The sequence below is a fragment of the Flavobacterium sp. genome (assembly GCF_044357305.1).
Classification (GTDB): Bacteria; Bacteroidota; Bacteroidia; order Flavobacteriales; family Flavobacteriaceae; genus Flavobacterium.
The window spans coordinates 57,672-115,342 of record NZ_JBIKPS010000002.1 but is presented as its reverse complement, the minus strand read 5'-3'; the positions used below and the strand labels follow the sequence as shown (position 1 = coordinate 115,342).

Here is a 57,671-nt window from a genome sequence, read left to right as displayed (position 1 = left end):
ACGCGGAGAAGTAGATTTAACTGTAACCAAAATCATTAGACTTGCTGCAATTTTAGAAGTATCGGTAAGCTTTATTTTTAACTTTAATATTAATGATATTTTTGAAGAAACAAAAAAATCAAAATCACATAAATAACTAACGTTTGTTTTTTAAAAAACAATATTTATAGGTAAGTACTAATTAAATTAGAATTTTAATTGGTTTTTAAACCCCAAATTAAAAACAAAAATGATTAATCTAAAAATTAAACAAATTAGAGAACGTAATAATTTCACTAAAGAATATATTGCAATTCAAATGGAAATCACTGTAAAAAAATATGATGAAATTGAAAAAGGTAAAGTAGATCTAAAAATCTCAAAACTCAAACGATTGTCCGAAATTTTCGGCGTTGAAAGAAGTTATTTTTTTTAGACTTATTACTAAAAAAGTATAATTATTACAAATGTTTCATCTTCAGCACGCAACCTAAAGATTCTAATACCAACACATAATGGGTATTAGTAACTTCTTTAATAACAGCATTATGGCTTGTAAAAGGGCCTTTATCTATTTTTATTGTCTCACCTACTTTATAGGGTAGTATATCAATACTATTATTTTCACCACCATCAAGCCATTGCTTAATAATATTGATTTCTTCGTCTTTTACAACGGCATGTTTACCCAACCAAAATAAATAACGAATTACTCCTGGAGAATCAAAAACAGAATTTCTTTCTTTTTCAGAAACTTGCACAAACACATAATGATTAAATAAAGGAACTATCACCTTTTTTTTTCGGTCTGACCATTGTTGGATTTTAACAATTGTTGGACAATAGCAAGTAACCCCTAATGCGTTTAGTTGTTCGGCAACTTTTTTTTCCCATTTTGGTTTAGTGTATAAAACTTGCCAATTCATATTTTAAATTTAATTAATTAATGTTTTATAATCTGGAATTTTTTTTAGTTTATTCTTAATTAATTGACAACAAACAGAATTAGAAGTGACATCTATATAAATATTTATTTTCAATTTAAAAGAAGACACAGTTGCTTCAATATTAATCTTCACAAACTAAACCAACAACTTTATCGGTTTATTAATATGCAAATATAGAATAAAATTAATTTTTAGAAAAGCAAATCCTCTTTTTACTGAGAATCCATAATTCCTTATTAAGACTTTTTTACCACCTTTTATTCATTATACTTATTATATATACAATACTTTTGTTGTCGATGTTATGCAAAATTTAAGCATAAATTAATAATAACATTTCAATAATAAAATAAAAAGAGACTATTTTATAAAAAAGTAGTTATCCTACTATTTAAAATTTCATTAAATTGGATAGCATTTCTGTGACTAACCATGGGGAACCCATGTAATTTAAGAAAAACAATGAAAATTGAACAACAATGGACAGAAGAAATAAAATCAAATGATTCTCTTTTTTCTATAAATTTTAAGGAAGTCTGGCAGTATAGAGACTTATTAATGATGTTAGTAAAAAAAGAGTATATTACATTTTATAAACAAACTATACTTGGCCCAATTTGGTTTTTTGTTCAACCAATTTTAACTACTTTGATTTATGTTTTATTGTTTGGTCAAATTGCAAAATTATCAACAGACGGTAGTCCGCAAATAGCATTTTACTTATCGGGTATTACACTTTGGAATTACTTTTCGGAATCGTTGACTAGAACAGCATCTGTTTTTAAGGACAATGCTGCAGTTATGGGAAAAGTGTATTTTCCAAGGTTAATCATGCCTCTTTCCATTGTGGTGTCTGGATTGATGAAGTTTGCCATACAATTTGCACTTTTTATTTGTGTAATTTTATATTTTACTTTTGTAAAAGGTTTAATTCATCCAAATGTTTGGATATTAGCCACCCCTTTTCTATTACTGTTAATGGCTTGCTTTTCTTTAGGAATGGGAATGATTTTCTCTTCATTAACAACTAAATACAAAGATTTAGTTTTTCTATTAACCTTTGGAATACAACTTTTAATGTATGCCAGTCCGGTAGTATATTCTGTATCCTCCATTCCAGAAAAATACAAATGGATACTTATATCTAATCCGTTAACAGGAATATTTGAATGCTTTAGATATGGATTCTTAGGCACAGGAAGTTTTGAACCCTATAGTTTAATAATGAGTACAGTAGTTACTTTAATAATTTTAGCTATTGGAGTCCTTATTTTTAATAAGGTAGAAAAAAGTTTTATGGATACCGTTTAAGATCGTATTTAATTATATCCAACATTATTAAATATAATAATTCAATGAAAAACCTAGCAATAAAAGCCGAAAATATATCTAAGCAATACCGTTTAGGGGAAGTTGGAACAGGCACCTTAAGTCATGATTTAAACCGTTTTTGGCATAAAATAAGAGGAAACGAAGATCCCTATTTGCGTATAGGCGAAGCCAACGACCGAGCTACTAAAGGAGAAAGCGATTATGTTTGGTCTTTGCGGGATATCAATTTTGAGATTGAACAAGGAGATGCGGTAGGCATTATTGGAAGAAATGGTGCAGGAAAGAGTACTTTATTAAAATTATTGAGTAAAGTTACAAAACCCACTACCGGAAGCTTTAAAGTAAATGGGCGAATTGCTTCTTTACTAGAGGTTGGAACCGGATTCAATCCTGAAATGACAGGTCGAGAAAATATTTATCTTAATGGTGCAATCCTTGGGATGCGTCGCCATGAAATTACTCGTAAATTAGATGAAATAATTGAATTTAGTGGCGTAGACCGATATATAGATACTCCAGTAAAACGGTATTCTTCTGGAATGTATGTTCGCTTGGCATTTGCTGTAGCAGCTCATTTAGAAAGTGAAATCTTGATTGTAGATGAAGTATTAGCCGTAGGTGATGCAGAATTTCAAAAGAAATGTTTGGGAAAAATGGGTGACATCTCTAAGGGAGAGGGAAGAACGGTTCTATTTGTAAGTCATAATATGGCGGCGGTAAAGAGCCTGTGTAACAATGGTATTGTTTTAAATAATGGACAATTAAACTTTATAGGTTCAATTCAAAATGCAGTTGAAGAATATTCTCAATTAGGACAAAGGTCATTAAACATAAACTTATTAAATAGAAAAGATAGAATTGGAACTGGATTAATAAAATTCAGTGATGTTAAATTTTATGATTTAAAAAACAAAGAATTAAATACTTTATCCACAGGGATGAGTGCTATGATAAAATTTTATTTCAATAATAATATAATATTTGGAACTGAAAAAAAAATACGATTTGATGTAGGGGTATTCGATGAAACCGAAAATAGAATTTTTCAATTATCTACATTTTATCAAAAAGAAGAGTTCTTGATTAATAGTGAAAAAACCCATTTTACAATTTATATCCCAAAGTTAAATTTACTAGAAGGAAATTATATACTAACAATATATTCTAAAATTGACGAGGATGAAGCAGATTGGATACAAAATGCATTTAGTTTTTATGTGGATAGTGGCGATTATTATGGGTTTGGACGCGTAATGCCAAAAGGATTTGGAAAAATTGCTACAGAACATTTAATTGAGTTAAAATAAACTATGATAAATGTAGATGTTTTGGGAAGAATGGGAAATCAAATGTTTCAATATGCCTTTGCATTGAACACAGCAGAGAAATTAAAAACCAACTTCTTTATCATTCCAACAGAAAAATTTGAACTAACCAAATATTTTAAGTTGGATTTTTCAACAAGATTATGCTATAATAAATTAGCATTTTATTTATATAAAATAATTGCTTTAAGAATATATAAAGAAAAATATATTCTGCAAATAAATCATACAACTGTTGAATTAAAAAACAACTTTAGGTACAAAGGTTTTTTTCAATCTGAAAATTATTTTACAGAATCTAAAAATAAAATTAAAAAGAATTTTATACTTAAAAAAAAATGGACAGATAAGTTTACAAAAGAATATAAAAATCTATTAGAAAATAAGTATATCGTAATGCATTTTAGGAGAACCGACTATCAAACCTATGGATATGAATCAATAGGGGGAGAAAACATGTGCTTGCCAATGAAATATTATGATAATTGCTTAAATTTAATAGAAAATTTAAATGAATATATAATTGTTTGTGTAAGCGACGACATAAAATTTGTAAAAGAGTATTATAAAGATAGACCAAATTATCAATTTTATAATAATGAACAAATAATTGATTTTCAACTAATATTGAAAGCTAACATAGCTATTTTAGCAAATAGTTCCTTTTCATGGTGGGCAGGCTATCTTAATGAAACCAGCAATAAAATTATTTACACTCCAAAATATTGGTTAGGATTCAAGATAAACAAAGAATTTCCAGTAAACATAACAAATAAAGAATTTACACCTGTCAATGTTAATTAAAACATTGGAAACTACCTTCTATAAAACAAGTTACTCTATTATTAAAATGATATCAAAAATTAAATATTTATACAAAAAAATAGTCAAAGACCCTTTTAAAAATTTTGAGTTAAATACTATTATTTTATCGCAAACTAAAGAATTAGAATGGGCACATATCTATCATGATAGCATAAGAGGTAAAGAATGGTTAGAAAAATTGCCATTAAATGTTGGAAGATGGGCGGGAAACTATTCTTTTTTTTATGTACTAAATCGAATTTTGGCTGATTACAAACCAAATCGAATTCTTGATTTAGGACTTGGAGAATCATCGAAATTTGTTTCCACCTATTTAGAAAACTATCTATTGCATTCGACGCATGTTATTGTTGAACAAGACGAAGTTTGGTTAAAACAATTTGAAAATAGATTCGAGTTATGTAACCGTTCTTCAATAATACATTGCCCATTGGAAAAAGTTATTATTAAAGACTTTGAGAGTAATTCGTATAAGAATATAAATGATAAAATTAAAGAAAAATTCGATTTATATATTGTTGACGGACCCTTCGGAAGTGATCGTTATTCTAGATACGACATATTAAATTTTGTTGAAAGATTTGAAGAAAATGAAGAATTCATTATTATGATGGACGACACCAATCGGCTGGGAGAACAAGATACATTGAAAGATATTATAATTTGTTTGAAGAAAAAAAACATAAATTATTTTTTAGGAAATTACGTTGGAAATAAATCATTAACAATAATTGCAACCACTAAATATAAATTTGTTACATCATTGTAGATATGAAATCTGATTTAGCGCCTATTATTTTATTTGTCTATAACCGCCCATGGCATACTGAAAAAACTCTAGAAGCTTTAATGGCAAATAAACTTTCTAATGAAAGTGTTTTGTATATTTATGCAGATGGACCCAAATTAAATGCTTCTTTTGATGCTGTTAATCAGATAAATAAAGTAAGGGAAATTATAAGACAAGAGAAATGGTGTAAAGAAGTTACTATCATGGAACGGAAGGAGAATATTGGTCTAGCGCAAAATATTATTACTGGAGTAACAGAAATTATTAAAAAGCATGGAAATGCAATAGTTTTAGAAGATGATATCGTGACTTCGGTTGGTTTTTTAAAATACATGAATGATTCATTGGCATTTTACAAAAACAACGAAAAGGTGATGCATATTTCTGGATATATGTACCCACATAAAGAACAATTGCCGGAGACCTTTTTTTTTAATGTGCCTTTATGTTGGGGATGGGCAACATGGGAAAGAGCATGGAATAGTTTTAATCCCGATGCTAAATATTTATGGGATGAAATTCATAGAAAAAATATTGTCTTAAAATTAGATAAATTCGGCAGTAAATTTCTAAGCAGCCAATTAGCTCATAATGTATCTGGAGATATAAATACTTGGTTTATCAAGTGGCATGCATCCGTTTTATTGAAAGAAGGTTTTACATTATACCCAAGTATCTCTCTTGTTGACAATATTGGATTTGATAGAAGCGGAGTTCATAATGGTGAGAATAAAAATTTTAAAAATTTTCTTTTATCCGATACTATCGAAATTGAAAATATAGAATTAACCGAAGATAGTAACGCTGAAATAATTATTAAAAGTTTTTATAAAAACTATGTAAACAAAAAAAAATATAGTTTTAAAAACAATGTAAGAACTATTTTAAAAAAAATAATTCTTACTTTATTTCCAGGATATAAAAAATGAAATCGTATTATTATCCATTAAGCTAATCTATACAAAAATTATTTATCTTACATTAAATATTGCATCGCACTTTAAGATAAACTCTTCAATTAATAATTATTATTTCAACCCTTTGAATTGCATTAACAAATAAAACAATATGCTTAAAAAATTTATTTTTATAATTATTTCTTACCTAATAAATTACAAATCAATTAGTGGTTGGAATGTTATATTAAGGAAAAGCACTATTTCCAATTTAAATTGTAAATTTTATAACCATGTTTTAGTCATAAGCTCTACAATCAATAGCCACGTTAAAATCCATTCCGAGACAACTATTATTAAATCCATATTGCATGGTAATAATAAAATTGGCAAGGACTGTTCTATTGTAAATACGGAGTTGGGTCAATATTCTTATGTTGCTGGAAATAGTCTAATTCATAATGTTATTATTGGTAAATATTGCTCAATTGGTCATGGACTAAAAGTTGGTTTAGGAATTCATCCCACAGACTTTATAAGTACATGTCCCATGTTTTATAGTGTTTCAGACATACCAGGAGTAAAAATTAATGAAAAAATATATTTTGAAGAATATAAAACAACAAAAATCGGCAATGACATTTGGATAGGTGCCAATGTGTTCCTTAATGAAGGGATTACAATTGGTGATGGAGCTATTATTGCAGCTGGAGCAGTAGTTACTAAGGATGTTCCTAATTATGCAATTGTAGGCGGCGTACCCGCTAAAATAATAAAATATCGACATTCACCAGATGTGATTGAAACACTTAATAAAGTTAAGTGGTGGGATAAAGATATTAGTTGGATAGAAAAACATCTTCCCTTTTTTCAAAAATCAATAACAGACAAAACCAATTTTGAAAATTTTATTTAAGCTTTTTATCTTATAATTTATCCATGAAAATACTCTCTATTCAACCAGCTTCTCTATATCAAAATGGAGGAATGGGTCGTTTATTACGTCGTCTTTACAAAGGACACGAAAAGGACATTATTGGATTATATGTTAATAATAACTCTTCCATAAAAAAAGGGGAAATTAATGAAATTTCAATCTCTGCATTCCCAATACATAGACCATGGATGCGATGGAAATTTAGAGATTTATTTATATGGATGCGGGAATCTCTTTTTTGCAATTTAACAAAACACAAACTAAAGAGAACCGTTTCAAAAACACAATTTGATGTTTTGCACATCATAAATTACGGTCCTTTTTTCGGAATATTATGTGATGAAAAATTATTAATTAATAAACAATTATGGACTTCTTTTCATGATCATTTCTTACTATGTAGTTCCTACAATGATGTTCAAAAATTATGGAATCTATCCAATAGAAGATTAATGATTTCAAAAGAATTAGGGGAGGAATATCAAAGAATTTTTGGCTTTAAAGAATTTGAACTTATAACCGATGGGGTTTCACAGGAGGAAATTAGTAAACCTAAAGAAATTAATCAAAATCAAATTAACATATATTTTTCAGGGCTATTACATTTAGATTATTATCCTCTTTTTAAAGTACTAATTGAAGCTTTAGACCTATTAACAGTTGAAGGTTATTCATTCAAACTAATAATAAGAGGTACTCAAAAAATAAAATTTTTAAAACCTGAAAAAATTGAAATAGATTATAGAATAAATTTTATTTCTGATGAAGAAATAAAAAAAGAATTAGATATGGCAGATATTCTTTATTTACCAATTAAATTTACTAAGCCAAATTTTTACTTATATAGTTTATCCACTAAAATGATAAGTTATTTAGGAGCCGCTGGAAAAATACTCTATCATGGTCCATACAATAGTGCAGCTTGTAATTTATTACAAGAAAATCATGCAGCTATTTCTTGTGTATCCCTTGATGTTGAAGAAATGGTTAATAAGCTTAAAGAAATAATAAATGCTGATAAAAAATTATCCATTAACGCTAAAGAATTAGCAAAATCTAAATTTGAATTGGAAAGTATTCAAAAAACATTTTGGAAGCAATAATAATAATTTGATTTCAAACTCCCAAGCCAAGTTATTCGTTTATTATAAAAAAACCAAAATTAGTAGGTGTATACCTGAAAAAATAATTAATAGCAGACCTAAAAAATTCAATTATTTTCTTCTAATATCCGATTATTTCAATAACCAATGAAATTTAACTATTTTATTCAACAATCCCTTTATATTCTTCGCCATAGATGTATTAAGAGAACATCCAATTTCTTAAACAATATTTGGTTAGTAATAAATGGGATGAAAATAGGCAAAGGTACACGTTTGTCTAAATGCGATGTGACTTGGCCTCACCAAGTTTCTATTGGAAATTATTGCACACTTGAAAATAATATCTTTTTTAAATATGATGGCATTTGGAAAGTTGGACCATCAATAATTATTAAAGACAATGTATTTGTAGGAAATAATTGTGAGTTTAACATAACAACTAAGTTAACAATAGAAAATGACTGTTTGATTGCTTCAGGCTGTAAATTTATAGATCATAATCATAATTTTAGTTCTGTCACAAAATTAATCAGAAAGCAAGTTAGCACTAATAAGCCAATTCATATAGGTCCAAATGTTTGGCTTGGGTATAATGTAGTTGTACTTATGGGAGTTGAAATTGGAGAAGGAGCAGTTGTAGCTGCAGGATCAATAGTAGTAAAATCTATTCCCCCATTTGAAATTTGGGGAGGTGTTCCTGCAAAAAAAATAAAGAACAGATAATTTACGTTAAAAGCTCAAAAAAATGCTATTATTTGTTAGAATAAAACAGGTTGTCCGATTACTGACACAAAGAATAACCGGTATAAAAATTGCCATAATTGGGGGTTACCATGGTGTGAATCTTGGAGATATGGCATTAGGTTATTCTGTAAAGGAAATATTAAATAAAAAAGGAATTAAAAGCGGACTTCAAACTATATATTCATTAAACAATTACCCATGGGCAAAAACTAAATTTGCTATAATTGGTGGTGGCGCAATAGGATATAAACAAAGTTTGATTAAAGTTACTAATCGATATAATTCTAATTGGAATAATATAGCTTTATTAGGAGTAGATTATAATGATTCAAATTATGAGCAATCGGATGAAATAATGGAACTCTTAAAAAAATCTTCTTGGTTGAGCTGTAGAAATGAGAAACAATCTATTCTAATGCAAAAATTAACTGGGAGAGAAGATATAATTTATCATCCTGATTTAGTTTTTTCTTATAAAAAAGACTTTTGCAAAAAACAAAGAGAAATTAATAGTAAGAAAAAAACACTATTAATAAATGTTGTCCCTCTATATGGCACTATTAAAGGAGAATCATTAATTCCTAACATTCAATACAAGGAAGAAAGACCAGAATTGTATGAATCTTATAATGAAATGATTAAAAATTATATTGAAGGTGTCCGATTAATTATTAAAGATGCTCTAGCTAACGGATATAAAGTTGAATCAATGCCATTTACTCCGGGAGATGCCGACATGGCTCGGATAATTGGGAAGGGATTAAAGATGAAACACAATAATTATTCGGATAATCCTTTTAAAATATTAAAAAAAATGGCTTCTGCTGAAAAAATATTTGCAACACGTTATCATGCAACAATATTTGGAATAAAACTAGGAACTCAAATAATGCCAATGGCTTATGCGAAAAAAAACGAACTTCTTTTGGAAGAATTTGGCTTTATAACGGAACAATTTATAACCTCTAAAGATTTAGCTAATGGAATTACTTTGTCAGGAAAATACTTACATTTTAATACTGATATTGTAGAGAAATGGGAAAATAATTGTTTTGATGTAATTAATAAGTGTGTAGACATTGTTCTATCTAAAAAAAACGCCAGTTAAATTGAAGATCCTTTTCCTTTGCGGCTCTGTAGAACCAGGTAAAGATGGTGTAGGTGATTATACTCGACAATTATGTGGAGAATTAATTAGAATGGGGCATCAAGCCTTGATAGTATCATTGTGTGATAAGCAAGCAGATAATTATCTTTGCCAAAGCCAACTAATTGGAGCAACTTCCGTTATGATTAGACGCATTCCTATAGCAACATCCTTTAATCAAAGGCTGACTTGGACTCAAGAAATGATAAAAGAGGAAGCACCCGATTGGATTTCTTTGCAATTTGTGCCCTATAGTTTCCATCCTAAAGGCCTACCCTATTGGATGCCTAGTTTTTTAAATAAACTAAAAGGGGATTACAAGTGGCATATAATGTTTCATGAAATGTGGACAGGGATTTCAGTTATTTCTCCTTTAAAACATAAAATTACTGGTTATTTTCAAAGGCTTATCGCCAAAAAAATAATTACTACTATAATTCCAAGTTCCACCACAACTTCCAATTTTCTATACCAACTAGTTTTGGATGCAGGAGGAATATCTAACGAAATTCTTCCTTTATTTAGTAATATTCCAATAGTGAAAATTGATGATGAATTTAAAAAAGATTTATTTTCTAATTTAAAAATTAAGGAAATTGATGTTGACAACTATATATTTACGGGTGTTTTTGGTTCAATTTATCCCGAGGCTAATTTGGATGTGGTTCTAAACGAATTGCTTGAAAGAGCTACTTCTAGTAATAAAAAGTTGGTTTTTATAAGTTTTGGAAAAATTGAAAAAGAAAGTGAAAAGAAATTAGAAAAACTAATGAAGGACTTTTCTCAAAACATTCAGTTTCTAAACTTTGGAATATTAAATGAAAAAAGAATATCCACTTTACTCCAACTATTAAATATCGGAATTTCTTGCACACCATATCAGCACCTTGGAAAAAGTGGTGTTTATGCAGCAATGAAATTACATGGTTTAGAAATTATGATTTCTTGTAGAGAAGAAATTCCAGAGTATACTAATCAACTTCAAGAGAAAATGCAGGAATTCATTAACAGACCATCCGAAATGTGGAGCCCAGAATATGTTGCAAGAAATTTTATCTCTTTAATAAAATAAAAATATTATTTTAGAATAAACTCAGGTACCCAAAGAGTACTAAAATAATAAGAAATTTTTATATATGAAAAAAAATAAAATAATTAGTATTGACTCTACTGTTGGCGGAAATGGAGATGTTTGGATGCGCCTGGTTAGTTTATATACAATTAGTTCATTAAAAACAGATATTCAGTTTTACATTAAAATACCATTATTTTTAAATAATTTAGCTACTTATACATTTGGAGATCGTTTAATAATAATTAAGGATAGCGAGTTTATCTGTGAGTACAATTTTACATCTTTAGGCATAAAAGATTTACTGAAAGACTTACTAAAAGGACAAAAATTTATTAGTCCGTATGCAAGATCGGTAATACATGACAAGAAAAAAAAGGAAATAAAAGATTCCATTAATCTGATACTATATTATTTCTTGGATACTTTTGGATGTATTCAAGTACCAAATAAGAAATGGATTGAAGTATACCAAGGATATCTTGATATTATAGGAATAAAAAAAATAAGATCTGTTTCCTATGAAAGTTATTTAAAGCAATTAGAAATAGATTATCCTTTTCTAGTATCGAAATTAGGAAGCACTATTCCTATTTCACCAGAACTAAAATTACCAGAAGACTTAAAACAAAATATTGTTGTTTTCCCAACAGGCACAAGTAGACAATTTATACCAATTTGGTGGGCAAAAAAAAATATGCCTGATGCTTATTATGCATTCTTTTACAAAGATAAAGATGCTGATGAATTTATAGAAAACAAATTAAAAGTAATTCATTTTTTTGAGGAACCCGGAGATATTATTACATTGTCTCACAACGCAAAATGGACACTAACTACGGATAGTTTTCCTTCGCATATATTGCAATATGCGACAGAAAACTGTACGGTTACTATAATAGAAGTACTTAAATCTCGAATAATTTCTCCAATATTTAAAGGAAAAGTAGTTGATTCAATAGTAAATTGTCATCCTTGTCTCCATTTAATTCGTTCTGTAAATTGTGCAGCAGGATATAAAGAGTGTCTGAATTGGAAAAACATTGATTACTCCAATGACATATTAAATAAATTAAATTAATTTATGTATTTAGCAAGGTCAACAAGTTTAATTTTAGATATATTAAGGCTAGCTGCTGCTCTTACTGTTGCCTATTATCACTTTTTTTTATTACTATTTTCAAAAAATAATTATTTTCTTGAAGTTTTTTCAGACTTAGCACATTTTTCTGTAATTATATTTTTCGTGCTTTCCGGATATTTAATTGGCTATACAACAACTAATAATAACAGGGGATTAAAAAAATATTTGACAGCAAGATTTAGTCGACTGTACTCCGTTTTATTTCCAGTTTTAATTATTATGTTTATAATTGAAAAAATTATTGGATTAATAAACTATTCTTCCATTGCAGGACTTACAAGAGGTATGTCAATTGGTAGATATATTATGTCCGGTATGTTTTTAAATGAAATATGGTTTTTTTCGGCAGCACCACCATTGAATGCGCCACTTTGGTCCTTAAGTTTTGAATTTTGGTTTTATATAATATTTGGATTGTGGTTTTTCCGTCAAAAAAACAATTGGAAATTAACAGCATTATTTATTTTATCTATTTTAATTTCTGGCCCAAAGATTTTAACTATGTTTCCGGTATGGATATTTGGAATGTTAGCCTTTAAATTACCTAAAATAAAAATTAATGAAGGTCGGACTTTAATAATAGCTATACTTTCAATAGTAACTTTGTTTGTATTATTTAAAATGCCTGCATTGCCATTTGAAATAGGAACTAAACCAATGTATTTTGCTGGACAATTTATAAAAGATTGGTTTTTAGGTTTATTATTAGGTACACTATTTTGGTTATTACCTCTAATTCAAATAAAACAAGAAAGTTCTCCATTAATCTATAGATTTAGAAAATTAGCAGACCTCACCTACACTATCTACTTAATTCATTTGCCATTGATATATTTATTTATTCAATTTATTGATTTAAATAAAATAAACTTGGTGCGCTTTTTTATTTATTCTAGTTTAATTATTATTATTTCTGGAAGTTTAGGTTATGTATTAGAAAGTAAAAGAAAATTTTGGAATTTGCTTTTTGAAAAGTTGTTCTCTAAACTAAAATTCATTTAAATAAATATGAATAAAATTGTATCATTCTATTTGGATTTACTCCGCATATTATCTGCTTTTTATGTTTTTATATTCCATGTTGGATCTGGTGAAATAGATACTAAATTAATATTCTCAACTCCTCACTTTTCAGAAATATTAGGATTAAATTATTATTCAGCACACTATTTTGTTATTGTATTTTTTGTGCTTTCTGGATATTTAATTACTATGTCAGCATCGAGACCAAATATTTCTGTAAAAACTTTTATCACAGCTCGCTTGGGCAGATTATACTCTGTTTTAATACCAGCACTATTTCTATCGTTCTTAGTAGCCAAATTTTTAATTATTGGCAATTATTATCCTTTAGATTTAATTAAAAATAACACATTACTGGTTCAAAGGTTTATTTTGAATGCTACATTTTTATCGCAATCTTGGTCTTTAAATGCTACACCACCATTAAATAACCCATTTTGGTCAGTGCAATATGAATTTATGTATTATTTAATAATCGCTAGTTGGCTGTTAGTTAAAAACCGATTGAAATACATTTTAATATTATTAATTATACTTATATCCGGGCTTAAAGTAATGATGCTTTTCCCTTGTTGGTTATTAGGTAGTTTGCTTTATTATTTAATCTCAAAAAAGAAAACACTTAATTTTGGAATATCCGTAACGTTGTTTTTTTCTACTTTAATCCTTTTAGCTTTAATTCTATCAGGAAAACTACTACTCCCTTTTGAAAAACCAATTGGAGATCACGATTTTTATGGATTTTTATTGTTCTTTTCTTGGAACTTTAAAGCAGATTTAATTTTCTCCTTCCTTGTTGCAACTAACGTTTTTGCAATCTTTGGCCTATCTAAGAAAATGGAATATTTCAATTCAAGCGTAGCATTTAAAAAATTACATTCTAAAATTCAAATAATATCAAATTGCTCTTATACATTGTATCTATTTCATTTACCACTATTATTTTTATTTTCGACAATAGTTCCTTATGACAAAACCAGCACTATTCATCAAATTGGTTTAATATTTTTGGTATTATTAACCGTTTATTTCATAGCCAAACAAACAGAATGGAAAGTAGAATTATGGAGAGGGTTTGTTGAAAAAGCATTTAATTTTGTAGAACAAAAATACATTCAATTAGCAACCTCATTTAGCAAAAACAAATTATAGAAATGGGAATATCTATTTGCATTCCAACTTATAATCAGGCAGACTATATAGAGCTTGCTGTTAGAAGTGCTTTAGAACAAACCATACCAATTCTTGAAATTATTGTTTCAAATGATTGTAGTACTGATACTACAAAAGAAATTTTAGATAAATTATCCAAAGATATTTCAATTCTTAAAGTTGTTCATCAACCAAATAATTTAGGGATTGCTCAAAATGTAAATGCTTGTCTTCGCCTAGCTAAAGGAGATTACATTATCCGACTTGATTCTGATGATTGTTTAATGCCAAATTTTGCCGAAAAATTAGCCTATCAATTTTCTTTATTCCCAAATGCAGGTTATGCTCATGCTGCCGTTGAAGAAATTAATCCATTAGGAACAAAACTTAGAATAAGAAATTTATCACGAAGATCCGGATTTCAAAGTGCCGATGTCGCATTAAAAGAAGCTATTAAAGGGTATAAAGTTGCCGCTAATATTGTAATGTTTAGTAAACAAGCCCTTGAAAAAATTAATTTTCTAGATTCAAAAGTTAATTTTGCCGAGGATTATTTTATGGTAACTAAAATTTCTGCAGCCAATTTCGGAAATATTTATTGTAATGAAATACTTTCAAAATATCGAGTATGGACTGACAAAAATAAAGTTAGACAAAAAAGAAAACGGGAAGAAATTATTGGACTTACAAAAGTTTTTCAAGAAGTATTAGAACCTGTTTATAAACAAAAAAAATGGTCGTTATTGCCTCTATATAAGACACGAGAGAATCTAGCTATTAGACATTCGGACTGCTTAGGCTGGAAGGCATACACAACAATAGAAAAGGAAGAATTAAAATCAGTGATCTATCAACTTTCGTCTAGTTCAAAAGTAATAATATACATTTGGATCTTTTTAAATGGATTTGGATTTATTATTGTTAGTTATTCTAAAACCATTTTATTTATTAAAAGTTTTATAAAAAATATTTTGTTTCGCTTACGTAACTAAATCTAATTATGATATTTTTATCTCATCCAACAGGAAATGCTAATGTTAGAGCAATAGCAAAAGGTTTAGCTTCAAAAGGTATTTTATATCAATTTAACACTACCATTGCTGCTTTCCCTGGAAACATTTGGTTTACACTAGGAGGATTTGGCCCTTTGGCTGAATTTAGAAAGCGAAATTTTGATACTATCCTACAGCCCTTAACTAAATCCTATCCATGGTATGAACTAGGAAGATCATTAGCTAATAAACTTAAAATAAAAAGTTTAGTTAAACATGAAAGAGGGAAATTTAGTATTGATCAAATCTATATTCGTTTTGATAAACAGGTAGCTAGAAAATTATTGAATGCAAAAAAAAATGGCGTAACTGCTGTTTATGCTTATGAAGATGGAGCTTTAGAAACTTTTAAAGCAGCCAAAAAACTAGGTTTAATATGTATTTATGATTTACCTATTGCCTATTGGGAAATAGGAAGAAAATTAATGCTTGAAGAAGCCATAAGATTACCAAATTGGGCAGAAACACTTGGTGGCGGAATTAAAGATTCTCCTAAAAAATTAGAACGTAAACGTAAAGAATTAGAATTAGCAGATATAGTAGTAGGTCCAGGTTCTTTTGTGTTAAATTCATTGCCAGAATGGGCTAAAAATAAAAAAACAATTCAATCTCCTTTTGGATCTCCTAAATTTATTGAACCTAATTGTACAAAAGAAACCAATTCAATGGGAATTTCAAAACCATTACGAATATTGTTTGTTGGTTCCATGGGACAACGAAAAGGTTTAGGCGATTTATTTGAAGCAATGAAATTAGTAAACAATCCAAATATTGAATTAATTGTCTTGGGAACTTTGTTGGCTCCTCTGGATTTTTATAAAAGTGAATTTGCCAATTTTAAACATGAAGTTGGAAGAGCGCATTCTGAAGTATTAACATTAATGCAAAGTTGTGATGTTTTTTGTTTGCCTTCTATAGTAGAGGGAAGGGCTTTGGTCATGCAAGAAGCAATGAGTCAAGGTCTACCAATAATTATTACCGCAAATACTGGTGGTGAAGATTTAGTAATTGAGGGAGAAACTGGTTTTTTAATACCTATACGTTCTCCAAATGCAATTGCTGAAAAAATAAATTGGTTTTTTGAAAACCAATCCTGCATATCTGAAATGGGTGAAAAAGCAAAAATTCATGCTGCAAAATACACGTGGGAAAATTACGCTGAAACAATATACAACGAATTAACTAAATAAAATAATACCATTACACAAATCATAAATGAATAATTCAATAATATCAAATCTTAAAAAAGGAATATGGTTATATTTTTTCCTTTTGATTTTTGAAGGAGCATTAAGACGTTGGGTCATTCCTAGTCTTGCAAGTCCTTTATTATTAATAAGAGATGTTTTAGCTGTATATTTACTAATAATAGCAATAAGAAATAATTATTATCCTAGTAACCGTATAGTTCCATTAGTTTTTTTAATAGGGATAATTAGTATTTTTACTGCACTATTTTTTGGACATGGTAATTTATTTGTAGCGTTATATGGAGCACGGATTTTGATGATTCAATTTCCAATGCTATTTTTAATTGGCCACATATTTAATAAGCAAGATGTTATTGATATGGGAAAAGTAATTTTGTGGTTAGCTATTCCAATGACAATATTAATAACAATGCAATTTTATAGCCCACAATCAGCTTGGGTTAACAAAGGTGTTGGAGATAATATTGAAGGTGCTGGATTTTCAGGTGCCAATGGTTATATGAGACCTCCAGGTACCTTTTCTTTTACAACAGGTAATGTTACTTTTTTTTGTTTAGTAGCTTGTTATGTATTTTATTTTTGGTTGAAACCACAATTAATTAATAAATATTTATTAATTGCAAGTAGTTTAGCTCTGCTTGTAGCAATTCCAACTTCTATTAGTCGTACCCTATTTTTTCAAGTATTTATTTCCACATTATTTTTTATATGGGCAAAATCTAGCCAACCAGGTTTTTTGAAAAACTTTAGCCAAATAGTAATAGGCATAAGTATAATAACGATTCTGTTTCTAAATTTTGACGGATTAAATGACCAAATAGGTGCTTTTTGGGAACGATTTACCAAAGCCAATGAAGTTGAAGGCGGATTAAGAGGGGTGTTTATGGATCGTTTTTTAGGAGGTTTAGTAAGTTCATTTTTTAGTATAGACGACAAAAATATTGTTTGGGGACAAGGTATAGGTATGGGTACCAATGTTGGATCTCAATTATTGACTGGAAAACTTTCATTTTTAATAGCCGAAGGAGAATGGGGAAGAATTATTGGTGAAAGCGGAATGGTATTAGGACTTCTTATCGTGTTAATACGTATTCAATTATCTTTTAATTTGCTTTATAAATCTTTTATTAAATTAATTAATGGAGATGAATTACCATGGATATTAGTAAGTTATGGATTCTTATTACTATTACAAGGTTTATGGGCACAACCTTCTAATCTTGGTTTTTATGTACTTACAGGAGGTTTACTAATATCTTCTTTAAAAACAAACGAAGATGAATCTATAGAAGAAAATTAATTCAACATTTTAGATGAATATTATTTTAATCGGAAATTACAAACCTGACAATCAATTTAGTATGCGAATTTTTGCAGAATTGATAGAAGAAGGTTATAAAAAATCAGGACAAAATGTTTTCGTAATGCGCCCAAATATTTTTTTTTCGAAAATAAATTATACTAAATTAAATACTAATAAATGGTTAGGATATCTTGATAAATTTGTATTGTTTCCAATGAAACTTTTAGTAGTGAGAGGAAAAAACTTTTTACTACGACATCCTGTTCATTATCATATTTGTGATCATTCAAATGCATTTTATCTTCATTTTTTACCAAAAGATAAAACAATAATTAGTTGCCATGATGTATTGGCAATTCAATCTGGACTTGGATTTACTGACACCTATTGTTCTACAACAAAATCAGGAGTTGTTTTGCAAAAAATAATATTAAATGCACTTTCTGGAGCAAAAAAATTAGCTGCTGTATCTGATTTTACACTCAATCAACTTATAGCAATTGATGTAAAACCTAATATTATAAAAAACTGGAAGGTAATACACAATACATTTTCAAAAAAGTTTTCTCCTTCAAATGAAGATAATATCCATAAATTAACCACTAAATTCGGGCAATTAAAAGGTAAAAAAATTATTTTGCATGTTGGCTCTAGTCTGGAACGAAAGAACAGAAAGTTATTGGTAAAAACTCTATACGAGTTGCAAAATGATTGGGATGGAGTAGTAGTATTTGCAGGAGATTCATTAAGCGAAGAAGTACTTGAATTAATAGAAAAATTAAAAGTTACTGATAAAATAATACAAATCTATCGTCCGGATAACGAAGACATTGTTGCGCTTTACTCTATTTGTCAAGCTATGATTTTCCCATCTTATTCTGAAGGTTTTGGTTGGCCTATTATTGAAGCCCAGGCATGTGGAGCACCTGTAATTACAAGTAACAAAGCGCCAATGATGACCGAAGTTGGTGGGAATGCTGCTCTTTATGCCGACCCAGATGATCCTATTTCCTTTGCAAATCAATTTCGAAAATTAAATAATGAAGTTTTTAGAGCAGATGTTATTCGTTTAGGATTTGAAAATGCAAAACGCTTTAATTTTGAAAATACAATAAATCAATATATCGAATTAATTCAAAAATAATAAAACATGCTAATAGTAAAGTTAATTACTTTTTTATTGCCCTGGCGCTTAAAACGATTCCTGCTGATTCGATTTTTTAAATACGAAATTCATCCCTCAGCTAAGATTGGATATTCATGGATATATCCCAAGAAATTGATAATGAATTCAAATTCTAAAATTGGGAATTTAAATATTGCCGTACATCTAGATTTAATTTCTATTGGAAAATACTCTAGCATATCTCGTGGAAATTGGATTACCGGTTTTCCTTCCAAAACAAATTCTAAACATTTTTCACATCAAACTGAACGGGAATCAAAATTACTAATAGGAGAACACTCTGCAATTACAAAAAATCATCATATTGATTGCACTAGTACTATAACTATTGGAAATTTCGTTACTATTGCAGGTTATAACTCGCAATTATTAACGCATAGTATCAATATTCTTGAAAACAGACAAGACAGTAGTCCAATAATAATTGGGGATTACTGTTTTGTAAGCACTAACGTTGTTGTATTAGGGGGAGCTCATTTACCTTCCTATAGTGTTTTAGGAGCTAAAGCAATGTTGAATAAAAAAATGAATCAAGAATACTGTTTGTATGGAGGAATTCCAGCAAAATTTATTAGTGAAATTCCAAAAACCGCAAAATATTTTAATCGCTCCATCGGATTTATTTATTAAGATTAAAATAAAACCAAGAGGCATTCTATATTTTTATTAGTATCCATAAATTATAAATTTTGAAAATTTTACATATTATTTCTGGGGTGAATCCTAAAAATGGGGGGCCTATTCAAGGCATACGTAACTACCAAAATGACTTAGAAAGTTTGGGTATAGAAAGACATATTGCCACATTTGAGGAGCCAAAAGAAATAGAACTTTGGGGTTTTCATGATAGTTTACAATTCCATGCATTTGGAAAACCAAAAACATCTTGGCAATACAATGCATCACTAATCCCATTTTTAAAAAAAGAAGCTTATAACTTTGATATAATAATACTTAATGGTTTATGGTCGTACCACAGTTATGGAGCTATAAAAGCATTTTTATGGTTAAAAAAAATAGGTTCTAATAAAAAAATACCGAAATTATTCGTCATGCCCCATGGCATGCTTGATCCTTGGTTTCAGAAAGATAAAAGCCGTCGTTGGAAGGCATTGCGAAATTATTTCTATTGGCATTTAATCGAAAAAAAAGTAATCAATAATGCAGATGGATTATTGTTTACATGTGAAGAAGAAATGTTGTTAGCTAGAACAACCTTTAGTGGCTATCGACCAAAAAAAGAGTGCAATATTGGATATGGTATAGAAGCTCCTCCTCCCTTGACAGAAGGAATGAAAATTGACTTTCAAAATACATATTCTTTAGAATCCAAACAACCTTATATTCTTTTTTTAAGCCGTATTCACCCAAAAAAAGGATTAGATTTGTTATTAAATGCCTATTCTGAATTATTAAATAATTCAGAGTTTGCAAATAAAGTTCCAAATTTAGTTATTGCAGGTCCCGGAATAGAAACTGGATATGGGGAAAAACTGATAGAATATTTAAATAAAAATCCTAAAGTAAAATCAAAAGTATTTTTTGTAGGACATTTATCTGGAGATGTTAAATGGAGTGCTATTTATGGTTGTGATGCTTTTATATTACCAAGTCATCAAGAAAACTTTGGCATTGCTGTTGCCGAGGCATTGGCTTGCTATAAGCCCGTTCTAATAACCAATAAAGTTAATATTTATAGAGAAATTGAGCAAGGAGGAGGTGGAATTATTAGTGAAGACACTTTAGCTGGAACAGTTGAGAATCTAAAAAAATGGATGGACTTAAGCACTAATGCCAAAATAAAAATGGGACAAGATGCCTTCTTGGTATATAAAAACCATTTTGGTGTAAAAAACGCAGCAATTAGATTATTAGAAGCAATAAAATAAAAATCAGTAGAATAAGCATTCAAATAATTTGCATTGGTATGCTTATATTAAATACAGTCTATTAACAGGAACTATTAATAAAAATAAACTTGGATTTATCAACTTATAAACATTCTTTTAGTTTAAAAAATAAAATCGGAAGATTACTATGGAATTTAACGTTTCTAATTTTGTTTCGTCCTTTTGCCTCTAGAATATTTAAAAAATGGAGGGTCTTGATTTTAAAATGTTTTGGTGCCAAATTAGAATGGTCCTCTCATGTTTATGCTTCTGTAAAAATATGGGCACCTTGGAATTTAGAAATTGGTGCTTATTCTAGTTTAGGTCCCAAAGTAGATTGTTACAACCAAGGAAAAATAATCATTGGCGAAAATACAGTAATTTCTCAAAAGACCTATTTATGTGCTTCTTCGCATGACTATAATTTAAAAGATTTTCCTTTAGTATTGAAACCAATTTTAATTGGTAGCGGAATATGGATTGCTGCAGAAGCTTTTATCGGTCCCAGTGTTATTATAGGAAATAATGCAGTTGTTGCTGCTCGTGCAGTTGTTGTTAAAAATGTAGATGCTAATACAATTGTTGGAGGTAATCCAGCGAAATTTATTAAAACTAGAAAAATTGAATAAAATACCAATTACTGTAATTATTTCGGTTAAGAATGAAGCGCTTAATTTACCCTCCTGTTTGGAAAAACTTAACCGGTTTAATCAAATTATCGTCGTAGATTCAAGTAGTACCGATGCTACTTTAAGCATCGCTACTACCTTGGGAGCAGAAGTATTACAATTTGTTTGGAATGGAAAATTTCCTAAAAAAAGAAATTGGACATTGCAAAACGCCAACATCCTTAACGAATGGGTTTTGTTTTTAGATGCCGATGAATTTGTAACACAAGACTTCATTAATGAAGTGGAAATTAAAATACAAAATCCAAACTACAATGGTTTTACAATACAGTTTGAAAACTATTTTATGGACAAAAAACTGCGATATGGATATGGGTTTAAAAAAACAGCCCTATTTAAGAAAACCAAAGGAGCTTATGAAAAAATAGAAGAAAACTACTGGAGTCACTTAGACATGGAGGTTCACGAACATCCTATTATAGACGGTAAAATTGGTCTTATTGATGCAAAAGTAATTCACAAAGATTTTAAAAATTTAGAACATTATATAGACAAGCACAATGCCTATTCCAGTTGGGAAGCACAGCGATACATACAACTAAAAAAAAATAATAACGGGAAGTTGTCTTTAAATCAAAAAATTAAATACGGACTTCTTAATACGGGTTTACTGCCCATGGTTTATTTTTTAGGCGCCTATTTTTTAAAATTAGGTTTTTTAGACGGTAAAGAAGGTTTTTACTTAGCCCGATATAAAGCAAATTACTTTTTTCAAATTCAAACTAAAGTCGCTTGCTTAAAACAAAGAAAATAATTATTAATATAGATTATTGATTAATAAAATTCTCATTAGTGACAAATAGTAACAATTAAAAACAAATAATTGTTAACAATACTAAAAACAAATGAATTTCGACTATTTCTAATCAATATTTTTATATCTTTCAAAACAATTTAATTTATATATGCAATTCTCGATAATTACAATAAGCTTTAACCGTAAAGCAACTATTGCTAAAGCTATAGAAAGTGTTCTATCTCAAGACTATAAAAATATTCAATATATTGTCATTGATGGAAATTCTACCGATGGAACAAAAGAAATAATAAACACTTATTCGGATAAAATAAGTATCCTAATTTCAGAAAATGATAATGGTTTATATGAAGCCTTAAACAAAGGTATGCGCTTAGCAACTGGAGATTTAATAGGAATCATGCATTCCGATGATGAATTTTATGACACAACAGTAGTGTCACAAATAGCAGCAGCATTTCAAAAAAATCCAAATACAAACGGATTTTATGGCAATGGAATTTATGTAAGCAATGATCAACAAAAAAACATCATTAGGGATCGCATTTGTGGAGAATATAGTGATAAAAAAATAATATCCGGATGGTTACCCTTACACACTTCTGTTTATTTAAAAAAGAATGTAATGGAAAAATATGGCTACTATAATGAAGAATTTAAGATTGCTTCTGATACAGAACTATTATTGCGCTATTTACACCACCATAAACTTGAGCTAACTTATTTAAATATCTATTTTGTAAAAATGAGAATGGGTGGATTAAGCACGGATTATAATAATTTTTTTAAAGTACTATTAGAAGACTATAGAATTTATAAAAAATTTGGATTACCTGCATATAAAATAGTTTTTTATAAAAAAATCCTTACGTTAAAACAATATCTGAAAAACCAAAATAAACTTAAAGAAATTTAATTATTGCATACTAAAAGGGGATATGGTATTTTTAATTTAAATTACAACTGGCTACTAAAATTGTTTAATAAAATATAAACAACTTGACTTTTTGTAAGAATAAAAATATAAATTATTTTTAATTTAATATCTCAAATACATATCAACAAATTACTTAAACTAATGTAATGATTAGATAATCGAAAATTAAGTGATTACTACCCGAATAATTAAAACTTCTATACAAACCAAAAAAATTTAAGTATTTAACTAAAAAAAACAAATCTTAAATCATAAATTATTAAATTTGCAATCCTAAATTCTACTATTAAAGCATATGAATAAATCTATTTTATATCTCAGCTTAACACTTCTTCTATTGACTTCCTGTGTTTCTAAAAAGAAAATTTTATATTTTCAAGATTCAGACAAGTACGCTTCCGTTAACATAAGTCAATTGGAAACTAAAATTCAAGTCAACGACATTTTAAGTATAACAATTAGTTCCTTTGTTCCAGAAACAGCTGTACCCTATAATTTACAAAATTATAGCGGAACAACTAATATTGAATCCCTGAAATTAAATGGCTATTTAGTAAACAGCAAGGGTCAAATAGAAATGCCAATTTTAGGAACTGTTACAGTAAAAAACAAAACTATTATACAATTAAAAAAAGAAATAAAAGACCTATTAGAACAAGGAGAACATATAGTACAACCTAGTGTGACTATTAGAATTTTAAATGGAAAGGTTACCATCTTAGGAGAAGTAAATAATCCAGGGACTTACGCTTTTACAGAACAATACATCTCACTACCACAAGCCTTGGGGTATGCAGGAGATTTAACTATAAATGGTAAAAGAAATGACATATTACTAATTCGAGAAATTGATGGGGTTCGAGAAATATCACATATTAATTTAACAACTGCCAATTGGATGAATGATCCCAAATATTCTATAAAACAAAATGATGTAATTATAGTAAATCCTAATAGCAAGAAAATTCAATCAGGAGGATATAACATCGGAGATTTAAGTGCTATTTTGGGAATTACTTCTTTAATTGTAAGTTTACTAATTTTATTAAAAAAGTAATTCAAAATGTTAAAAAATAAAAAAGACTTTTCCGAATTCTCAGAAGAAAAAAAGCCTACACCTATATATGAAATTATAGGAAAATATATGCAATATTGGCCTTGGTTTATAGTTAGTGTTATTATAACTATTTCTTTATCAATGCTTTATTTACGTTACTCAAACAACATTTATAAAACTTCTGCTTCAGTTAAAATTACTGAAGAAAACAGTCAAAATGTATCCGTTGATTTGTCTAAAATATTTACTAAATCTACCATAAATTTAGAAAATGAAAAAGCAATTTTTAAATCCTATCGACTTTCTGAAAAATTAGTAAAAGATTTCAATTTAAATGTAAGGTATATATATAAAGGAAATATTAAAGAAAGTAATAATTATACTCCTCCATTTTTAGTAAGCTATAAAAATTCTAATGATAGTATATATGAAAATTTAAAATACACTATCACTATTACTAAAACAGGATACTCAATAATAGATGAAAAATCTGGTGAAAAATACAATAAAAATGGATACTGGATGTACAATTCAGTGAAAAAATTTCCAATAACTATTCAGCCTGCAGCAAATCATAATATTATGAATAGTGTTGGTAAAAGTTATATTGTTTCTCTAATTCCAATAAAAGCTGCTACTTTACATTTGAGTAATTCTATATCAGTGGGCCAAACTGAAAAAGGGAGTGATATATTAAATTTATCCATAACTGGACCAGATGGAAAGCATTCAGAATTAATTTTAAATGCACTAATTAAAGCTTATGAAGAGGATGGCATTAAAGACAAACAAGAAGTGTATAGAAAAACAATTGCTTTTGTTGATGATCGCTTTGTGAAAATAAAAAAAGAATTAGATTCTATCGAGGAATCAAAAAAAGTATATAAAACCAGCAATGATTTAAGTTTTATTCAAAATGATGCAACAAATAGTTTAACAAATAAATTTGCAAAAGATCAAGCTACTTATGATTTACAATTGCAAATGTCCTTAGCTAAAATGCTAAAAGAAGATTTAGAAAAACAATCTGAATATAGTTTATTACCTCAAAATATTGGAATTCAAAACGCTACAATCAATAACTTTGTACAAGATTTCAATACTAATGTATTACAATTCCAAAAAATGCATACAACAGCCGGAAATAACAATCCTGCATTACAAATTGTAAGCACTGCTTTAAACAATATAAAAAAGAACATAAACAACTCAACTCGGGGATATATACAACAAATACAATCTACTATTAATAAGAGTGAAGAGGCAGAAAAAAATGCACATAGTGACTTCTCTAAAATACCCGAAAAAGAGAAAATTTTACGAAGTATAGAACGCCAACAAAATCTTAAAGAAAGCTTATATTTATTGCTATTACAAAAAAGAGAAGAAGCATCGGTGAATAATGCAATCACCAATTCTAATACAAAAATAATTGATTATTCAATAACGGATTCTAATCCTATTTCACCAAAAAGACAAACAACTTATCTAACGGCATTTTTACTTGGTTTATTTATTCCATTCGGAATAATCTTTATTTTATTCACTTTAGATGATAAAATACACAAAGCTGGAGACGTAGAAAAATTATCAAAAGGAATACCTTTATTATCTGAAATTCCAAATGTTACAGAAACTAAAGATGGATTAACCCAAAAAACTGAAGCTTTCCGAACATTAGTTAACAATACTAATTTCATCACTCCTTTTGATACAAAAGAAGGAAAACTAATATTTGTTACCTCAGCAAAAAAAGGAGAAGGAAAAACGTTTGTAGCATACAATTTATCCTCTGCTTATGCTAATTTAGAGAAAAAAACAATATTAGTAGGTACCGATTTTAGAAATCCACAATTACACAAACATTTACAAAAAAATAGAAATGATATAAAGGGGCTTTCTAATTATTTGCATCAAAGCGAATCGAAATGGAGAGAATTATTATATCGACAAAAAGAAAATGATAGTGAATTTGACATATTATTAGCTGGAGATATACCACCTAACCCAACACTATTACTATCCTCTCAAAGATTTAAAGATTTAATTGAAGAATTAAAAAAAGAATATGATATTGTAATATTTGACACAGCTCCTTCTCTGCTAGTTTCTGACTCTTTAATTATTTCTAACAATGCAGATACTACACTATTTGTTGTAAGGTCTGAAATAACCGAGAAAAGATTAGTCGAATATGCCGTGAAATTAAGCGAAGATAAAAAAATCAACAATGTTGCTTTTGTTTTAAACGGAATTAATTTTAAGAATATTTATGGATATAATTATAGTTATAGCTATGGTTATGGATACGGATATAACTATGGATATGGTTACGGTTACGGCTTAGATGAAGCAACTAAAAAATGGTACCACCGAGGATTACTTGGAATTTTCGTTAGAATATTTTCTAAAAAGAAGAAATCTAAAGAAACAGAATCTTAGTAAAAAAAAATAATATACAATTAAATACGCTTTGTAATTACAACCTTCAGTAATACAAAGCGTTTTTTTATCTCTTATCCATGTACTGTTTCCGACTTTCCATAATTAGTGATTAATTCTCCTTCAAAGTCTAACCATTCTTTCCAACGTTTATCAACATCAACTTTTTCGGTATATTTTCTTGCAAATTTCAAGAAAGTTGTATAGTGACCTGCTTCGCTAATCATCAAAACTCTGTAAAATTCTGCCAACTCTTTGTCTTCAATGTTTTGGGATAGTACTTTAAAACGTTCACAACTTCTAGCTTCAATCATGGCTGAAAACAACAATCGATCTACAAAAGCATCGTTACGACTTCCGTCTTTTTTCATGAATTTAAAAAGCTCATTTACATAATGGTCTTTACGTTCTCTACCCAATTTCAATCCGCGTTCTTTGATGATGTTGTGCACCATTTGAAAATGCTCAATTTCTTCTTTGGCTATTTCCAACAAATCAGTTACTAAATCTTCGTGCTCCGAATTATAAGTAATAATTGTAATGATATTGGTTGCTGCTTTTTGTTCGCACCATGCATGATCGGTAAGGATTTCTTCAATATTCGATTCTACGATGGTAACCCATCTTGGGTCGGTAACTAATTTTAAACCTAACATTTGTATAGTATTTTAGATAAATGCAAAATTATGTCTTTTCTTTGTAAATGAATTGGATATTATGCTAAAATCTAAAAGTTTATTAATTATTGGTTTTGTTTGGCCCGAGCCTAAATCATCGGCGGCAGGCAATCGAATGATGCAATTAATTGAATTGTTTCAGGCAGAAGACTATCCTATAACTTTTGCAAGTACTGCTCTGAATTTAGAATTCTCCGAAGACATTTCTAGTATTGGAGTTACAGCAAAAACTATCGAATTAAATTCAATCACTTTTGATAATTTTGTAAAAGAACTAAATCCAACTATTGTTTTATTTGACCGATTTATGGTAGAAGAACAATTTGGCTGGCGTGTTTCAGAAAATTGTCCAAATGCTTTAAAAATTCTAGATACCGAAGATTTACATTGTTTACGTCATGCAAGACAATTGGCTGTGAAAGAAAATCGAAACTTTATTTTAGAAGATTTATTTTCGGATGTTGCCAAAAGAGAAATTGCTAGTATCCTACGATGTGATAGGTCGCTGATGGTTTCCGAATTTGAAATGGAATTACTTCAAAATCAGTTTAAAGTTTCAAAAAAATTATTGTACTACTTACCCATTTTTGCCGAAAAACTAGATGCAATTCCAACTTATAAGGAACGGGAAGATTTTGTTTTTATTGGGAATTTTCTTCACGAACCCAATTGGGATTGTGTTAAATATTTATCCGAAGTTATTTGGCCTCTATTGCATTTGAAATTGCCAGATGCTAAACTATTCATTTATGGCGCATACCCTTCGCAGAAAGTTCTAGAACTCCATAAACCCAAACAAAATTTTTATATAATGGGAAGAGCAGCTAATGCATTTGAAGTTGTAAAAAAAGCTAAAATAGTCTTGGCTCCAATTCGTTTTGGTGCTGGAATAAAAGGAAAATTAGTTGAAGCGATGCAATGCGGAACACCGAGCGTAACTTCTGCTATTGGTGCCGAATCTATGAATGGCGATTTAGGTTGGAATGGATTTATTAAAGATACTCCAAATGATTTTGTTGCTGCAGCAATTTCACTTTATCAGGATGAAAAACTTTGGAAGCAAAGTCAGGAAAACGGTTTTGAAATCATTGAAAAGAGATACAAGAAAGCTTATTTTGAAAAAGAATTTTTTATTGAAATTAGTTCGCTTTTAGAAAATTTAAAACAACATAGAAATAATAATTTTATCGGCTCTATATTGCAACACCACTCGCTTTCAAGTACCAAATACATGGGTAAGTGGATTGAGGAGAAGAATAAAATTAAAATATAATATTTTTATGTATTTTTGATTATTTTTAACTAAAATCTATGAAGTAATCATCGATAAGTAGTTCGGTTTATTACTCTAACTTCTGCAACAATTCAGCAAAAGTAATTTGGGTTTGAGCACCTGAAACTATATCTTTTAAAGTAAATAAATCCCCTGTTATTTCTTTAACTACAAAAGGAATTCCTCTTTTTTCGGCATGCTTAAATTGTTTGTCCATTTTAGCAGCATCCGGATATAATTCGGCTTTAATATTTTGATTTCGCAATTTTTGAATAGCCTGCATAGCCTCAAATGCTTGTACATCACCAAAATTTAAAAACATAACTTTAGTAGAAGTAGTAACTGTTGGAGGAAATAAATTCAATTCTTCCAAAACTAAATAAATACGATCTAAACCAAACGAAATTCCTACGCCACTCATGTTTTTTAATCCAAAAATACCAGTTAAGTCATCGTATCTTCCGCCACCACCAATGCTACCCATAGCTACTTCTTTGGGTGCAGATACTTCAAAAATAGCTCCGGTGTAATAATTTAATCCACGAGCTAGAGTAACATCCAAATCTAAAATTGCTTTTTGCAGTCCAAGTTTGGTTACGTTTTCACAAATGAATCGCAGTTCTTCAATTCCTTTTTTTCCTTCTTCGGATGCCGAAAGTAATGCTGAAAGTTTCTCTATTTTTTCTTGTATTGTTCCTGTAAAATTAAATAAGGGTTGCACTTTAAGCAATGCTTCTTCGGAAATTCCTTTTTCGAGCATTTCTTTTTTTACGCCTTCCTCCCCTATTTTATCTAGTTTATCCAGAGCAACAGTAAAATCAATCAATTTATCGGAAGCACCAATAACCTCAGCAATACCAGATAAAATTTTACGGTTGTTAATTTTAATCGTAACGCCCTTCAATCCTAATTCTGCAAAAACAGAATCGTACAACTGCACCAACTCCACTTCTTGCCATAAAGACGTAGAACCTACCACATCAGCATCGCATTGAAAAAATTCTCTAAACCTTCCTTTTTGTGGACGGTCGGCACGCCAAACAGGTTGAATTTGGTAACGCTTGAACGGAAATTCAATTTCGTTTTGGTGTTGCACCACGTATCTTGCAAACGGAACGGTCAAATCGTAACGAAGTGCTTTTTCGGAGATTTTTCTGGTTAATTGTTTGTAGTTTATAGTTTGTAGTTCTTCCGAAGAAACTTTATCCAAATAATCTCCAGAATTCAATATTTTAAAAATCAAGCGATCGCCTTCTTCTCCGTATTTTCCCATAAGGGTATCGGAGTTTTCAAAACTTGGCGTTTCTATGGGTTGGTAACCGTATTTTTCAAAATGATTGCGCATTATCGAAATAATATAGTTCCGTTTAGAAACCTCAATTGGTGAAAAATCTCTTGTACCTTTAGGGATGCTTGGTTTGGATGCCATTGTAAATAAGTTAGAAGTTGGAAGTTGGAAGTTAGAAGTTACGATTTTCTTCCGTCTTCCAACTTCCGTCTTCCAACATTCAAAACTATAAAATTTAATTTCCGTTGCAAATATCCAACTTTTTCAACTATTTTATAATTCTTATGGCACAAACTTGTAACAAAAAACGTAATTTCGTGTCAAATTGAGATTATGAAAGGAGTTTTTAAAGAAAATATAAAGATTGCATTAGGTTCTATTCGCGCCCAACTGCTTCGTACGATTCTAACCATTGTGATTATTGCTATAGGAATTACTGCTTTAGTGGGGATTCTAACGGTGGTTTCGGCAATTGATTACACCCTAAATTCAAAGTTTGCTTCTATGGGTTCGAATACTTTTAGCATCAACCAATATGAATTTAGTACTAGAAATCAAGGTGGTGGCGAAATTGAAAAAGTAAACCCTATTATTTCTTATCCCCAAGCTAAAGCCTACAAAGAAAAATACGATTATCCTTTTACCCGAACTTCCCTTTCTTTTACAGCTACTAGAACTGCCGAAGTAAAATTTGAAAATGAAAAAACCGATCCAGAAATTGCTGTTTTGGGAATTGATGAATATTTTACCGCAAACAATGGTTTTGAAGTTGTTCAAGGAAGAAATTTTAATGAACTCGACATTTCCAACAATTCGTATACTTGTATTGTGGGTAGTGATTTTGCAACCAAAGGACTTCTAAAAGACGTTAATCCTATTGATAAAACGATTTCCATTCGTGGGGCAAAATTCAAAGTAATTGGGGTATTAAAAGAAAAGGGGTCCACTTTTGGAAACAATCAAGATTTACGGGTTTTGATTCCGATTCAAGTGGCGCGCTCCTTATTTTCGGCACCAAGTATTAATTACACCATAAGCACTATGGTAGATAAAAAAGAACTATTTGAAGCCGCTGTGGATAATGCAACGGTTACTATGCGAAAAATAAGAAAACTAAATCCGGTAGAAGAAAGCAATTTTGGTATTTCTAGAAGTGATGATTTGGTGAACCGAATTGCCGAAATGACTGGAGTTTTGAGTGCTTCTGCTTGGATAATCGGAATTATTACCATACTAGGTTCTTCTATAGCATTAATGAACATTATGATTGTTTCGGTAACCGAAAGAACACGAGAAATTGGCGTCCGAAAATCGTTAGGAGCCAAACGTAAAACTATCGCTTGGCAGTTTTTTATGGAGACTTTAATTATTGGTCAAATAGGTGGTTTCGTGGGAATTATCTTCGGAATATTAGTAGGATATCTTATGGCATCCCTAATGGAATTTGGATTTGTAATTCCGTGGGGCGCTATCCTTGCTGCTGTTATTACCAGTTTTCTTGTAGCACTTGTTTCTGGTTTATATCCTGCTATTAAAGCATCTAAGTTAGATCCTATTGAGGCGCTGCGATACGAATAGAGGTACGAAATACGAGGTACGAAATACGAGGTACGAAATGAGAAGTATTAAGTTTAAAATAAAAAATATAGAAAATGATTGATATGAAATCACGAACAAAAAAGTTTACGATTGATTGTTCTTTTTTATGTTCAAAATTACCTAACTCAAGAGAGTATAATGCTTATGTAAATCAATTAATACGATGTTCCAGTTCTGTAGGTGCAAATTACAGAGCGTCGCAAAGGGCTAAATCTGGAGCAGATTTTATTAATAAATTAAAAATCGTTGAAGAAGAAGCCGACGAAAGTAATTTTTTCTTGGAAATTTTATTAGAAATAAATAAAAATCCTGAGTTGAAAATTGAAATAGAAAAACTCCTTAAAGAAGGAAATGAAATTTTAGCAATTGTTGTAGCATCCATAAAAACTGCTAGAAATAATCAAATTAAAAAATAGTAGCATTTTTACCTCCAACCTCGCACCTCGTATTTCGTATTTCGTACTTCCAACCTCGTACCTCCAACCTCGTACCTCGTACTTTTCCTTACCTCGTACTTCGAATCATTCTATCGTTTCCGTAAATATCCTTTTTTAATTCAATATTTTTAAAACCTAAATCCTCAAGTAATTCAACTGTTTCTTTACCAAGATATTGATTGATTTCAAAAAAAAGCTGTCCGTTTTCTGAAAGATTTTCTTTTGCTAAATTTGCTATTTTTCTATAAAAAAGTAAGGCATCGGTATCTTCAACAAATAAAGCCAAATGGGGTTCATATTCCAATACATTAGGTTTAATTTCGGCTTTTTCTAAATTTCGAACATAGGGTGGATTGGAAACAATTATGTCGAATTGGGTTGGAAGTTGGAAGTTGGAAGTTGGAAGCTCTGCCAAATCGTTGATTTTTAAAATATCTACATTAATAAAATTCACCACAATCTTATTAATCTCCGCATTTTTTTTGGCTGTAGCCAATGCTTTTTCGGATACATCAATAGCAGAAACTTCTGCGTTTGGAATGTTTTTGGCCAACGAAATGGCTATACAACCACTACCCGTTCCGATATCCAGAATTCGCAACTTCGTACTTTGTATTTCGTAATTCGTACTTTTTATAATCCATTCTACTAATTCCTCTGTTTCTGGTCTTGGTATTAGAGTATTTACATTTACTAAAAATGGCAAGCCATAGAATTCCGTTTCTCCTAATATATATTGTATCGGTTTTTCTTTTTTCAATTCGGCCAATACACTTTCCCAACGAAGTAGTTGCATGGCATCCATTTCCATATTAGGACCCAAAGCCAAATCAATTCGTTTTTTATTATGAAAACATTCTAATATAAGATAAAAGAAACTTTCAATTTCTTGTGCATCATATATTGTAGAAAGTTCTAGGAGAAATGTGGTTCTGTAGGTTTTTAGTAGCATTGGAAATTCGAATTTAAAACTTGGAATTTAATTCTTTTATCATCCACACCGGGCAACTAGTATGACCAGTTCCTCCAAGTGGTTCATTTAGATATTCAAAGCCAACTTTTTTATATAATTTTTGAGCATTCAGCATTACTGGAAGGGTTTCTAAATAGCATTTATCGTAACCAAATTCAGTTGCTTTTGCTAAACATTTTTGAATCATTTCCATACCAATTCCTCTGCCACGAGCCTCTTGCAAGAAATACATTTTTTGCAATTCACAAATGTTTTCAGTAGAGTTTTCCAATTGGTTTACTCCTGCTCCCCCTATTATTTTTCCGTTTTCTTCCACTACAAAATAAATTGCTTTAGGGTTTTGGTAGGCTTCATACATAAAATCCAATTGGGTATCTGCAAAGGCAGTTCCAGTTTTTGGATAATCATCGGCAATAAAAACCTCCCGAATAACCTGTGCAATTTGCTTGTTATCTTCTTTTTGGATTTCTCTTAGTATCATAAAAACGAAACTTCTAAACTTTCTAAACTCAAAAAATCTTATTTTTGTGGTGTGAAGATACATGAAAAATACATAAAACGTTGCATTGAATTGGCCAAAAATGGTTTAGGAACTAGTTATCCAAATCCGTTAGTGGGAAGCGTAATTGTATATAATAATGAAATTATTGGCGAAGGCTGGCACCAAAAAGCTGGTGAACCCCATGCCGAAGTTAATGCTATCCATTCGGTTAAAGATAAATCGTTACTTTCAAAATCTACGATTTACGTGAGTTTAGAACCGTGTAGTCATTTTGGAAAAACCCCTCCGTGTTGCGATTTGATAATTGCAAATGATATTCCGAATGTAGTTATTGGCACTATTGATCCTTTTGCAAAAGTGGCTGGAAACGGCATTAAAAAACTATTGGAAGCGGGAAAAAAAGTAACTATTGGAATTCTAGAGGACGAATGCAACGAATTGAACAAACGTTTTTTTTCTTTTCATACTAAAAAGCGTCCTTATATTATATTAAAATGGGCCGAAAGCCAAGACGGATTTATTGCACCTTTACAAAGAGAGAAAAAACAACCCGTTTGGATAACTAATGAATTTTCACGTCAATTGGTGCATAAATGGCGCAGCGAAGAACAAGCCATTTTAGTTGGGACCAATACCGTCCTAGAAGACAATCCCACTTTATCTGTGAGAAATTGGATTGGGAATAACCCAATACGAATTGTTTTGGATCAAAAGAAAAGAATTCCAAAAGAAAGTCCTATCTTTGATAATCAAGCAAATACTCTTTTAATTTCAAAAGATACTATCAATTTCAAGAATGCTATTGCTTCTGAAATTGCGGATTTCTTATTTAAGAATGAAATTCAATCCGTTATTATTGAAGGGGGAAGACAAACATTGCAAACCTTTATTGATGCAAATATTTGGGATGAAGCTAGAGTTTTTAAAGGAGCTATATCCTTAAAAAACGGCATTAAAGCTCCATTAATTACATCAGTAAATGCAAAAAAAGAACAATTATTAGATGACCAACTTTTAACTTTTTTAAATTATGATTACAACCATCATTTTTGATTTTGGAGATATTTTTATCAATTTAGAAAAAGAAGCTCAAGTAGAAGCTTTTAAAAAAATTGGATTACCCTCTCCAAATGAAGACCTAATAGCCCAAAACGATTTATTTGAAAAAGGAAAAATATCCGCTCAAGATTTCTTAGAGTCCTTTCAAAAATATTTACCAAATGCAAGTTTAAAAGAAATTAAAGAGGCTTGGAATACCATAATTGGAGATTTTCCTTTGCGTAGATTAGAGTTTTTGCAATTGCTTTCCTATAAATACAAATTATTCTTATTAACCAATACCGATGAAATTCACATCGATAGGTTTGAACACAAAGTTGGTATTTCTTTTTTTAGCGACTTTTACCAATGTTTTGAAAAAGTTTACTATTCCTATGAAATGGGAATGCGCAAACCAGATTCAGCAATTTACTCCTATATATTAAACAAACACGATTTAAATCCTAGGAAAACTTTATTTGTTGATGACAAAAAAGTAAATACCGATGCAGCTGAAAAACTGGGAATGCAAGTATGGAATTTACAAGTGGGACAAGAAGATGTAGTGGATTTATTTAATCAAAAACATTTATTACTTTAAAATTACTTTATGGAAGTTATATCGAATGTATAGAGGGACCACAAGTCATGCATATGATGAAGATAAAGCGAACGAAATTTATAATGAAATTCCAGGTTTTCTTAATGAAATTCAATATTTAATTAAGCAATTGAAAAAAACGAATTAAAAGATGTCTGAAAACACTATTCATATCAGTAATAATCAACTACAAACGACTAAGTCTATTTTAAAGAAAAGTATCACTAAAGAAACTTTAATATGGATTTTTGGAAGTAGAGTTTCCTCTAATTACAAACCTTATTCCGATTTAGATATTGCTCTACAAAACACAAGCAATAAAACTATTTCTTTAAAAACATTGGCTTCCATAAAAGCTGATTTTATTGATTCTGACTTGCCTTGGAAAGTAGATGTAATTGACTACAATTCTATTTCAGGTATTTTCAAACAAAATGTAGACGCATCCAAAATCAATTTACAATTAGAATAAATTACCCCTTCGCACTTCAAAAAATTGACAGATACCTACAAAACAATAGCATCCCCATCAGAAGAAACTTTATTCAAAGAAAAAAACAGTAAGTTTTTTGGCTATGCATTTCCAGTAACTACCGAAGACGAAGTGAAAAATCATTTAGATATTTTGCGGAAACAACATTATGGAGCTGTTCATTACTGTTATGCATTTCAAATTGGCACCGAAAAAATCCAATTTAGAGCCAATGATGACGGAGAACCAAGCAATACTGCAGGCGCTCCCATTTATGGTCAAATACAGTCGTTTGGTATAACTAATATACTTGTAGTGGTAGTTCGCTATTTTGGTGGAATAAAATTAGGCGTTGGTGGGTTAATTTCCGCTTATAAAACTTCGGCACAAATGGCAATAGAAGCTTCTGAAATTGTAGAAAAAACAATCAATATTCATTTTATAATCACCTTTGATTATAAAAACATGAACAAAGTTATGCGAGTTATTAAAGAGAAAAACTTGCAAATTATCTCCCAAAAGATGGAATTGGGTTGTGAAATAGAGATTTCTATTCGTAAAAAAAATGCCGAAATGATATTCGACATTTTCAATAATTTGTATGAAATAAAGATTAAATTAATAGAATAAATTTAATCATTAATTATATCTAAAATGTATTTCGGAGGCTGCATTGGCTTACCGGTTTTTAAATCAATAAAAACAAGGATAAAATGAGCATTTGTTAATAACTCTTGGTTTTCATTAAAGATTTCACAATCAAATTCTATCTTAACTCCGCTATATTTTCGTAATTTGGTGTGAACCGTAAGCAGGTCATCATATCTAGCAGGTTTCTTATAATTAAGATGCATAGAGACTATAGGCAATGCCACCCCACTTTCTTCCATAAATTTGTAGGAAACCCCTTTGTTTCTAAGCCATTCCACCCTTCCTATTTCAAAATAAGGCACATAACTTCCATGATAAACTACTCCCATTTGATCGGTTTCACCATATCGTACTCTAACTTCTACTTTATGTTCGTTCATCTATTTTTTATTGCTTTTAATCTATTATTAAAATACTCTATACAACTTTTTTTTTAAAAAAAACAGAGGGATTTATTTTTTTTAAACGATTTTTATCCACATATTTGTTATCCCAAAAAAAAAGCGGTAAAAAGCTTTTTTTCTACCAAAATAAACCATTAATTAAATTAGTAATTTCGAAACGAATATGAACAAAACTGCGCAATCAGTTTGGGAGAACTGTTTACTTTTCATCAAAGACAACATCCAAGAACAAGCTTTTAAAACATGGTTCGAACCGATTAAATCGGTTGAATTGTCAGACAACGCACTATATATTCAAGTTCCTAGTAAATTCTTTTACGAATGGTTAGAAGAACACTATGTTAAATTACTTAAGGTTGCTCTTACTAAAGAGCTTGGGAAAAACGCAAAGTTACTCTATAAAATTAAAATGGAGAACACTTATGGCAATAAACAACCATTTACAGAACAATTGCCTAGTGCACACCGTAGCCCTATAAAATCGCAAGAAGTAGATGCACCATTTAAAAACTTAAATCCAGAACTTAAAAATCCGTTTGTGATTCCTGGAATTAGAAATTTAAAAATTGAATCGCAATTAAATCCTAATTATAGTTTTGATAATTTCCTTGAAGGAGATTCTAACCGTTTGGCTCGTTCTGCCGGTATGGCTGTTGCTAACAAACCTGGAGGAACTTCATTTAACCCACTACTTATTTTTGGTGGTGTTGGTTTAGGGAAAACCCACTTAGCGCATGCTATTGGTGTAGAAATTAAAGATAAATATCCTGAAAAAACCGTGTTGTATATTTCTGCCGAAGTATTCACGCAACAATATATTGACTCTGTTAAGAAAAACAATCGTAACGACTTTATTCACTTCTACCAATTAATAGATGTGTTAATAATAGACGACGTACAATTTCTTTCTGGCAAAACTGGTACGCAAGATGTGTTTTTCCATATCTTCAACTATTTGCACCAAAATGGCAAACAAGTAATTCTTACTTCTGACAAGGCTCCTGTGGATATGCAGGATATTGAACAACGTTTATTATCTCGTTTCAAATGGGGACTTTCTGCTGAATTACACCAACCCGACTACGAAACTAGAGTTTCTATTTTGAATAATATCTTGTATCGTGATGGCGTAGAAATGCCTAACGAAATTGTGGAATATGTTGCTCAAAACATTAAATCTAATGTTAGAGAACTAGAAGGTGCTATTATTTCATTGATCGCGCAGTCGTCTTTCAACAAAAAAGAAGTTACTCTAGAACTTGCAAAAAGTATTGTAGAGAAATTTGTTAAAAATGTGAAACGTGAAATTTCTATCGACTATATTCAAAAAGTAGTTTCCGATTATTTTCAATTGGATTTGGATACTTTGCAATCCAAAACCAGAAAACGTCATGTGGTTCAAGCAAGACAGTTAGCGATGTTTTTTGCGAAAAAATTCACTAAAGCATCCTTGGCAAATATTGGATCTCAAATTGGAGATAGAGACCACGCAACCGTTTTACACGCTTGTAAAACTGTGGACAACTTGGTTTCTACCGACAAACAATTCAAAAAATTTGTAGAGGATATTCATAAAAAGTTATCTTTATAAATCACAACTTCATTTCAACCTTTTCCTTTTTTGGGATATAGAATTATTCACTATGCCAATTAAAATAGTAATGGTATGCTTAGGAAATATCTGCCGATCCCCATTGGCAGAAGGAATCTTGGCCTCTAAATTACCTAAAGAAAAATTCGTAGTAGATTCTGCTGGAACGGGTTCTTGGCATGTTGGTAAAAACCCTGATTCGCGATCTATTGCTACTGCAAAAAAACATGGCTTGAATATTTCAAATCAAAAAGGCAAACATTTTAACGCTACTTTTTTTGAAGAATTTGATTATATCTATGTTATGGATGGCTCCAACTATGACGATGTAACTTCTTTAGCAAAAACAGAAACCCATAAAGAAAAAGTAAAATTGATACTGGACGAACTTTTTCCTGGCGACAATGTAGACGTTCCAGATCCTTATTATGGCTTGCAAAATGGCTTTGATATGGTTTATGAGATGCTAGACGAAGCCACAGATTTATTAGCAAAAAAATTAATTGAGAAACATTCTTAATGAATACTAAAAACTTAAAAGGGAAACTTTATCTTATTCCAACTACACTTGGCGACTGTAATCCGGAGGATGTTTTACCACAAACGGTAAAAAGAGCCATTCAATTTATTGATCATTATATTGTGGAAAACGAAAAAACGGCACGCAAGTGCATTAAAAGCGTTTTTCCAGAAAAGGTGCAATCTTCTTTAATTTTAAGTACATTAAATAAATATACCGAAATTGCCGAGCACAATGCAATGCTAAAACCTTGTTTTGAAGGTATTAACGTTGGACTTATGAGTGAAGCCGGTTGCCCTGGTGTTGCCGATCCTGGTGCTGCCATTGTAAAATTAGCCCACGAAAAAGGAATTCAAGTAGTGCCATTGGTTGGGCCTTCGTCTATTTTATTAGCGATGATGGGATCTGGAATGAACGGACAAAGTTTTGCTTTCAATGGGTATTTACCTATTGATAAATCGGAAAAGAAAGCGGCTTTAAAGAATTACGAGAAGTTTTCGCACGATAAAAACCAATCGCAAATTTTTATAGAGACGCCTTATAGAAACAATAAATTATTGGAAGATTTATTGCAAACCTTACAGCCAAGTACCCACTTGTGTATTGCTGCAGACATCACACTTCCAACAGAATACATTAAAACTTTTCGCGTTGCCGATTGGAAAAAAGTATCCATCGATTTACACAATAGACCAACTATTTTTATTGTGCATAAAATGTAAATTTGAATTTACTGCTTTTTTTTATTCTGAATTTCACAAAACAAAGTATATCCTTTAGCCCCGATAGAAGTGGAAATCCTGGCATTGCGATACATTAAAAGTAGTATTAAATTGCTTCATTCCTCGCAAGGACAGATTGCAACGAATAGCGGGAAACTAGTTTACTAAAATGCCCGAGCCTTTCGCTGCTAATAAAAAAATTAGTGAACTTTTACAGAACTATCGGCGATTATGTTGTGGGTTTCGTAGCCTCCAAATTGCTTTAAATAACTTTTTATAGAAGTGCCATAGCCATCTTTGCATTTTTTCTTACCATTGGACTCTAAGTATTTTCGGATAGAACCTGCGCCTCCAAGATGGGCTGCTGCTAAAATTCCGGATTCGGTAACTCGAACGCCACCTATCGTTTTTCCTCTATATTCTTCAATTACGTCTTGCAACTTAAATTTATTGAATTTTATTAAAGCAACGAAAGCTTTTTCTTGCAATTCTGGACTGTTCAAGAAAAGTGAATTATTTTTTATTCCAAAAAATCGCAAAGCAGAAGTTCCGAATTGGTATTTACCCATATAGCCTAAGGAATTTACCAAATGGTATTGCCCTTGGGATTCTCTAATTCCGATTGCTTCTTTGAAACCAATGAAATGTTTTCCGATAAAAGGTAGGGTTTGACCGATATAATCAGAAGGTTTTTCGGAGGGAAATTGGTATAACAATTCCTCCTTTTCGCTTACATAAAGCCGCTTATGATTTAAAGATTCTAAGGGTTTAAAAGCACTGCTTATAAAACCAATTATCATAACGATTCCTATGTAAAACGACCATCTATTTATCATAAAGTGTGATTTCCAAGCGCTGTCACCATCTTGATATTAACGGGGCAAATATACAACTTTATTTTAAATAAAATTGAAAATCAAGCAGTTATGTATTTTAGAAGTACAAATAATGAAATTTAATTCCTTGTGAACCACTGATTTCTAACGTAGGAGCAGGAATTTTGATAGAATTAAAAACCGCAAAAAAAGTTTTTAAAAAGTGTGATTTTGTACGAATTTTCGTTAAATCGGCATCGAAACTTAGGTAAAATTGTCGCGATCTTTTGGCTTCTAAAGAGGAAAAAAGAGGGTTATTTTCGGTTCTTCCGGTGATCATTCCGTCGGCTCCACAACCAACTGCAATATTGATCCATTTTGGCACTTTAGAAGATTTAAAAAAGGAATTTACATTGGCAGAAAGCCAGTAGGTTTGCCCGTTATAATCTTTCAAAATTTGTTCGGATAACGAGCTCCCTAAAACATTTGGTCGAAGACCTGCATATTGGGTGGTGTGAAAGGAAAATTTGGGAACTATTCGTTGTTCGTTCCAGATTAGTTCTTGTGAAACGTAAAGAGCCGTTCCTGTGGCATTGGCAGCCATATCTCCCCAAGAAAAACCCCATTCGGCAGAATATCCATCGAAAACCTCAACGGCGGTCATAAATGCTAACCCAACAGTGGAACCATAAATTAGTTGGCTTTTTTTAGAACATCCACTCCATTGCAAAGCATTGGCGCCAAAAGCACCCATGTGGTAGGAAGAAAACAAATGCCCGGCTTTGTCCATTTGTAGCCATTCGTCGTTATCGTTCACCGAATGTAGGTTAGAATGGGCATAATCGGCATACCAAAGTTGGTTTAAGCCTATTAATGCACCCGAAGCCATAGTGATTTCAGCAATAACTACTCCTGTTAGTCTTTTAGGTTGTAAGGTATCGGAGGGTTTAAGGAACGACTGGAGGTTGGTTTGTGCTAATCCGAAAGGGGATTGTAACAGTATTAGAAAAATAAAATAAATAGTTTTATTCATTAACTTTAAATCTTATTTATTCTTATTTGGATTTTGACGGGTATCAAAAATTCTATTTATTTTATGTATTTTCAATTTAATTTTTTAATATAACAATCCAATCCCATTCTGCGGGATTTCCAATACCAACACTAGGAGTATATAGAAATATTTTAACTGTTGCATTCGGATTTGAAATTAAATATTGTCTAACTTTTACTAAACTTTGAACTGAAGCCCATATTGGGTTATAATTAAATGTTTCGTTATTTGGATTAAATACATTTTCAAAACCTGCATTTGGGGAAACATAATCGGCAGTCAAAACTCTATCAAATTGATTTGCATTTAATAAATTTTGTGGAAAATTCATTTGTCCGAGGCCATTCCAAACTATTGTTCCATCAAATAAAGTCTCATTCAATTCTTGGTAAATAAGTTTTATACTTCCAAAATCACTAGGAGGAACATATTGATTAATAACTGTCATATTGGAAATTGTAGAGGAAAATGACAATTCTTTTCCGCCTTCAAATGTATTTGTATTATAATCAACTTTTAAAACCAAGACATTATTTGGATTTGCTGTTGGTGTAATAGTATCATCATTATCTTTTGAACAAGAAATTAGAGTCAATATAAACATTGTTATTGTTAAAATTTTTGCTTTCATAATTTTATTTTACGTAATTATTTTTAACAAGATGCTTATGTCTGTAAAAAGTTGCGTCACTATTCCGCTAATTTTCAAATTAAAAATAAATTTTTATCTTTTAGTTCCAGTTCCGTTCAACCAATCGGCATATTTTTTAGCATTTACTTGATGCTGCGGATAGGTAGATGCAAATTCATGGTAACCGAAACGTTCTACACTCGCACAGAAATAAATATAATCGTTATTGTCTGGAGTTAAAACGGCATCAATTGCAGTAATATCCGGCATTGCAATTGGCCCTGGAGGTAAACCTATATTTACATAAGTGTTATACGGAGAACTGATGGTTAAGTCGGCATATAAAACGCGTTTAATTATTTGATCAAAATCATTATCTCTTAATTTCACTGCATATATAATGGTTGGATCGGCTTGCAAAGGCATTCCTTGCTCTAATCGGTTTAGATATACCTTGGCTACTTTTGGTCGTTCGTCTTTTTTAACGGTTTCTTTGTGTACGATAGAAGCCAAAGTCATCACTTCTACAGGAGAAAGTCCTAGTTTTTTGGCTTTCATTAATCGCTCTAGAGTCCAGAATTTTTGGTACTCTTTCAGCATTTTATCTCTAAATTTTTCGGCAGAAACATTCCAATAAAACTCGTACGAATTTGGAATAAACATCGCAATCACATTGTCTTTAGTGAACCCGTTTTGTTTCAAAAACAGGGAATCTCTAAAAACAGAAAGTAATTTAGTAGTGTCGGGTTCTATTTGAGAACTAATTCGAACGCATAAATTTTCTAAACGTTCTTGGTTGTTAAAAGCCAAATTAACGGGTACATTTCTTCTTAAAGTGGAAACCAAACCAAAACTACTTAGTCCTTTTTTGAATAAAAACCGACCTGGTTTTACATTCTTATCGTACGAACGAAGCCTTGCAATAAATTTAAAATCATTGGTATTTGTAACATAAGGAGAAATAATCTCCAACACTTTATCGTAATTGGAACCCGTTGGGATTTCAACGTAAAATTCTTTCGAAATGTCTTTGGTGTTATTGGTGAAATATTTGGCATACACCACAATAGCAAAAACTAAAAAAAGTCCTGCTGCGGCAATAAGTATGGTTTTTAACTTTGTGTTCAAAATAAAAACAGTTTTAGGTTAGTTTGTGATTTTTGGGTTAATCAACTGAAAAAGAACTTCATCGTGGTAGGAATTATTACAATAAATCCAATCTTTTTTGATTCCGATTTTTTCAAATCCAAAAGTAGCAAAAAGGTTTAAACTAGAAACATTATCTACTGCAATATTTGCGAAAAGTTGGTGTACTTGTAATTGCTTAAAGGAATAAGCAATTAAAATCCCTAATGCTTCTTTGCCAAAGCCTTTGCTTCTATCGGTTTCTTTTTGAATTACAATTCCTATTCCAGCGCGGTTGTTTTTAGGATCAAAGTCGAATAAATCGATTAAACCAATTGGGGTTCGAGAGTTTTTTATACAAATTGCCAACCGCAATTGCTTGGCTTCATATATATCTTGGTGGGCATTTTCTAGATATTGCCGAATTAAAAATTTACTATACGGAGTTTGGGTATTACTAACTTCCCAAACCGATTCGTCGTTTTCTATTTGATAAATAAAATCCAAATCTTCGGGTTCTAGTGCACGGAGGTATAAGTTGGTTCCAGTTAATGTCATAAAAGTTTAGATTTCAATTTCTCCCTCAAAAACAAAGGTTGCAGGTCCTTCTAAAAAAACATTTTCAAAGCCATTGTCGGTTTTATCAAAAGAAACTTTGAGTTTTCCACCTTCTACATCAATAGCAATGTTGTTAGAATTTGTTTTTCCGATAGCATACATGGCAATGGCTGTGGCTGTGGCTCCAGTTCCGCAGGAAAGGGTTTCGTCTTCAACGCCACGTTCGTAAGTTCGTAAACGGAAATTATTTTCGCTTAATTGGCTTACAAAATTCACATTACTTCCCTCTTTTCCATATAAATCGGAATAGCGAATGGCTGCTCCATTAGTTTTAACGTCTAAATTTTCAATGTCGTTTACTAAGGTTACGTGGTGGGGAGAACCTGTATTTAAAAACACATACTCCTCCTCTATTTTCACTTCTTTTACGTCTTTCATTTGAAGAGAAACAATTCCGTTTTCTAGAATAGTTGCATGATGCAAACCATCTGTTGCGATGAAAGTAGTAGTGTCTTTAATTATTCCGAGGCTTTTCGCGAAAGCAACTAAACATCTTCCACCATTACCACACATGGAACTTTGGTTTCCATCGGAATTGTAATATACCATTCGGAAATCGGTATTCGAATCCTTTTCTAATAAAATCAATCCATCGGCACCTATTCCGAAACGACGATCGCAAAGTTTCTCAATTAATTGCACTGCTTCTTTCGGGAAAAATTGCTCCCTATTATCAATCATTACAAAGTCATTTCCGGTTCCTTGGTATTTGTGAAATTTCATTCTTCGATTATTAAATAAAAAAGTTTCTATACCAATTATAATATAAAATAGTTTTTTTGAATTTATCCTCACCCCAACCCTCTCAAAAGGAGAGGGAGTAAAGATTGGATTATTTTATATTTATAATTGGTATTGTTGGTTTGTGCTTCGCAAAGTTACAATTATTAATGATACGTTAAAGATTGTTAAACGAGCGTTAAAGCATTTTTTTGAAAATAAAAAAAGTATAATTTTACTTTCAAATAATAAAATCCCAAATATATGAAACGTTATTCCAGTTTATTTTTAGTAGCATTATTAAGTGGCGCCACTACACTTGGCGGCTATAAATTATTTGTAGAAAAAGATTTTGGCAAAAAATCGATTATCACACAAGCATCCGAAAATTATAATAGAACGGTTGGCATGGGGCCTGAAAATATTGATTTTACCATGGCTGCTGAAAATGCAATTCATACGGTGGTGCACGTGAAAAATGTTTCGGTTAGAACCGTTTACAATCCGATTATGCAATTTTTTTATGGGTCTAATGGAGGAGCGCAACAACAAGAACAAATAGGAACTGGTTCTGGAGTGATTATTTCGGAAGATGGTTATATCGTTACCAACAACCACGTTATTAAAGATGCAACCGAGTTGGAAGTAACTTTAAATAATAAAAAAGTGTATAAAGCCAAATTAATTGGTACCGATGCCAAAATGGATATTGCCTTGTTAAAAATTGATACCGAAGAAAAATTGCCTTATTCCACTTTTGCAGATTCCGATCAGGTGAAGGTTGGCGAATGGGTTTTGGCAGTAGGAAATCCGTATAATTTAACTTCTACGGTTACCGCGGGCATCGTTTCGGCGAAAGCCAGAAATTTAGACACCAACGGAATTCAATCGTTTCTTCAAACGGATGCTGCAGTAAACCCAGGAAATTCTGGAGGAGCACTAGTAAACACTCGTGGGGAATTAATAGGAATTAACACTATGATTTCTTCTCCAACAGGAAGTTATGCCGGATATTCTTTTGCAATTCCATCCAATATTACTCGGAAAATTATTGAGGATATTATGGAATTCGGAAATGTGCAACGTGGTGCTTTAGGAATTGTTGGTAATGAAATCAACGGGCAAACTTCGAAAGAATTAGGAATTAAAGAAACCCAAGGATATTATATTTCTAAGGTTTTAAAAAATTCGGGTGCTGAAAAATCTGGTTTGCAAAAAGGGGATGTAATTATTAAATTGGATAATCAATCAATAACTACTTACCCAGAATTGACTGGCTATATCAGTACCAAAAGACCAAACGACAAAATAAATGTTACGGTTATTCGGGATGGAAAAAATCAAGTTGTGCCAGTTACTTTGGTGAAAAATGATATTATCAATACCGATTTTAAAGGTTTGGAATTGGAAAACATTGAAGCATCGGATAAAAAAAGATTCAAAATTGATTATGGTGTAAAAATTAAAGAGGTCACCAACGACCGATTGAAACCTTATGAAAAAGAACTTACTGGAAGTATTATTCTAACAATTGATGGTGCTAAGGCAACGGATGTGGAAAGTGTTTCTAAATTAGCCAATGACAAAGATGAAAATCAAGGAGTGAGCATTGAAATGATTAATAAAATGGGACAAATAATACGAATCATCATTTAATATAATTTTTAATTTAGGTTACTAGCCACCAACTTTATTGTTGGTGGTTTTTTTATGCAAAATAAATGCTAAATAATTTTACGAAAACGTTATAGTTGTGTACTTTTGCACCAAATTTTAGAATAAACACACAACATAACTATTTTACTACACATGAACAAAAACACTTTGTACGAAAAAGAATTATCGCTTCAAGCAGACCGACGTAAAGCCGGAGTTGAATTTATTAAAATTACTAGCGATTTATGGTACGACAAATCGATTGAATTAATTTTCTTTAGAAACCAATTAATTGACACTACGGTTAGTGACATCATGAACTTGCACGAATATGCAGGGGAATTTGTTCAAAAGCCTATTAATGTTTTTGATACTGTAGAAATTGCACGTGCTATTTTAAATTTAGATTTACCACCTTCTAGAATTGATATTGGTAAATTAACTTACGAATACCATTTGGAAGACAATAAATACCACGATGCTCGTGCTTTTGTAATTGACAAATTAAAAGGTGCTAAAAACTCCGAAGAAATAACTCCGAAGGATGTAGTGCTATATGGTTTTGGTAGAATTGGACGTCTTTTGGCTCGTGAAATGATGAGCAAAATAGGAAAAGGGCAACAACTTCGATTGCGTGCCATTGTGACTCGTGATAGAAATGATGCACAATCTTTAGAAAAAAGAGCGTCATTATTACGATACGATTCGGTTCATGGTGATTTTCAAGGTTCTGTTGCAGCAGATATAGAGAATAATGCCTTAATCATCAACGGAACTACCGTGCATGTGATTACTGCAAATTCTCCAGAAGAAATTGATTACACCCTATACGGAATAGATAATGCTTTAGTGATTGATAACACTGGAGCTTTTACTACCGAAGAAGCATTGCAACGACATTTAGTTTCTAAAGGGGTGGACAAAGTTTTATTAACGGCACCTGGAAAAGGGGTCCCGAATATTGTTTATGGTGTAAATCATAACGAATTTAACCCCGATGAAGTATCTATTTTCTCTGCGGCATCTTGTACTACAAATGCTATAACTCCTATTTTAAAGGCCGTTGAAGATACGCTTGGTGTAGTGAAAGGACATCTTGAAACTATTCACGCTTATACCAATGACCAAAATTTAGTTGATAATATGCACAAAAAATACCGTCGTGGTAGAGCAGCTGCGTTAAATATGGTAATTACCGAAACAGGTGCAGGAAGTGCCGTTGCAAAAGCATTACCAAATTTAGCAGGAAAATTAACTTCTAATGCAATTCGGGTTCCAGTTCCGAATGGTTCTTTGGTAGTATTGAATTTAGAAGTTGGAAAAACTACTTCAATTGAGGAAGTAAACAACATCATGAAACAATATGCTTTGGAAGGCGAATTGGTGGAACAAATAAAATATTCCTTAAATAACGAATTGGTTTCTTCGGATATTGTTGGTACTTCGGCACCATCCATATTTGACAGCAATGCAACTATTGTTTCTAATGACGGACATAACATTGTACTTTATGTTTGGTACGATAACGAATACGGCTATAGTCACCAAGTAATTCGATTGGCAAAATATATTGCTAAAGTTAGAAGATTCACTTATTACTAGTAGATTAAATTTAATTGTTAATTCAGCCCTTTCGAAGTTTGATACTTTGGAAGGGTTTTTATTTGGACCATATTTTTTATAAACTATTAAAGTATTAAGATTTATTAAGTAAATAATATAGTTTGAATTAACTAAACTACTACAGAATCAGAGTCTATGGATTTGATTTGCAGTCAAAAAATCTGCAAGGTTAAATTGCTAATCGCTAAAAATAGCCACAGATTCACAGATTAAAAATCTGTGAATCTGTGAATCTGTGGCAAAAAAATTAGAAACTTAAGAGAGAAGCACTGAAAGTGCATGGTTTTATAATCTATTTTGAATCCTATAAATCACAAAAAAACTCCCAAGTTTCCTTGGAAGTTTCTATTTGCAAAAATATTTTTACTAACTAATTAAGCAATGCCTGCAGCAGCAATTAGGTTTAATGCAGATCCAGCTTTAAACCAACCAATTTGACTATCGTTATAGGTATGGTTAGCCAAAATGGATTCTTTAGAACCATCTGCATGCGTAATTTCAATAGTTAAAGGTTTTTCAGCAGCAAAACTTGTTAAGTCAACAAAATCGAAGGTATCGTTTTCTTGGATTTTATCATAATCTGCTTCGTTAGCAAATGTTAATGCTAACATACCTTGTTTTTTTAAATTTGTTTCGTGAATACGAGCAAACGATTTTACTAAAACTGCTTTCACTCCAAGGAAACGAGGCTCCATAGCGGCATGCTCACGAGAAGATCCTTCTCCGTAGTTTTGATCTCCTACAACCATATTAGCAACACCAGCAGCTTTATAAGCTCTTGCAACAGCAGGTACTGCACCGTATTCACCTGTTAATTGGTTTTTTACTTTGTTAGCCTCTTGGTTAAAAGCATTTACCGCACCAATCAACATATTATTGGAAATATTATCTAAATGTCCGCGGAAGCGTAACCATGGTCCAGCCATAGAGATATGGTCGGTAGTACATTTTCCGAAAGCTTTGATTAACAATTTTACTCCAGTATAATTTTTACCATCCCAAGCATCAAAAGGTGCCAATAATTGTAATCTATCAGAAGTTTCGCTTACTAAAATTTGAACACCAGATCCATCCGCAGCTGGTGCTTGAAAACCTGCGTCTTCTACAGCAAAACCTTTAGTTGGCAATTCGTCTCCAGTTGGCGGATTGAATTTTACTGCTTCTCCTTTATCATTCAATAAAGTATCCGTTAACGGATTAAATGATAAATCTCCTGAAATTGCTAATGCAGCAACCATTTCTGGTGAGGTTACAAAAGCGTGTGTATTTGGATTTCCATCGGCACGTTTAGAAAAGTTTCTGTTAAACGAATGCACGATAGTATTTTTTTCTCCTTTGTCTGCACCTTCTCTATCCCATTGACCGATACAAGGTCCGCAAGCATTGGTAAATACTTTAGTTCCCATTTTCTCGAAAGTTGCAATAATTCCGTCTCTTTCAATAGTGTAACGTACTTGTTCTGAACCTGGATTGATCCCGAATTCTGCTTTAGGAGTAATACCGTGGGCCACTGCTTGCTCTACGATAGAAGCTGCACGAGCCATATCTTCGTAAGAAGAGTTCGTACAAGAACCTATTAATCCCCATTCCACTTTAAGAGGCCAACCATTTTTAGCTGCTTCTTCTTTCATTTTAGAAACTGGAGTTCCTCTATCTGGTGTAAAAGGTCCGTTGATATAAGGCTCTAATTCGGATAAATTAATTTCAATAACTTGATCAAAATACGATTCTGGATTAGCATAAACTTCATCATCTCCTGTTAAGTAAGACGCTACTTTATCGGCAGCATCCACAACATCCTGACGACCTGTAGAAGCTAAATATCTTCTCATAGAATCATCGTAACCAAAAGTAGAAGTGGTTGCACCAATTTCGGCACCCATATTACAGATAGTCCCTTTTCCAGTACAAGACATATTGATTGCACCTTCACCAAAGTATTCAACAATTGCACCTGTTCCACCTTTTACAGTAAGAATATCGGCAACTCTAAGAATTACATCTTTAGGAGCAGTCCAACCATTTAATTTTCCTGTTAATTTTACTCCGATTAATTTTGGAAATTTTAATTCCCAGGCCATACCCGACATAACGTCAACGGCATCAGCACCACCAACACCAATAGCAAGCATACCTAATCCACCTGCGTTTACGGTATGTGAATCGGTTCCAATCATCATTCCACCAGGGAACGCATAATTTTCTAAAACTACTTGGTGAATAATTCCAGCTCCTGGTTTCCAGAAACCAATTCCGTATTTATTTGAAACTGATGATAAGAAATCAAAAACCTCTTTGGATTGGGAAGTTGCTACAGCTAAGTCAGTTTTAGCGCCAACTTTAGCTTGAATAAGGTGGTCACAGTGCACAGTTGTAGGAACCGCAACTGTTCTTTTACCTGCATGCATAAATTGCAATAATGCCATTTGAGCAGTTGCATCTTGGCAAGCAACTCTATCTGGAGCGAAATCTACATAGTCAGTTCCACGTTTAAAAACAGTACTTGGAGTACCATCCCAAAGGTGGTTGTATAAAATTTTCTCCGTTAAAGTAAGCGGACGACCAACTAATTCCCTTGCTTTATCGACACGGGCAGCCATAGACGCATATACTTTTTCAATCATTTGAATATCAAAAGCCATAATATAATAGGTTTATTTGTTTGCATAGCAAATTTACGAAATCGAGGTACTATTAAAAAATTTTTAGTCAAATATGTTGTTTGTTTTGAATAATTTATGAGATAGCTATTTTTGATGTGGTATTTTTATCAAAAACACATTATTCAAGGATATTATTGCGTATAATTAATAAAAGGACGTGTAAGTTGCAAAAGAGATACTATATAACAAAAAAATGAGCCCGATATACTATCGAGCTCATTTTACTTATTTATCTAAACATTTTGTAAGTCCTTAAATCTTATGCTTGTCCTGTTGGACCAAAATTTAAAGGAATTACCGGTTGTTCGGAATCTTTTATTTCGCCATGGGCTTGTTCGAAACGGTGGATATTTTCCCCTAATGCTTTCAACAAACGTTTAGCATGTTGTGGCGTTAAGATAATTCTCGACTTTACTTTCGATTTAGGAACTCCTGGCATTATGGCAACAAAATCTAAAACAAATTCGGATGGTGAATGGTTTATGATTGCTAAGTTGGAATAAATTCCTTCAGCAACTTTTTCATCCAATTCAATATTGATTTGTCCTGCTTGTGGTTGATCGTTATCGTTCATAATTAATAAATATATTCTTCTTTACTAGCCATAATATCATTGTAATCTTCTTTAGAACCTACAATAATATCGTCATAATCTCTCATACCTGTTCCTGCAGGAATTCTATGTCCTACAATAACATTTTCTTTAAGACCTTCTAGAGTATCCACTTTACCCGCAACTGCTGCTTCGTTTAATACTTTGGTAGTCTCTTGGAACGATGCTGCCGAAATAAACGATTTAGTTTGAAGCGATGCTCTAGTAATACCTTGTAATACTGGAGTTGCAGTAGCCGTAATAACATCACGAGCCACAACTAAATTTTTATCGTTACGTTTCAACAACGAATTCTCGTCTCTTAATTCTCTTGGAGAAACAATTTGACCTGGTTTAAGACTGTCGGAATCTCCAGCATCTTCCACCACTTTCATTCCGTATAATTTATCGTTTTCACGAATAAAGTCACTTGTATGAATCAATTGCTCTTCTAAGAATAAAGTATCTCCTGGATCTTCCACTCTTACTTTACGCATCATTTGACGAATAACAACCTCAAAGTGTTTGTCATTAATTTTTACCCCTTGAAGACGGTATACCTCTTGAATTTCATTTACTAAATACTGTTGTACAGCAGATGGCCCTTGAATTCTTAAAATATCTTCTGGAGTAATTGCTCCATCGGATAAAGGTACTCCAGCTTTTACGAAGTCATTTTCTTGAACCAAGATTTGACTAGATAATTTTACTAGGTATTTTTTAATTTCACCAAATTTAGATTCGATGATAACCTCACGATTACCTCTTTTGATTTTTCCAAAAGAAACTACTCCATCAATTTCAGAAACTACAGCAGGATTAGAAGGATTACGCGCTTCTAAAAGCTCCGTAATTCTTGGTAAACCTCCAGTAATATCTCCAGCTTTAGAAGAACGACGAGGAATTTTAACAAGAATTTTACCTGCTTTAATTTTCTCACCATCTTCTACCATAAGGTGGGCACCAACTGGTAAGTTATACGAACGGATTAATTCTCCGTCTTTACCATAAACCAATAAGGTTGGGATTAATTTTTTATTTCTTCCTTCTGAAATTACTTTTTCTTGGAAACCAGTTTGCTCATCAATTTCGACCATGAACGATTGTCCTTGTTCTAAATCTTCGTAAGCAATTTTTCCGGTAAATTCAGAAACGATAACTCCATTATATGGATCCCATTTACAGATAGTAGCGCCTTTTTCAACCACATCACCATCTTTTACACTAATTACAGAACCATAAGGAATGTAATGTGTACTTAACAGAATTCCTGTTTTAACATCAATTAATTTTAATTCCGTTGAACGAGAAACAACAATATTTACTTTGTTACCATCAGCATCTTCGCCAATAACCGTTTTTAAATCGTCAATTTCAAGTTTACCACCAAATCTAGCTATTACGCCTGATTCTTCAGAAACACCACCCGCAACCCCACCAACGTGGAATGTTCTAAGTGTTAACTGAGTTCCTGGCTCTCCAATAGATTGTGCAGCGATAACACCAACAGCTTCTCCTTTTTGAGTCATTTTTCCAGTTGCTAAGTTTCTTCCGTAACATTTAGCACAAATACCTTTTTTAGCTTCACAAACTAGTGGCGAACGAACTTCTACTTTTTCAATAGGAGATTCTTCAATAGCTTTAACGATAGCCTCGGTAATTTGTTCCCCAGCATGAATGATAACTGTAGAATCTAGAGGATTGATAACATCTTGCAATGCTACACGACCTAAAATTCTTTCTCCTAAAGTTTCAACAATCTCTTCATTTTTCTTTAAAGCAGAAACTTCAATTCCTCTTAAAGTACCACAATCTACAGAGTTTACAATAACGTCTTGAGAAACGTCGTGTAGTCTACGTGTAAGGTATCCAGCATCAGCCGTTTTCAAAGCCGTATCCGCAAGACCTTTACGAGCACCGTGAGTAGAAATGAAATATTCTAAGATAGAAAGACCTTCCTTAAAGTTGGAAAGAATTGGGTTTTCAATAATTTCACCACCACCAGCTGTAGATTTTTTAGGCTTAGCCATCAAACCACGCATACCAGTTAACTGACGAATTTGTTCTTTGGAACCCCTTGCTCCAGAATCAAGCATCATATACACTGAGTTGAAACCTTGTTGGTCTTCTCTAATGTTTTTCATTGCTAATTCTGTTAATTGCGCATTTGCAGAAGTCCAGATATCAATAACTTGGTTGTAACGTTCGTTATTGGTAATAAGACCCATGTTATAATTTACAGAGATCGCATCTACTTGTAGACGTGCATCTGCAATTAATTTAGTTTTTTGTTCTGGAATTCTAATATCTCCTAATGAGAAAGATAAACCACCTTTGAAAGCAAATTTATATCCCATATCTTTCATTTCATCAAGGAAAGCTGCAGTTGTAGGAACGTTAGTTACCGACAAGATTTTTCCGATAATATCACGCAACGACTTTTTAGTCAATACTTCATTAATATATCCTGCTGCTTCAGGTACTACTTCATTAAATAAAACTCTACCAGCAGTTGTTTGGATAATTTTGAATACTTGTTCTCCAGATTCGTTAAAATCTTTTGCTCTAATTCTAACACGTGCATTCAACTCTAATCTTCCTTCATTCAAAGCAATATTTACTTCTTCCGCAGAATAGAAAGTCAAATCTTGACCTAAAATTGGGTGCTCTGGAGTAGACAAACGTTCTTTGGTCATATAATAAAGACCAAGTACCATGTCTTGAGAAGGTACTGTAATTGGCGCACCATTTGCAGGATTCAAGATATTGTGAGAAGCCAACATTAACAATTGTGCTTCCAAAATAGCCTCTGGTCCTAACGGCAAGTGGACTGCCATTTGATCCCCATCAAAATCTGCATTAAATGCAGTACATACTAATGGGTGTAATTGGATTGCTTTTCCTTCAATTAATTTTGGTTGAAAAGCTTGAATACCCAATCTGTGCAAAGTAGGAGCACGATTCAGTAATATTGGGTGTCCTTTAATTACATTTTCAAGGATATCCCAAACTACTGGCTCTTTTTTGTCTATTATTTTCTTTGCAGATTTTACAGTTTTAACAATTCCTCTTTCGATTAATTTACGAATAACGAATGGTTTGTAAAGTTCGGCAGCCATATCTTTAGGGATACCACATTCGAACAATTTCATTTCTGGTCCAACAACAATTACCGAACGAGCAGAATAATCCACACGTTTTCCAAGTAAGTTTTGACGGAAACGACCTTGTTTTCCTTTAAGGGAATCCGATAAAGATTTCAATGGTCGGTTAGATTCTGTTTTAACAGCAGAAGCTTTACGAGTGTTATCAAATAATGAATCTACAGATTCTTGTAACATACGTTTTTCGTTTCTTAAGATAACTTCTGGAGCTTTAATCTCCATTAATCTTTTCAAACGGTTGTTACGGATGATAACTCTACGGTACAAGTCATTCAAATCGGAAGTTGCGAAACGACCACCATCTAGTGGCACTAACGGACGCAATTCTGGTGGGATAACTGGTACTACTTTCATAATCATCCATTCTGGACGATTTTCTCTATTGATATTAGAATCTCTAAAAGATTCTACTACTTGTAGTCTTTTTAATGCTTCTGTTTTTCTTTGTTTCGAAGTTTCATTGTTTGCGCTATGTCTTAGTGAATAAGAAAGTGCATCTAAATCCGTTCTAGCCAATAAATCCATAATACATTCTGCTCCCATTTTGGCAACAAATTTATTAGGGTCAAAATCATCTAAATATTGATTATCAGCAGGAAGAGTATCTAAAATATTCAAATATTCTTCTTCTGTTAAAAAGTCTAAACGTTGAACAGATTCTCCTTCAGCATTTTTTGCAATACCTGCTTGGATTACTACGTATCTTTCGTAATAAATAATCATATCTAATTTCTTAGATGGCAATCCAAGGATGTATCCTATTTTGTTTGGAAGGGAACGAAAATACCAGATGTGAGCAATTGGCACAACAAGGTTGATGTGTCCTACTCTGTCTCTACGTACTTTTTTCTCCGTTACTTCTACCCCACAACGGTCACAAACGATTCCTTTGTATCGGATTCTTTTGTATTTACCACAAGCACATTCAAAATCTTTAACTGGACCGAAAATTCGTTCACAGAAAAGACCGTCACGTTCTGGTTTGTGCGTTCTATAATTAATTGTTTCTGGCTTTAAAACTTCACCTCTAGATTCAGCTAAAATTGATTCTGGCGAAGCTAATCCTATAGAGATTTTTTCAAATCTTTTAGGTGCATTCTTGTCGTTGTTTCTATTATTCATCATAGTTTTTACTATTGATTTATTTGCAATTAAAAATTGATTCTTGTTTTTAGTCGAATGTCGAATGTCTTAAAGTCGTAAAGTCTCTAATGACTTTGACTTTGGAATTTCAAACTTTGGACTTACAACACTACCTCGGATTACTTCTCTAAACTTCAAACATTTTTTTGAAGTGCTAATTATATAAGTCTATATAAAAAATCGGAACGGGTTACGGGTATAAATCTTTAAAAAACACCTGAAAATGCCAAAGTAGAGACGTGATTAATCACGTCTCTACGGTTGACAATTATTATTTATTCTTCTAATCGGATGTCTAAACCAAGTCCTTTCAATTCATGCATTAATACATTGAATGATTCTGGTAATCCTGGTTCTGGCATAGTTTCACCTTTTACGATTGCCTCGTAAGTTTTGGCTCTACCTATAACGTCATCTGATTTCACTGTTAAGATTTCACGAAGAGTACTAGATGCTCCATAAGCTTCTAATGCCCAAACCTCCATCTCTCCAAAACGTTGACCTCCAAATTGCGCTTTACCTCCAAGTGGTTGTTGTGTGATAAGTGAGTACGGTCCGATAGAACGGGCGTGCATCTTATCATCCACCATGTGTCCAAGTTTCAACATATAGATAACTCCAACGGTTGCTGCTTGGTGGAAACGTTCTCCTGTTCCTCCATCATATAAATATGTATGACCAAATCTTGGGATTCCTGCTTCGTCAGTAAGTTCATTAATTTGGTCTAAAGTTGCACCATCAAAGATTGGTGTTGCATATTTTCTACCTAATTTTTGACCTGCCCAACCAAGAACGGTTTCATAAATTTGACCGATGTTCATACGAGAAGGTACACCAAGTGGATTCAATACGATATCAACCGGAGTTCCATCTTCAAGGAAAGGCATATCTTCATGACGAACAATACGTGCAACAATACCTTTGTTACCGTGACGTCCCGCCATTTTATCCCCAACTTTCAATTTACGTTTTTTAGCGATGTATACTTTAGCTAATTTCAAAATTCCTGCTGGCAATTCATCTCCAACAGTAATAGTGAATTTCTCTCTACGTAATGCACCTTGTAAATCGTTTAATTTGATTTTGTAGTTGTGAATCAAGTCATTTACCAAACGGTTAGTGTCTTCATCCGCAACCCATTGTCCTTTAGTTAAGTGAGCAAAATCCTCAACAGCGTAAAGCATTTTTTGCGTGTATTTTTTACCTTTTGGTAAAACTTCTTCACCCAAATCGTTCATTACTCCTTGCGAAGTTTTTCCATTAACTATTAAGAACAATTTCTCCACTAATTTATCTTTTAATTCAATAAATTTAGTTTCAAATTCAATTTCCAATGCTCCTAAAGCATCTTTATCTTGTGTACGTTTACGTTTATCTTTTACTGCTCTTGCAAACAATTTTTTATCTAAAACTACACCATGTAAAGAAGGAGAAGCTTTTAATGAAGCATCTTTTACATCACCAGCTTTATCCCCGAAGATTGCACGAAGCAATTTCTCTTCTGGAGTTGGATCTGATTCTCCTTTTGGAGTAATTTTACCGATAAGAATGTCGCCAGGTTTCACTTCAGCTCCAATTCTAATCATTCCGTTTTCATCTAAATCTTTAGTAGCTTCTTCCGAAACGTTAGGAATATCATTAGTTAACTCTTCGTTACCTAATTTAGTATCTCTAACTTCTAAAGAATAATCATCTACGTGGATAGAAGTAAAAATATCATCACGAACTACTTTTTCAGAGATTACAATTGCATCCTCGAAATTGTATCCTTTCCATGGCATAAATGCAACTTTAAGGTTTCTACCGATTGCTAATTCTCCGTTTTGAGTAGCGTATCCTTCACAAAGCACTTGACCTAATTGAACTCTGTCCCCTTTTCTTACGATAGGTTTCAAGTTAATAGAGGTACTTTGATTGGTTTTTCTAAATTTAATTAATTGGTATGTTTTTTCGTCTGTATCAAAACTTACCATTCTTTCTTCTTCGGTTCTGTCGTATTTAATGGTGATTCTATTAGCATCAACATATTCCACAGTTCCGTTTCCTTCCGCATTAATCAATACTCTAGAATCGGAAGCCACTTGGCGTTCTAATCCTGTTCCTACGATTGGTGCTTCTGGACGTAATAATGGTACTGCTTGACGCATCATGTTAGATCCCATCAAGGCTCTATTCGC

55 protein-coding genes (2 of these 55 cut by a window edge) are annotated in these 57,671 nt (G+C 31.6%); 39 read left to right on the top strand and 16 right to left on the bottom strand.

Annotated elements, in window-relative coordinates:
• Positions 1-136, top strand: partial view of a helix-turn-helix domain-containing protein gene (locus ACIQ2J_RS02450; RefSeq protein ID WP_396166267.1) — the 3' portion only. 113 nt of this gene lie to the left of the window's left edge; 136 of the gene's 249 nt are visible here — the last part of the coding sequence; its start codon lies beyond the left edge, outside the window; the stop codon is at positions 134-136.
• Between the two features lie 93 nt (positions 137-229).
• Positions 230-415 carry a helix-turn-helix domain-containing protein gene (locus tag ACIQ2J_RS02445; RefSeq protein ID WP_396166264.1) on the top strand — a complete coding sequence of 62 codons (186 nt, stop codon included), beginning with the start codon at positions 230-232 and terminating at the stop codon, positions 413-415.
• A 25-nt stretch (positions 416-440) separates the two neighbouring features.
• Here ACIQ2J_RS02445 and ACIQ2J_RS02440 read toward each other — a convergent pair whose 3' ends face one another.
• The gene (locus ACIQ2J_RS02440; protein WP_396166261.1) at positions 441-905 is read right to left on the bottom strand and encodes a UpxY family transcription antiterminator; all 465 of its coding nucleotides are present in this window, start codon (positions 903-905) and stop codon (positions 441-443) included.
• A 483-nt stretch (positions 906-1,388) separates the two neighbouring features.
• Here ACIQ2J_RS02440 and ACIQ2J_RS02435 point away from each other — a divergent pair, with 483 nt between their 5' ends.
• The 24 genes from ACIQ2J_RS02435 (at position 1,389) to ACIQ2J_RS02320 (ending at position 26,942) form a co-directional block, all read left to right on the top strand.
• A complete protein-coding gene (locus ACIQ2J_RS02435) occupies positions 1,389-2,237 on the top strand; it encodes an ABC transporter permease (protein WP_396166259.1) in 849 nt (282 codons plus the stop codon).
• A gap of 44 nt (positions 2,238-2,281) precedes the next feature.
• Positions 2,282-3,565 carry an ABC transporter ATP-binding protein gene (locus ACIQ2J_RS02430; protein WP_396166257.1) on the top strand — a complete coding sequence of 428 codons (1,284 nt, stop codon included), beginning with the start codon at positions 2,282-2,284 and terminating at the stop codon, positions 3,563-3,565.
• A gap of 3 nt (positions 3,566-3,568) precedes the next feature.
• Complete coding sequence (locus ACIQ2J_RS02425; RefSeq protein WP_396166255.1) at positions 3,569-4,387, top strand: alpha-1,2-fucosyltransferase; 819 nt, start codon at positions 3,569-3,571, stop codon at positions 4,385-4,387.
• Between the two features lie 46 nt (positions 4,388-4,433).
• Complete coding sequence (locus tag ACIQ2J_RS02420; protein ID WP_396166253.1) at positions 4,434-5,177, top strand: hypothetical protein; 744 nt, start codon at positions 4,434-4,436, stop codon at positions 5,175-5,177.
• 2 nt (positions 5,178-5,179) lie between these two features.
• Positions 5,180-6,127, top strand: a complete 948-nt coding sequence (locus ACIQ2J_RS02415; protein ID WP_396166251.1) for a hypothetical protein — start codon at positions 5,180-5,182, stop codon at positions 6,125-6,127.
• Between the two features lie 139 nt (positions 6,128-6,266).
• Positions 6,267-7,010 (top strand): CatB-related O-acetyltransferase, encoded by a 744-nt coding sequence (locus ACIQ2J_RS02410; protein WP_396166247.1) that lies wholly within the window; start codon positions 6,267-6,269, stop codon positions 7,008-7,010.
• Between the two features lie 23 nt (positions 7,011-7,033).
• A complete protein-coding gene (locus tag ACIQ2J_RS02405; RefSeq protein WP_396166245.1) occupies positions 7,034-8,134 on the top strand; it encodes a glycosyltransferase in 1,101 nt (366 codons plus the stop codon).
• A gap of 147 nt (positions 8,135-8,281) precedes the next feature.
• Positions 8,282-8,860 (top strand): acyltransferase, encoded by a 579-nt coding sequence (locus tag ACIQ2J_RS02400; RefSeq protein ID WP_396166243.1) that lies wholly within the window; start codon positions 8,282-8,284, stop codon positions 8,858-8,860.
• A gap of 22 nt (positions 8,861-8,882) precedes the next feature.
• Complete coding sequence (locus ACIQ2J_RS02395) at positions 8,883-9,989, top strand: polysaccharide pyruvyl transferase family protein (protein WP_396166241.1); 1,107 nt, start codon at positions 8,883-8,885, stop codon at positions 9,987-9,989.
• 1 nt (position 9,990) lies between these two features.
• Entirely contained in the window at positions 9,991-11,100 is a 1,110-nt protein-coding gene (locus ACIQ2J_RS02390; RefSeq protein WP_396166238.1) for a hypothetical protein, read from the top strand.
• Between the two features lie 64 nt (positions 11,101-11,164).
• Positions 11,165-12,181 carry a hypothetical protein gene (locus ACIQ2J_RS02385; RefSeq protein ID WP_396166236.1) on the top strand — a complete coding sequence of 339 codons (1,017 nt, stop codon included), beginning with the start codon at positions 11,165-11,167 and terminating at the stop codon, positions 12,179-12,181.
• A gap of 3 nt (positions 12,182-12,184) precedes the next feature.
• Complete coding sequence (locus ACIQ2J_RS02380; protein WP_396166233.1) at positions 12,185-13,246, top strand: acyltransferase family protein; 1,062 nt, start codon at positions 12,185-12,187, stop codon at positions 13,244-13,246.
• A 6-nt stretch (positions 13,247-13,252) separates the two neighbouring features.
• Positions 13,253-14,419, top strand: a complete 1,167-nt coding sequence (locus tag ACIQ2J_RS02375) for an acyltransferase family protein (RefSeq protein WP_396166231.1) — start codon at positions 13,253-13,255, stop codon at positions 14,417-14,419.
• A 2-nt stretch (positions 14,420-14,421) separates the two neighbouring features.
• Entirely contained in the window at positions 14,422-15,411 is a 990-nt protein-coding gene (locus tag ACIQ2J_RS02370; RefSeq protein ID WP_396166228.1) for a glycosyltransferase family 2 protein, read from the top strand.
• 8 nt (positions 15,412-15,419) lie between these two features.
• Complete coding sequence (locus ACIQ2J_RS02365) at positions 15,420-16,661, top strand: glycosyltransferase family 4 protein (RefSeq protein ID WP_396166226.1); 1,242 nt, start codon at positions 15,420-15,422, stop codon at positions 16,659-16,661.
• Between the two features lie 25 nt (positions 16,662-16,686).
• On the top strand, positions 16,687-17,982 hold the full coding sequence (locus ACIQ2J_RS02360; RefSeq protein WP_396166223.1) for a hypothetical protein: 1,296 nt from the start codon (positions 16,687-16,689) through the stop codon (positions 17,980-17,982).
• A 13-nt stretch (positions 17,983-17,995) separates the two neighbouring features.
• Complete coding sequence (locus tag ACIQ2J_RS02355; protein WP_396166221.1) at positions 17,996-19,129, top strand: glycosyltransferase family 4 protein; 1,134 nt, start codon at positions 17,996-17,998, stop codon at positions 19,127-19,129.
• Positions 19,130-19,270: 141 nt separating this feature from the next.
• Entirely contained in the window at positions 19,271-19,801 is a 531-nt protein-coding gene (locus ACIQ2J_RS02350; protein ID WP_396166219.1) for an acyltransferase, read from the top strand.
• A gap of 59 nt (positions 19,802-19,860) precedes the next feature.
• Complete coding sequence (locus tag ACIQ2J_RS02345) at positions 19,861-21,060, top strand: glycosyltransferase (RefSeq protein ID WP_396166217.1); 1,200 nt, start codon at positions 19,861-19,863, stop codon at positions 21,058-21,060.
• Positions 21,061-21,275: 215 nt separating this feature from the next.
• On the top strand, positions 21,276-21,689 hold the full coding sequence (locus tag ACIQ2J_RS02340; RefSeq protein WP_396166215.1) for a putative colanic acid biosynthesis acetyltransferase: 414 nt from the start codon (positions 21,276-21,278) through the stop codon (positions 21,687-21,689).
• Entirely contained in the window at positions 21,682-22,503 is an 822-nt protein-coding gene (locus ACIQ2J_RS02335) for a glycosyltransferase family 2 protein (protein ID WP_396166213.1), read from the top strand. Before ACIQ2J_RS02340 ends, ACIQ2J_RS02335 begins: the two co-directional genes overlap by 8 nt.
• Positions 22,504-22,654: 151 nt before the next feature.
• Complete coding sequence (locus ACIQ2J_RS02330) at positions 22,655-23,422, top strand: glycosyltransferase family 2 protein (RefSeq protein WP_396166211.1); 768 nt, start codon at positions 22,655-22,657, stop codon at positions 23,420-23,422.
• 316 nt (positions 23,423-23,738) lie between these two features.
• Complete coding sequence (locus ACIQ2J_RS02325; RefSeq protein ID WP_396166209.1) at positions 23,739-24,500, top strand: polysaccharide biosynthesis/export family protein; 762 nt, start codon at positions 23,739-23,741, stop codon at positions 24,498-24,500.
• Positions 24,501-24,506: 6 nt separating this feature from the next.
• Positions 24,507-26,942 carry a polysaccharide biosynthesis tyrosine autokinase gene (locus ACIQ2J_RS02320; protein WP_396166207.1) on the top strand — a complete coding sequence of 812 codons (2,436 nt, stop codon included), beginning with the start codon at positions 24,507-24,509 and terminating at the stop codon, positions 26,940-26,942.
• Between the two features lie 74 nt (positions 26,943-27,016).
• Here the strand turns inward: ACIQ2J_RS02320 and ACIQ2J_RS02315 are convergent, their stop codons facing one another.
• The gene (locus ACIQ2J_RS02315; protein ID WP_396166205.1) at positions 27,017-27,598 is read right to left on the bottom strand and encodes a tRNA-(ms[2]io[6]A)-hydroxylase; all 582 of its coding nucleotides are present in this window, start codon (positions 27,596-27,598) and stop codon (positions 27,017-27,019) included.
• 61 nt (positions 27,599-27,659) lie between these two features.
• Between ACIQ2J_RS02315 and ACIQ2J_RS02310 the strand changes: the two genes are divergently transcribed.
• Positions 27,660-28,892: a glycosyltransferase gene (locus tag ACIQ2J_RS02310; RefSeq protein ID WP_396166202.1), complete on the top strand. Its 1,233-nt coding sequence runs from the start codon at positions 27,660-27,662 to the stop codon at positions 28,890-28,892.
• Between the two features lie 70 nt (positions 28,893-28,962).
• Here the strand turns inward: ACIQ2J_RS02310 and hisS are convergent, their stop codons facing one another.
• Positions 28,963-30,321 carry a histidine--tRNA ligase gene (gene hisS, locus ACIQ2J_RS02305; protein ID WP_396166200.1) on the bottom strand — a complete coding sequence of 453 codons (1,359 nt, stop codon included), beginning with the start codon at positions 30,319-30,321 and terminating at the stop codon, positions 28,963-28,965.
• A gap of 192 nt (positions 30,322-30,513) precedes the next feature.
• Here hisS and ACIQ2J_RS02300 point away from each other — a divergent pair, with 192 nt between their 5' ends.
• Entirely contained in the window at positions 30,514-31,758 is a 1,245-nt protein-coding gene (locus tag ACIQ2J_RS02300) for an ABC transporter permease (protein ID WP_396166198.1), read from the top strand.
• A 74-nt stretch (positions 31,759-31,832) separates the two neighbouring features.
• Entirely contained in the window at positions 31,833-32,195 is a 363-nt protein-coding gene (locus tag ACIQ2J_RS02295) for a four helix bundle protein (RefSeq protein WP_396166197.1), read from the top strand.
• A gap of 88 nt (positions 32,196-32,283) precedes the next feature.
• Here ACIQ2J_RS02295 and prmC read toward each other — a convergent pair whose 3' ends face one another.
• Positions 32,284-33,168, bottom strand: coding sequence for a peptide chain release factor N(5)-glutamine methyltransferase (gene prmC, locus ACIQ2J_RS02290; RefSeq protein ID WP_396166195.1), 885 nt, complete (start codon positions 33,166-33,168; stop codon positions 32,284-32,286).
• 13 nt (positions 33,169-33,181) lie between these two features.
• Positions 33,182-33,670 carry a GNAT family N-acetyltransferase gene (locus ACIQ2J_RS02285; RefSeq protein WP_396166192.1) on the bottom strand — a complete coding sequence of 163 codons (489 nt, stop codon included), beginning with the start codon at positions 33,668-33,670 and terminating at the stop codon, positions 33,182-33,184.
• Positions 33,671-33,721: 51 nt separating this feature from the next.
• Between ACIQ2J_RS02285 and ribD the strand changes: the two genes are divergently transcribed.
• From ribD to ACIQ2J_RS02260, 5 genes are read left to right on the top strand one after another with little or no spacing between them, the layout of a single operon-like run.
• Positions 33,722-34,744, top strand: a complete 1,023-nt coding sequence (ribD, locus tag ACIQ2J_RS02280; protein WP_396166190.1) for a bifunctional diaminohydroxyphosphoribosylaminopyrimidine deaminase/5-amino-6-(5-phosphoribosylamino)uracil reductase RibD — start codon at positions 33,722-33,724, stop codon at positions 34,742-34,744.
• Positions 34,722-35,330 (top strand): HAD family hydrolase, encoded by a 609-nt coding sequence (locus tag ACIQ2J_RS02275; RefSeq protein ID WP_396166187.1) that lies wholly within the window; start codon positions 34,722-34,724, stop codon positions 35,328-35,330. The genes ribD and ACIQ2J_RS02275 overlap by 23 nt, the downstream gene beginning before the upstream one ends.
• Entirely contained in the window at positions 35,299-35,478 is a 180-nt protein-coding gene (locus tag ACIQ2J_RS02270; RefSeq protein WP_396166657.1) for a nucleotidyltransferase substrate binding protein, read from the top strand. Before ACIQ2J_RS02275 ends, ACIQ2J_RS02270 begins: the two co-directional genes overlap by 32 nt.
• A gap of 3 nt (positions 35,479-35,481) precedes the next feature.
• Positions 35,482-35,802 carry a nucleotidyltransferase family protein gene (locus tag ACIQ2J_RS02265; RefSeq protein ID WP_396166185.1) on the top strand — a complete coding sequence of 107 codons (321 nt, stop codon included), beginning with the start codon at positions 35,482-35,484 and terminating at the stop codon, positions 35,800-35,802.
• A 24-nt stretch (positions 35,803-35,826) separates the two neighbouring features.
• Positions 35,827-36,432 carry an IMPACT family protein gene (locus tag ACIQ2J_RS02260; protein ID WP_396166183.1) on the top strand — a complete coding sequence of 202 codons (606 nt, stop codon included), beginning with the start codon at positions 35,827-35,829 and terminating at the stop codon, positions 36,430-36,432.
• Between the two features lie 2 nt (positions 36,433-36,434).
• Here the strand turns inward: ACIQ2J_RS02260 and ACIQ2J_RS02255 are convergent, their stop codons facing one another.
• Positions 36,435-36,833 (bottom strand): acyl-CoA thioesterase, encoded by a 399-nt coding sequence (locus tag ACIQ2J_RS02255; protein ID WP_396166180.1) that lies wholly within the window; start codon positions 36,831-36,833, stop codon positions 36,435-36,437.
• 187 nt (positions 36,834-37,020) lie between these two features.
• On the opposite strand from ACIQ2J_RS02255, the gene dnaA reads away from it, so the two are divergent.
• Genes dnaA through ACIQ2J_RS02240 form a run of 3 tightly spaced genes read left to right on the top strand, consistent with a single transcriptional unit; the run spans position 37,021 to position 39,690 of the window.
• Positions 37,021-38,448: a chromosomal replication initiator protein DnaA gene (gene dnaA, locus ACIQ2J_RS02250; RefSeq protein ID WP_396166178.1), complete on the top strand. Its 1,428-nt coding sequence runs from the start codon at positions 37,021-37,023 to the stop codon at positions 38,446-38,448.
• A 52-nt stretch (positions 38,449-38,500) separates the two neighbouring features.
• Positions 38,501-38,968: a low molecular weight protein-tyrosine-phosphatase gene (locus ACIQ2J_RS02245; RefSeq protein WP_396166176.1), complete on the top strand. Its 468-nt coding sequence runs from the start codon at positions 38,501-38,503 to the stop codon at positions 38,966-38,968.
• Positions 38,968-39,690 (top strand): SAM-dependent methyltransferase, encoded by a 723-nt coding sequence (locus ACIQ2J_RS02240; RefSeq protein ID WP_396166174.1) that lies wholly within the window; start codon positions 38,968-38,970, stop codon positions 39,688-39,690. Before ACIQ2J_RS02245 ends, ACIQ2J_RS02240 begins: the two co-directional genes overlap by 1 nt.
• Positions 39,691-39,890: 200 nt before the next feature.
• Here ACIQ2J_RS02240 and ACIQ2J_RS02235 read toward each other — a convergent pair whose 3' ends face one another.
• From ACIQ2J_RS02235 to dapF, 6 genes are all read right to left on the bottom strand, one after another.
• Complete coding sequence (locus ACIQ2J_RS02235; RefSeq protein ID WP_396166172.1) at positions 39,891-40,526, bottom strand: peptidoglycan-binding protein LysM; 636 nt, start codon at positions 40,524-40,526, stop codon at positions 39,891-39,893.
• 97 nt (positions 40,527-40,623) lie between these two features.
• Positions 40,624-41,538, bottom strand: coding sequence for a DUF2279 domain-containing protein (locus ACIQ2J_RS02230; RefSeq protein WP_396166168.1), 915 nt, complete (start codon positions 41,536-41,538; stop codon positions 40,624-40,626).
• 76 nt (positions 41,539-41,614) lie between these two features.
• Positions 41,615-42,190 (bottom strand): hypothetical protein, encoded by a 576-nt coding sequence (locus tag ACIQ2J_RS02225; protein ID WP_396166165.1) that lies wholly within the window; start codon positions 42,188-42,190, stop codon positions 41,615-41,617.
• Positions 42,191-42,283: 93 nt separating this feature from the next.
• Positions 42,284-43,318 (bottom strand): endolytic transglycosylase MltG, encoded by a 1,035-nt coding sequence (gene mltG, locus ACIQ2J_RS02220; RefSeq protein WP_396166162.1) that lies wholly within the window; start codon positions 43,316-43,318, stop codon positions 42,284-42,286.
• A gap of 18 nt (positions 43,319-43,336) precedes the next feature.
• Complete coding sequence (locus ACIQ2J_RS02215) at positions 43,337-43,873, bottom strand: GNAT family N-acetyltransferase (protein WP_396166160.1); 537 nt, start codon at positions 43,871-43,873, stop codon at positions 43,337-43,339.
• A gap of 6 nt (positions 43,874-43,879) precedes the next feature.
• On the bottom strand, positions 43,880-44,656 hold the full coding sequence (gene dapF / locus ACIQ2J_RS02210; protein WP_396166158.1) for a diaminopimelate epimerase: 777 nt from the start codon (positions 44,654-44,656) through the stop codon (positions 43,880-43,882).
• A gap of 261 nt (positions 44,657-44,917) precedes the next feature.
• On the opposite strand from dapF, the gene ACIQ2J_RS02205 reads away from it, so the two are divergent.
• Both ACIQ2J_RS02205 and ACIQ2J_RS02200 read left to right on the top strand, forming a co-directional pair.
• A complete protein-coding gene (locus ACIQ2J_RS02205) occupies positions 44,918-46,309 on the top strand; it encodes a trypsin-like peptidase domain-containing protein (RefSeq protein WP_396166154.1) in 1,392 nt (463 codons plus the stop codon).
• Between the two features lie 153 nt (positions 46,310-46,462).
• Positions 46,463-47,911: a glyceraldehyde-3-phosphate dehydrogenase gene (locus ACIQ2J_RS02200; RefSeq protein ID WP_396166151.1), complete on the top strand. Its 1,449-nt coding sequence runs from the start codon at positions 46,463-46,465 to the stop codon at positions 47,909-47,911.
• A 395-nt stretch (positions 47,912-48,306) separates the two neighbouring features.
• Here the strand turns inward: ACIQ2J_RS02200 and ACIQ2J_RS02195 are convergent, their stop codons facing one another.
• The 4 genes from ACIQ2J_RS02195 to rpoB form a co-directional block, all read right to left on the bottom strand.
• Positions 48,307-50,574, bottom strand: a complete 2,268-nt coding sequence (locus ACIQ2J_RS02195; protein ID WP_396166149.1) for an aconitate hydratase — start codon at positions 50,572-50,574, stop codon at positions 48,307-48,309.
• A 280-nt stretch (positions 50,575-50,854) separates the two neighbouring features.
• Complete coding sequence (locus ACIQ2J_RS02190) at positions 50,855-51,169, bottom strand: DUF3467 domain-containing protein (RefSeq protein WP_396166147.1); 315 nt, start codon at positions 51,167-51,169, stop codon at positions 50,855-50,857.
• A 2-nt stretch (positions 51,170-51,171) separates the two neighbouring features.
• On the bottom strand, positions 51,172-55,476 hold the full coding sequence (gene rpoC, locus ACIQ2J_RS02185; protein ID WP_396166145.1) for a DNA-directed RNA polymerase subunit beta': 4,305 nt from the start codon (positions 55,474-55,476) through the stop codon (positions 51,172-51,174).
• Positions 55,477-55,769: 293 nt separating this feature from the next.
• Positions 55,770-57,671, bottom strand: partial view of a DNA-directed RNA polymerase subunit beta gene (rpoB, locus tag ACIQ2J_RS02180; RefSeq protein WP_396166142.1) — the final stretch only. Its footprint extends 1,911 nt past the window's final position; only the last 1,902 of its 3,813 coding nucleotides appear in the window; the start codon falls outside the window, past its right edge; it ends in the stop codon at positions 55,770-55,772.

Excerpts from the sequence above, each read along its gene's own strand:
- ACIQ2J_RS02225 (WP_396166165.1), bottom strand. The coding sequence starts at position 42,190 with ATGAAAGCAAAAATTTTAACAATAACAATGTTTATATTGACTCTAATT.
- ACIQ2J_RS02395 (WP_396166241.1), top strand. The coding sequence starts at position 8,883 with ATGCTATTATTTGTTAGAATAAAACAGGTTGTCCGATTACTGACACAA.
- ACIQ2J_RS02435 (WP_396166259.1), top strand. The coding sequence starts at position 1,389 with ATGAAAATTGAACAACAATGGACAGAAGAAATAAAATCAAATGATTCT.
- ACIQ2J_RS02360 (WP_396166223.1), top strand. The coding sequence starts at position 16,687 with ATGAATAATTCAATAATATCAAATCTTAAAAAAGGAATATGGTTATAT.
- ACIQ2J_RS02255 (WP_396166180.1), bottom strand. The coding sequence starts at position 36,833 with ATGAACGAACATAAAGTAGAAGTTAGAGTACGATATGGTGAAACCGAT.
- ACIQ2J_RS02440 (WP_396166261.1), bottom strand. The coding sequence starts at position 905 with ATGAATTGGCAAGTTTTATACACTAAACCAAAATGGGAAAAAAAAGTT.
- ACIQ2J_RS02375 (WP_396166231.1), top strand. The coding sequence starts at position 13,253 with ATGAATAAAATTGTATCATTCTATTTGGATTTACTCCGCATATTATCT.
- dapF (WP_396166158.1), bottom strand. The coding sequence starts at position 44,656 with ATGAAATTTCACAAATACCAAGGAACCGGAAATGACTTTGTAATGATT.
- ACIQ2J_RS02325 (WP_396166209.1), top strand. The coding sequence starts at position 23,739 with ATGAATAAATCTATTTTATATCTCAGCTTAACACTTCTTCTATTGACT.
- ACIQ2J_RS02195 (WP_396166149.1), bottom strand. The coding sequence starts at position 50,574 with ATGGCTTTTGATATTCAAATGATTGAAAAAGTATATGCGTCTATGGCT.
- ACIQ2J_RS02265 (WP_396166185.1), top strand. The coding sequence starts at position 35,482 with ATGTCTGAAAACACTATTCATATCAGTAATAATCAACTACAAACGACT.
- ACIQ2J_RS02350 (WP_396166219.1), top strand. The coding sequence starts at position 19,271 with ATGAATTCAAATTCTAAAATTGGGAATTTAAATATTGCCGTACATCTA.
- ACIQ2J_RS02400 (WP_396166243.1), top strand. The coding sequence starts at position 8,282 with ATGAAATTTAACTATTTTATTCAACAATCCCTTTATATTCTTCGCCAT.
- ACIQ2J_RS02445 (WP_396166264.1), top strand. The coding sequence starts at position 230 with ATGATTAATCTAAAAATTAAACAAATTAGAGAACGTAATAATTTCACT.
- ACIQ2J_RS02425 (WP_396166255.1), top strand. The coding sequence starts at position 3,569 with ATGATAAATGTAGATGTTTTGGGAAGAATGGGAAATCAAATGTTTCAA.
- ACIQ2J_RS02300 (WP_396166198.1), top strand. The coding sequence starts at position 30,514 with ATGAAAGGAGTTTTTAAAGAAAATATAAAGATTGCATTAGGTTCTATT.
- ACIQ2J_RS02245 (WP_396166176.1), top strand. The coding sequence starts at position 38,501 with ATGCCAATTAAAATAGTAATGGTATGCTTAGGAAATATCTGCCGATCC.
- dnaA (WP_396166178.1), top strand. The coding sequence starts at position 37,021 with ATGAACAAAACTGCGCAATCAGTTTGGGAGAACTGTTTACTTTTCATC.
- ACIQ2J_RS02205 (WP_396166154.1), top strand. The coding sequence starts at position 44,918 with ATGAAACGTTATTCCAGTTTATTTTTAGTAGCATTATTAAGTGGCGCC.
- ACIQ2J_RS02365 (WP_396166226.1), top strand. The coding sequence starts at position 15,420 with ATGATATTTTTATCTCATCCAACAGGAAATGCTAATGTTAGAGCAATA.
- ACIQ2J_RS02285 (WP_396166192.1), bottom strand. The coding sequence starts at position 33,670 with ATGATACTAAGAGAAATCCAAAAAGAAGATAACAAGCAAATTGCACAG.
- ACIQ2J_RS02200 (WP_396166151.1), top strand. The coding sequence starts at position 46,463 with ATGAACAAAAACACTTTGTACGAAAAAGAATTATCGCTTCAAGCAGAC.
- ACIQ2J_RS02370 (WP_396166228.1), top strand. The coding sequence starts at position 14,422 with ATGGGAATATCTATTTGCATTCCAACTTATAATCAGGCAGACTATATA.
- ACIQ2J_RS02385 (WP_396166236.1), top strand. The coding sequence starts at position 11,165 with ATGAAAAAAAATAAAATAATTAGTATTGACTCTACTGTTGGCGGAAAT.
- rpoC (WP_396166145.1), bottom strand. The coding sequence starts at position 55,476 with ATGATGAATAATAGAAACAACGACAAGAATGCACCTAAAAGATTTGAA.
- ACIQ2J_RS02295 (WP_396166197.1), top strand. The coding sequence starts at position 31,833 with ATGATTGATATGAAATCACGAACAAAAAAGTTTACGATTGATTGTTCT.
- ACIQ2J_RS02410 (WP_396166247.1), top strand. The coding sequence starts at position 6,267 with ATGCTTAAAAAATTTATTTTTATAATTATTTCTTACCTAATAAATTAC.
- hisS (WP_396166200.1), bottom strand. The coding sequence starts at position 30,321 with ATGGCATCCAAACCAAGCATCCCTAAAGGTACAAGAGATTTTTCACCA.
- ACIQ2J_RS02240 (WP_396166174.1), top strand. The coding sequence starts at position 38,968 with ATGAATACTAAAAACTTAAAAGGGAAACTTTATCTTATTCCAACTACA.
- ACIQ2J_RS02415 (WP_396166251.1), top strand. The coding sequence starts at position 5,180 with ATGAAATCTGATTTAGCGCCTATTATTTTATTTGTCTATAACCGCCCA.
- ACIQ2J_RS02190 (WP_396166147.1), bottom strand. The coding sequence starts at position 51,169 with ATGAACGATAACGATCAACCACAAGCAGGACAAATCAATATTGAATTG.
- ACIQ2J_RS02330 (WP_396166211.1), top strand. The coding sequence starts at position 22,655 with ATGCAATTCTCGATAATTACAATAAGCTTTAACCGTAAAGCAACTATT.
- ACIQ2J_RS02230 (WP_396166168.1), bottom strand. The coding sequence starts at position 41,538 with ATGAATAAAACTATTTATTTTATTTTTCTAATACTGTTACAATCCCCT.
- ACIQ2J_RS02310 (WP_396166202.1), top strand. The coding sequence starts at position 27,660 with ATGCTAAAATCTAAAAGTTTATTAATTATTGGTTTTGTTTGGCCCGAG.
- ACIQ2J_RS02315 (WP_396166205.1), bottom strand. The coding sequence starts at position 27,598 with ATGTTAGGTTTAAAATTAGTTACCGACCCAAGATGGGTTACCATCGTA.
- ACIQ2J_RS02215 (WP_396166160.1), bottom strand. The coding sequence starts at position 43,873 with ATGACATTAACTGGAACCAACTTATACCTCCGTGCACTAGAACCCGAA.
- ACIQ2J_RS02420 (WP_396166253.1), top strand. The coding sequence starts at position 4,434 with ATGATATCAAAAATTAAATATTTATACAAAAAAATAGTCAAAGACCCT.
- ACIQ2J_RS02275 (WP_396166187.1), top strand. The coding sequence starts at position 34,722 with ATGATTACAACCATCATTTTTGATTTTGGAGATATTTTTATCAATTTA.
- ACIQ2J_RS02405 (WP_396166245.1), top strand. The coding sequence starts at position 7,034 with ATGAAAATACTCTCTATTCAACCAGCTTCTCTATATCAAAATGGAGGA.
- ACIQ2J_RS02320 (WP_396166207.1), top strand. The coding sequence starts at position 24,507 with ATGTTAAAAAATAAAAAAGACTTTTCCGAATTCTCAGAAGAAAAAAAG.
- ACIQ2J_RS02355 (WP_396166221.1), top strand. The coding sequence starts at position 17,996 with ATGAATATTATTTTAATCGGAAATTACAAACCTGACAATCAATTTAGT.
- prmC (WP_396166195.1), bottom strand. The coding sequence starts at position 33,168 with ATGCTACTAAAAACCTACAGAACCACATTTCTCCTAGAACTTTCTACA.
- ACIQ2J_RS02235 (WP_396166172.1), bottom strand. The coding sequence starts at position 40,526 with ATGATAAATAGATGGTCGTTTTACATAGGAATCGTTATGATAATTGGT.
- ACIQ2J_RS02380 (WP_396166233.1), top strand. The coding sequence starts at position 12,185 with ATGTATTTAGCAAGGTCAACAAGTTTAATTTTAGATATATTAAGGCTA.
- ACIQ2J_RS02430 (WP_396166257.1), top strand. The coding sequence starts at position 2,282 with ATGAAAAACCTAGCAATAAAAGCCGAAAATATATCTAAGCAATACCGT.